This window comes from Bacillus sp. N3378-2at, from assembly GCF_033412715.1.
Classification (GTDB): Bacteria; Bacillota; Bacilli; order Bacillales; family Bacillaceae; genus Bacillus; species Bacillus subtilis.
Genome location: NZ_CP117986.1, coordinates 3,098,529 through 3,156,199 on the forward strand (window position 1 = coordinate 3,098,529; position 57,671 = coordinate 3,156,199).

Consider the following 57,671-nt stretch of genomic DNA (forward strand, 5'->3'; position numbering starts at 1 on the left):
GCCCGGTGTAAAGCAGCCGCCTTCGTTAAAAAATATTTTTCTTGAGCTGCAGCAGGATATCGGGTGCAGCATCCCGAATCACGGGTCGCTTGTGAGCTGGGCAAAGCAAGGCGTTCTTTTGCTGAATACTGTGCTGACAGTAAGGCGCGGACAGGCGAATTCCCATAAGGGAAAAGGCTGGGAGCGACTGACGGACCGAATTATTGACGTGCTGAGTGAAAGAGAGCGGCCGGTTATCTTTATTTTGTGGGGACGGCATGCTCAAATGAAAAAAGAACGGATCGACACCTCCAAGCATTTTATCATTGAATCGACGCATCCCAGCCCGTTTTCTGCGAGAAACGGATTTTTCGGGAGCAGACCGTTTTCCCGGGCGAATGCCTATTTGGAGAAAATGGGAGAGGCGCCGATTGATTGGTGTATTAAGGATTTGTAAAAAGCGCAGGTGATCTGCTCTTTTTTATTTGAGTATTTTTCGAATCATTCGCAGCCCGTTTTTGGAGGAAGGATAACGAAATGCGAAGTCGAAACGGTTCGTTTGTTTGACGACGCTTTTTTTGTGCGTGAATGTGTTAAAACTGTCAAACCCGTGATAGCTGCCGATGCCGCTTTCCCCGACGCCGCCGAATGGCAAATACGGCGTCGCAACATGCATTAACGTATCATTGACACAGCCCCCGCCAAACGACAGATTTCCTAAAACAGCGCGCTCAGTTTCTTTGTTTGTGGTGAAGAGATACAGGGCGAGCGGCTTAGGGCGCGATTGGACTTTTTCAATGACTTCCCCGATATCGCGGTATGTAAAGAGCGGAAGAATCGGCCCGAAAATTTCCTCCTGCATCACTGGAGAGTCATCTCTCACTTGTTCGAGAATGGTCGGCGCAATTTTGTGGTGATCAGGATCAGATTGTCCGCCTGTGAGCGGGATGCCATCATTCAGAAAGCTGAGCAGCCGCTGATAGTGGCGCTCACTGACGATTTTGCCGTACTGTGGATTCCGTTCCGGCTGAGGGCCGTAAAATTCTCTGATCGCACGCTTCATTTCTTCTGCCAGCTTCGTTTTGATGTCCTCGTGGACAAATAAATAATCCGGTGCGATGCAGGTTTGTCCCGCATTTGTAAATTTCCCGAAGACGATGCGTTTGGCGGCAAGCTGAATGTCAGCATCTTTATGGACGATGCAGGGGCTTTTGCCGCCGAGCTCCAAGGTTACGGGAATTAATTGTTTGGCGGCGGCCTCCATGACGATTTTTCCTACAGCTACACTGCCTGTAAAGAAAATGTAGTCAAAGGGCTGCTGTAATAATGCTGTGCTGACATCGGGCCCGCCTTCTGCCATAGCGACATAATCAGTAGGAAAAACGCTGCTGATGAGTTTGGAAAGAATAGCAGAAACAGCCGGCGTATATTCTGATGGCTTGAGAACGACCGTGTTCCCCGCCGCAATGGCTCCAATCAACGGAGAAAGCGCCAGCTGCAAGGGATAGTTCCAAGGTGCAATCACCAAAACGGTTCCATACGGCTCAGGAATGATGATGCTTTTGGAGCCTAGATGAGTCAGCGGCGTTTTGACTCGTTTCGGCTTGGACCATTTTCTCAGCCGTTTCATGACAAAGCTGATTTCCTCCAAGACGATTCCGATTTCTGTTGAGTATGCTTCTTGCTCGGATTTGTGGAGATCCTGGTAGAGAGCGGCTATGAGATCGGCTTCATGAGTTCTGACGGCTTGTTTCAGCTTTCGCAAAATGTTCAGTCTCGATTCAAGCGGTCTCGTATGTCCCGCCGCAAAATAGGCTTTATGCTTGCTGATGATAGAGGGGATGCTGTTCATTCCGTTTCTCCTTTTTGTAAGGTATGGTGATTTATTATGTGAAAAATCTCTTCTGCTTGTCAATCGCGCAAGGTTTGTCAGAAAAAATAACAAACTCATATCTGCGTTTACAGCAGGAATTTGATAAAATGCAGGAAGACAACATTTATTTTTTTGGAGGGTGCTTCATGAACATTCATATATCTGCATTAATTCAAAAGATGGAAGAGGAGCTGAAAAAAGCAAAAACAGCTGAACGGGATGAGGAGCTGAAGCGTTATGTAGCGGTTGTCCGTTCTCTGTGTGATGTCGTGCTTGATCAGCCGGAGAACGTGAGCGCGCCCCGCATACAGCCGAGCGTTACGCCAAGTCCCGCCGCGCCGCCATCGACAGACCAGCTGATGATGGAAAAAATGATGGGGAGCGCGGGATTAAACAAATTTCGAAAGCAAGAAAAAGAGAAGCAGGAAGAGGATGGAAACGGAGAGTCTTTATTTGATTTTTAAAGAGAGAGGTTGAGCTTACGTGAAATTGGTTCTTGGCGCGCTGCAATGGACAGCGTTTATCATTGCTGCGGCGATAGTTGTTCCGGTGGCGGTTGCCCAGTCGTTTCATCTGGATCACTCAGATTCTGCAAGATTGATTCAAAGCACTTTTTTTGTACTGGGAATTGCCGCCGTCATTCAGTGTTTGAAAGGCCACAGACTGCCGATTAATGAAAGCCCAGCCGGCTTGTGGTGGGGAGTGTATACGATTTACGCAGGGCTGACGGGAACTGTGTTTGCGACATATGGAGACACACTGCGGGGTTTGCAGGGAGCTCTTCTTGTAAGCGCTGTATGTTTCTTTTTGTTAAGTGTTTTCAAGGTCATTGACAGACTTGCAAAATTGTTTACTCCGGTTGTAACGGGCGTCTATTTATTGCTTCTTGTCATGCAGCTGAGTCAGCCCATTATAAAAGGAATTCTCGGAATCGGTTATCGACAGGACGGGGTGGACGGTCTTGTATTTGGCCTGGCGCTTGTTGTGATCGCTGCCGCTTTTATAATGACAAATTCGAACATCATGTTTTTTAAGCAATATTCTATTTTATTCGCCTTGTTCGGCGGGTGGGTGCTGTTTGCGGCTGCCGGAGCGGCAAAGCCGATTGAAATGCCGGACCGGCTGTTTCAGCTGCCTTCCCTGTTTCCTTTTGGGACACCGTTATTTAACAGCGGCCTGATCATCACTTCTATTTTTATTACCATCTTGCTGATTGTGAATATGCTGGCGAGCATGAAGGTTGTGGACATCGCCGTGAAAAAATTCAGCAAACAGCCTGATGGAAAGCATCATGAACGCCATGCCGGTTTTGCCGCTTCATTCAGCCATCTGCTTAGCGGTTTGACGGGAGCTATTGCGCCTGTTCCGATTTCGGGAGCCGCGGGTTTTATTGAAACGACCAAAATGCCTTCTAAAAAACCGTTTATGCTCGGCAGTATTTTGGTTATCGTGATCAGCGTAATCCCGTTTTTTATGAATACGTTTGCGAGCCTGCCGTCACCCGTTGGATTTGCGGTGAATTTTGTTGTGTTCTCCGCAATGGGCGGTCTGGCCTTTGCCGAATTTGATTCATATGAGAAAGAAGAATCAAAAAGGGTGAGGTCTATCATCGGCATCTCACTGCTGACAGGGGTCGGTATCATGTTTGTTCCTGAAACTGCGTTAAAGGGATTGCATCCGGTATTTATTTCTCTATTAAGCAACGGGCTCGTATTAGGGACGCTTGCTGCAATAGCTGCTGACCAGTTCCAGCTTTGGCGCAGGAGAAAATCCGACAATCTCGTGTCAACGGAGAACAAACATTGAATTTTGGTGCAGGTGCGATAAGATAAATGATATGAGTTTAACGAAAAGGCGGGAGAGATAGATGAAAGTTTTTATCATATTAGGGGCTATTAACGCCCTGCTTGCCGTGGGACTCGGAGCATTCGGCGCTCACGGATTAGAAGGGAAAATACCTGATAAATATCTTCAGGTTTGGCACACAGGCGTGCAGTATCATATGTATCACGCCCTTGGGTTATTCGTTGTCGCGTTTCTGGCTGATAAATTATCCGGCATAGGCAGTGTCACGACAGCCGGCTGGCTGATGTTTGCGGGAATTGTGCTGTTTTCCGGAAGCTTATATATTCTAAGTGTGACGCAAATCTCCATTCTTGGAGCGATCACCCCGCTCGGCGGTGTGGCGTTTATTATTTCTTGGATTATGATCGTTGTCGCAGCCGTCAAATATCTATAATCAAAAAAGCCAATCCTCATCATATGAGTGATTGGCTTTTTTCTTATCTTGGCGAATAGGACGCCATGGAATATGGATACGTATAAGCAATTTCTTCATCAAATGTAATGTAATCGAGGTAGATTGTCAGGAGCAGGTAGCGTGTTCCTGATTTCGGGTCGCTGATAATAATGTGATCCCGGCCTGCAGCTTCGATGACGCCGCGAAAAATCTTCGAGCCCCATTCCTTGCTGTTTTCAAATGTCATATAAATGGTGGCCGTTTTTCCCCGATTCAGGCGCAAAATATTCTCGATGTAAGATTCCTCAACAGGCAGCATGCCGGGAACGCTTTGGCCCGGTCCTGACGGTGTAGGCCCCGATGGAATTTGAAAACCGCCGCCCTGCTGCTGGCCCGGGAATCCAAATCCCTGCTGTCCTTGTTGTCCTTGCTGTCCCTGCTGCATTGGCATCATTGGCTGCATCCCCATTGGCTGCATTTGTGAGCCTTGGCCTTGCTGCGGGTACGGGTTGGCGCCAAACTGAGGCTGATACCCCTGCATATTATCAAATGCCTGCATTTGCTGATATTGATTTTTTTTCGGTTTCATATCGTTCCTCCTTTTTATGAAAACCATTCAAAACATGTTCTGGATGTATAGGTGAACGCTCCGCGATGACTCACCTCCGATGGAAAACGATCTTAGTCGCTGGTGCGATTTTTATCTCTTTCACCTTATGAGGCTGATGCTTGGATTATGCTGAAAAAGAACAGCGGACCGATCAGATTTCGCTCTGGGCAGCCGCTGTTTTTCAGAGACATACACAAACTTTTCGCATATTGGTTTGTATCCCTAGCGCAACTTGAGCATAAGCAACATAAGATAACGATAGTTTCAGGTGTGAAGTTCCAAGAAGGAGGTGTAGGATTTGCCTAAAGTATCAGTCATTATGACGAGCTATAACAAAAGCGATTATGTGGCAAAGTCCATTTCTAGCATACTCTCACAAACGTTTTCAGATTTTGAATTGTTTATTATGGATGACAACTCCAATGAAGAGACGCTGAATGTAATCCGTCCTTTTTTGAATGATAACCGAGTGCGTTTTTATCAAAGCGATGTATCTGGAGTGAAGGAAAGAACAGAAAAAACGAGATACGCGGCACTGATCAATCAGGCGATTGAGATGGCGGAGGGTGAATATATCACCTATGCGACGGATGACAACATCTATATGCCGGACCGCCTCCTGAAAATGGTGCAGGAGCTCGATACCCATTCTGAAAAGGCTGTGATTTACTCAGCCTCCAAAACCTATCATTTAAACGAGAATCGCGACATTGTAAAAGAAACTGTCAGGCCTGCCGCTCAAGTGACATGGAACGCACCGTGCGCAATTGATCATTGCTCGGTGATGCACAGGTATTCGGTGCTTGAGAAGGTAAAGGAGAAGTTTGGCTCCTATTGGGATGAAAGCCCGGCGTTTTACCGTATAGGAGATGCGCGGTTCTTTTGGAGAGTCAATCATTTTTATCCGTTTTACCCGCTGGATGAGGAGCTGGACCTGAATTATATTACCGACCAATCGATTCACTTTCAGCTGTTTGAATCAGAAAAAAATGAATTTGTCAGGAACCTTCCTCCGCAGCGAAATTGCCGAGAGCTGCGTGAATCATTAAAAAAGCTTGGAATGGGGTGAGAGCTTGTCGGCCTATTTAAGCAATTATTGGGTGCTGTACCGGAAGTACGTGGAGCTTTTTGACAAACTTCGCTACAAAGGGATTCCGCTTGGGCTTATCAGTAATTTTTATCAATACATCAGCCCTGAGCTGAGGGTGATGATGGAAGAAGAACCGGAATTATTCGGATCGGTGGATCAGCATATCGATGAGGGACAGATTCAGCCGTTTTTTGAAGAAAGAATTCAAAACATCGTTAAAACAAATGACAAACCTGTTAAAGGGAAAGTCATTTTGCACTTTGATTACCTGCGTTTTTCAAACGGAAATTACTATCAATTTGATCCTGAAAAAACGGCTGTTTTGGCCAGATGGAGTTTGCCGCATTATTGTGATCTGCCTGTAATTAGCAAGCGGGAGATTGCGGATTCATGCCAAAAAGGCGATTCGAAGCAGTATCTCGAAACAGCCTGTTCGCTTCTCGCCCCTTATGATGATCACCCGGCATTTGGTGATCAAGCGTTTCGCGACCGGCTTTTCAAAGATATTCCTTTATTTATAGAGGCCATTGATACAGTTGATGCGCTGTTTGAACAGGAAAAGATTTCAGCTGTTATTGTCGGAACGGCAGAAGACATTTACAGCAGGGTGCTCGCTCTCATGTGTCAAAGAAAAGGGGCCGTCAGCATTTGTCTTCAGCATGGCGCATTGATGGGAGATGAAGCCTTCATTCCTGTTTTTACAACCTATCAAGCTGTTTTTGGTGCGTATGAAGCAGAGTGGTTCATACGAAAAGGCTGTAAACCCGAGCAGATTCTCGTAACGGGACATCCCCGCTTCGATCAGATTTTTAACAGAACGCCTATGGATATGTCCATATTCTATCGAAAACTTGCTTTTCAGCCGACTAAAAAAATTGTGCTCATTGCCACTCAGCCCTTTTCAGAAGACTTTTATTCCGGTGTGCTGCAGGGGCTTTCTGATCAGAAGCAGCTGCAGATCATTATCAAACCCCACCCGTGGGAAATCGGAAAAAACAAGCTTGATCTGTATCACGAGGCGGCGAAAAAACATAAAGCATGCAGAGTCATCAAAAAGGAGCTGGAGCTTTATGATTTGCTGCCGTATGCTGATGCCGCAGTGACGCAGACCTCGACAGTCGGTCTTGAAGCCATGCTGTTTCAAAAGCCTGTGCTGATCGGAAAATCGTCCGGAAATCGCTCGTATCCGTATTATGAGTCTCTTGGCGATTTTATGTTTGACCAGCCGGATGAACTAGCGCACACCTTGGTTGAAGTTCTTCGAAGTCCCGACGTGCATCAAAAAGCAGAAGAGGCGCGCCTGGCATTCATAGCGGCTAATTATCCGGTGGCAGAATCAACAAATGCTTTATTTGCGGAACTGAAAGCCAAAACAGGGGTTGATTACAGGCGGGAAGATACTGAATAAAATGATAGGAGCGCAAAGAAATGGTGCAAAAGAGAAATCATTTTCTCCCTTACTCATTGCCGTTAATCGGTAAGGAAGAAATTCAGGAGGTTACAGAAACGCTTGAATCGGGATGGCTTTCTAAAGGCCCGAAGGTTCAGCAGTTTGAAAAAGAGTTTGCCGCGTTTGTCGGGGCGAAGCACGCCGTGGCGGTGAATTCATGTACCGCAGCTTTATTTTTGGCTTTGAAAGCAAAAGGGATCGGGCCCGGGGACGAGGTCATTACCTCTCCGCTTACGTTCAGCTCGACCGCCAATACGATTATTCATACGGGAGCGACGCCTGTGTTTGCGGATATTGACCAAAACACGCTCAATATTGACCCGGTAAAGCTTGAGGCGGCCGTCACACCGCGAACGAAAGCAGTTGTGCCCGTCCACTTTGGCGGGCAGTCCTGCGATATGGATGCAATATTGGCTATTGCCCAAAATCATGGTTTATTCGTGCTGGAGGATGCGGCACATGCGGTATATACGACTTATAAGCAAAGAATGATCGGTTCTATCGGAGATGCAACGGCATTCAGCTTTTACGCCACCAAAAACCTCGCGACAGGGGAAGGCGGCATGCTGACGACTGATGATGAGGAGCTTGCCGATAAGATCCGGGTGCTAAGCCTTCACGGCATGAGTAAAGCCGCATGGAACCGTTATTCTTCAAATGGCAGCTGGTACTATGAAGTCGAATCGCCCGGCTATAAGATGAATATGTTTGATTTGCAGGCGGCCCTCGGACTTCATCAGCTAAAACGGCTGGATGATATGCAGAAACGGAGAGAAGAGATTGCCGGCCGCTATCAAACCGCTTTTCAGCAGATTCCGGGACTGATCACGCCGTTTGTCCATGATGACGGCAGGCACGCCTGGCATCTATATGTTCTGCAAGTTGATGAAAAAAAGGCCGGGGTTACGCGCAGCGAAATGATTACGGCTTTAAAGGATAAATACAATATCGGCACTAGCGTTCATTTTATTCCAGTACACATTCATCCGTATTATCAAAAGCAATTTGGATATAAGGAAGCGGACTTTCCGAATGCCATGAATTACTATAAACGAACCCTTTCTCTCCCGCTCTATCCATCAATGTCTGACGACGATGTAGATGATGTCATTGAAGCTGTGCGGGATATCGTAAAAGGGGCTGATTAAGTGTATACGGTAAAAGAAAATGTCTCCAAAGAGTTGATTGAGGAATTTCTCCAAAGCCGACAGCTTACACTGGATGTTCCGTATCAATTTTCCCTCGGCCTTTTTGAAAACAGCAGGCTCCAAGGCGTATTGCTTTACGAAGATTCTTTGTGGGAAAGCAAGGTGCTTCAGAAGAAAGTCATGAACGTCAAACTTCTTGCGGCAAATAGTACCGGGCAGCTAAAGAGGCTGTTTGAAGCTTTTTATACTGTACGCCAAATGGATGAAACGGATTTTATCTTTGTCCGTGTTCCCGCTGAAGATATCGGAGCCGCGCATGTGATACAGCAGCAGCCATCCTCTTACTTTGTCGGGAGTTTGCTGAAGCTGGCGATGCCTCCGTCTTTTTATGACAAAACACCGCCATTTTTTGAACTGGGCCCGCCTGAGCCCGGAGACACAGAAGCGATATGTGAGCTGGCCCGAGACTCGTTTACAAAAAGCAGATATTTTCAGGATCCTCATCTCAGCCGCGATGCAGCAAACAAAATATTTCAGGAGTGGACACGAAACAATCTGAATGGAAGGGCGGCGGTCAATATTGTCGCTAAACACAATGGCGAGGTCATCGGCTATCTTCAGGGCTTATCAAGAGATGATGAATGCATTCTCGATTTGATGGCTGTAAAGCCGGGATTTGAAGGAAAACGTATTGCGTTTCATTTATTGGCGAATCTCATAGAACAACCGGAGACCCAGAAGCATAGAACGGTAACAGCGGGGACGCAGCTCCACAATGTAAGGGCGATCCGCCTTTATGAACGAATGGGCTTCACCGCTGAACAATCGTATTACTATTATCATATTTGGCCGGGCAAGGAGGCGAAATAATGGCAGCGTTTCAGATCGCGAATAAAACTGTAGGCAAAGACGCTCCTGTTTTTATTATTGCTGAGGCGGGGATTAATCATGACGGGAAGCTTGATCAGGCTTTTGCGCTGATAGACGCCGCGGCGGAAGCGGGAGCGGATGCCGTGAAATTTCAAATGTTCCAAGCTGATAGGATGTACCAGAAAGATCCTGGTTTGTACAAGACGGCAGCGGGCAAGGACGTCTCTATTTTTTCTTTGGTTCAATCTATGGAAATGCCTGCTGAGTGGATTTTACCGCTATTGGATTACTGCCGCGAAAAGCAGGTGATCTTTTTAAGTACGGTATGTGACGAGGGGTCAGCTGATCTGCTTCAGTCTACCTCGCCGAGCGCTTTTAAAATCGCATCCTATGAAATTAACCATCTCCCGCTGCTCAAATATGTCGCCCGGCTGAACAGGCCGATGATTTTCTCGACAGCCGGAGCTGAAATCTCTGATGTTCACGAAGCTTGGCGCACCATCAGGGCAGAGGGAAACAATCAAATTGCCATAATGCATTGTGTGGCGAAATACCCAGCACCGCCGGAGTACAGCAACCTCAGCGTCATTCCGATGCTTGCCGCCGCTTTTCCTGAGGCAGTAATCGGCTTCTCCGATCATAGCGAGCATCCGACAGAAGCGCCATGTGCCGCGGTTCGGCTCGGAGCAAAACTGATAGAAAAGCATTTTACGATCGATAAAGATCTGCCGGGTGCCGACCACTCGTTTGCATTAAATCCGGATGAATTGAAAGAAATGGTCGATGGCATCAGGAAAACGGAAGCTGAGCTGAAACAGGGGATCACAAAGCCGGTCTCTGAAAAACTGCTTGGCAGTTCATACAAAACAACAACCTCCATCGAAGGAGAAATCAGAAATTTTGCATACAGAGGCATTTTTACAACAGCTCCGATTCAAAAAGGTGAAGCCTTTAGTGAAGACAATATCGCAGTGCTTCGGCCCGGACAAAAGCCGCAGGGGCTGCACCCGAGATTTTTTGAACTGCTGACCAGCGGTGTTCGGGCTGTAAGAGACATTCCAGCCGACACAGGCATTGTCTGGGATGACATTTTACTGAAGGACAGCCCGTTTCATGAATGATATTCTCTTTATCATTCAAGCAAGAATGGGTTCAACAAGGCTTCCGGGAAAAGTGCTTCGGCCGCTCGGATCGAATCGTTTACTTGATATTCTCGTTCACCGTGTCCGGCAAAGCGCGTTTTACCAAAAGGATCGGGATAATCTTGTCATCGCCACGTCTGACAAAGAAACTGACGACATATTAGAGGCGCACTGTATCAAACAAGGCTTTCGTGTTTTCCGCGGGAGCGAAGAACGTGTCCTCGATAGGTTTGTGAAGGTCATAGAAGCTGTTAAACCGTCAGTCATCATCCGGTTAACGGGTGATAATCCGTTTGTCGATCCGGAGCTGCTCGATGTAATGATTAAGGCGCATTTTGATCAAGGATCGGATTATACGTATATCCTGAATGCCCCATTAGGGATTTGCGGCGAAGTGGTCAACGCCAACCTGTTAATTGACATCAGCCGTATTCAGAATATGGAGGATCAATATCAGGAGCATGTCACGTTATATATAAGGAATCATCCAGCTCTTTATCGTGTTCAGTTTTTAGAGGCGCCGGAACGATTTCGCGCCCCTCAATATCGGCTGACCATTGATACAAAGGAAGACTATGAATCGATAAAGGCCCTCTATCAAAAAGCAGGCGAGCGCCCCGATGTATCCGCCTCAGAGCTTATCACCCTTCTGAACCGGAACCCCGATGCGGCAACCGAACGAGAGGCTGACTAGCCATGCGTGTTGGGATCTTCGCAGACGGCGGCTATGAAAAGGGAATGGGCCATGTTGTCCGGATGAAGAGACTTGCGGAGGGGCTCAAACAGCGATGCTTGATTACGTTTTATACGAATCAGGAGTCTGAAGCGTTTCTTCATGAAGAGCATTGGCGTGTCATCGTAAAGCCGGAGCTGCAGCAGCACGAATTTATTCTCCGGGAAATAAAAAGCAAGAAGCTTGATTTGCTTTTGTTTGATATTCTAGGCGCGCCTGCAGAGCTGTTAAAGAAAATAAAGACGGAGACAGATGCGAAAATTGTTCTTTTTGAAGAGAAAAACGGTAAATCAATTCAATATAGTGACGCAGTCATTAACGGAATTTACGGTGACATCAGAAGCAGGGTGTACGTTCAGGGAAACACACGCATTTATGAAGGTCCGGACTATCTTATTCTTCACCCCGCCTTTCAGGCCGCAAGAGAGGATTACACACTTAAGAAAGACTGCCGCAATATCCTTGTTGCATTAGGAGGAAGTGATCCGAAGCAGCTTATTTTTAAAGTGCTGGCTGCCGCTGATCAAGTCCCCGACATAAAAGACAAAAACATGATGTTTGTAATGGGGAGCGCTTCACCGCATCAAGAGGCAGTCCGAAGGCGGATCGAAAAGAAGCCGCAGTACAAGATGATCGAACAGACAAATGATATGGCAGGTTTGATGAAACAAGCGGACGCAGCCATTGTCGCCGGCGGCATCTCTCTATATGAAGCCATTTGCATCGGCGTGCCGTGCCTTGTTCTTTCTCAGGTTGAGCATCAAACGGCAACAGCAAAAACATTTGCTGGCCAAGGCGCCGCTCTTGATCTTGGTTTGGGTGAGCTTGTACCGGATGAAACACTCATCTATCAGATGTCACGCATTATGAGCAGCTATCCTCTTCGCCTTTCTTTGCACAAGGGAGGAAGGCCGCTCGTGGATGGCAAAGGCATTATACGGGTAACAGCTATTCTTCAAGATTTATATGAACAAGAGATATAAAAATGCATGTAAGGAAGTGTTAATGTGAAAGGTGTTATTTTAGCCGGAGGAAACGGCTCACGCCTTATGCCCTTAACGAAAGCCGTCAACAAGCATTTGCTTCCTGTAGGCCCGTATCCGATGATATACTGGTCGATTATGAAGCTGGAAGAAGCCGGAATAAAAGACATTTTACTCATCAGCCAAAAGGAGCATATGCCGCAATTTTACAAACTGCTTGGGAACGGGGAAGAGCTTGGCGTTACTATCACTTATCAAGTACAGCCGGCAGCATCGGGCATTTCGGATGGGCTGTCTTATGCAAAGCGCTTTACGAAAAAAGAGTCTTTCATTTTATTATTAGGTGATAATATATTTGAAGATTCATTAAAGCCTTATACAGAACGCTTTGAACAGCAGGGGAAAGGAGCAAAAGTGCTTCTGAAAGAAGTTGATGACCCGGAACGTTTCGGGATTGCTGAGATTGATGAGAAAAACAAGCGGATTCGTTCCATCATCGAAAAGCCCGAACAGCCACCGACCAACCTTTGTGTTACCGGCATTTATATGTATGATGCAGAGGTGTTTTCATATATTGAACAAATATCACCATCAAAGCGCGGCGAGCTGGAAATCACCGATGTGAATAATCTATACATCGAAAACAGCCAGCTTACGTATGATGTGTTATCAGGCTGGTGGGTAGATGCCGGAACTCACGAATCGCTTTATCTCGCTTCCCAGCTTGTACACCAGGCTTTACGGAAAGGACAGGACGAAAAGTGATGGCAAAATCATATTTAATTACAGGCGGAGCCGGCTTCATCGGGCTCACGTTTACAAAGCTCATGCTGAGGGAAACGGATGCGCGCATTACCGTTTTAGATAAACTGACGTACGCCAGCCACCCGGAGGAAATGGAAAAATTAAAGCAAAACAGCCGTTTTCGCTTTGTGAAAGGGGACATCAGCGTTCAGGAGGATATCGACCGCGCGTTTGATGAGACCTACGATGGCGTCATTCACTTCGCAGCAGAATCGCATGTGGACAGAAGCATTTCCCAAGCAGAGCCGTTTATCACCACAAATGTCATGGGGACATACCGATTGGCGGAAGCGGTCTTGAAAGGAAAAGCCAAGAAGCTGATTCATATTTCAACAGATGAGGTATACGGGGATTTAAAAGCGGATGATCCCGCGTTTACAGAAACGACGCCGCTTTCTCCTAATAACCCATACTCAGCCAGCAAAGCAAGCTCTGATTTGCTCGTGTTGTCTTATGTGAAAACCCACAAGCTTCCGGCCATCATTACACGATGCAGCAACAATTACGGACCTTATCAGCACAGCGAAAAAATGATTCCGACGATTATCCGTCATGCGAAGCAGGGCCTGCCTGTTCCGCTGTATGGCGATGGACTCCAGATCCGAGACTGGCTGTTTGCGGAGGATCATTGCCGCGCGATCAAGCTGATTTTAGAAAAAGGGACCGACGGCGAGGTGTATAACATCGGCGGCGGAAATGAACGCACGAATAAAGAGCTGGCGAGTGTCATTTTGAAGCATCTGGGCTGTGAGGAATTGTTCGCCCACGTGGAAGACCGAAAAGGGCATGACCGGCGCTATGCGATCAATGCATCAAAGCTGAAAAACGAACTGGGCTGGCGGCAGGAAGTGACGTTTGAAGAAGGCATTGCGCGTACGATTCAGTGGTATACAGACAATGACCGATGAGAAGGTGATCTGATTGACAAAGGTATTGGTGACTGGGGCGGGAGGACAGCTTGGCTTGGAACTATGCCGCCAGCTGAAGCAAGCCGGATATGAGGTCATTGCGTTAACAAAGAAGATGATGAACATTGCTGACCAGCGCTCAGTACGGCATTCGTTTGGCCATTATCAGCCGGATATCGTGGTCAATAGCGCCGCGTTTACGTCGGTTGATCAATGCGAGAAAGAGCTTGATAAAGCGTACTTGGTTAACGGAATCGGCGCTTATTATACAGCGCTTGAGTCAACCCGCATCGGTGCTCAATATGTTCATATCAGCACGGACTATGTATTCAATGGGAAAGGAACCCAGCCATATAGGGAAGACGATCCCCTCGATCCGAAAACCATTTATGGCAAAAGCAAAAGGCTTGGAGAAGAACTGATAAGATTAACGACAAAAGACAGCACGATCATCAGAACATCGTGGGTGTACGGACATGGCGGCAGTAATTTCGTTGAAACCATGCTGAAGTTTGCTGAAACGAAACAAGAGCTTCGGGTTGTCAGCGATCAAATTGGTTCGCCGACTTATACGAAGGATTTAGCAGAAGCGGTCATCAAGCTGTTCAGCCATCCGCCGGGCATCTATCATGTCAGCAATTCAGGCATATGCAGCTGGTATGAGTTTGCGATGGCAATTATGGAAGAAAGCGGGCTGGAAACAGCCATTTTGCCTGTAACGACAGAGGAATACGGGAACAAAACGCCCCGTCCGGCATACTCTGTGCTGAGCCATCGGGCCATTGAAGAAGCCGGCATCCGCCCCCGCCACTGGCGGGAAGCGTTACGAGAGTATTTGCAGGAAAGGAGCAGTACGTGTGATTGATGGAGTCAAGGTGAAAAAATTGATGAAGCATAGCGATGACAGAGGCTTTTTTGCTGAGCTGGTCCGGGACGATGAGAATCTCCTTGAGCATTTTGGGCAGGCCTCTTGGTCGAAAAGCTATCCGGGTGTGATTAAGGCATTTCATTATCATGAGAAGCAGGATGATCTCTGGTTCTTCCCAACCGGCCACGCTCAGGTTGTCCTATACGATCTTCGAGAGGATTCAAAGACAAAAGGAGAAACGGACGTCTATTATATGGGCGAAGACAATCCGATGCTGTTATTAATCCCCAAAGGGGTGGCTCACGGATATAGAGTGCTGGGAGAGACGCCGCTGACAATTATCTATTTTACCACCATGTCGTATAACCCGGATCAGCCTGATGAAAAAAGAATTCCGTGGAATGATGAGACGATCGGTTTTAACTGGAACACTGAATTCAGATAAAAATAGGAACGTGATCAATCGAAGAGCAGAGGCATCTTCGACTTTTTTTGCCCTTTTTTAAAATAGGATAAAAGATAGAAAATGTCGGGCAGATGTTACTAGAAAAAGAGAGAGAAATCGTCCATTTGAACCTTGTATAAACAGGAAGGAATTCTCATTGAATTCCAAGTGTTAATATTCCTTAAAAAACATTTACTTCCATGGAAAATGATGATAGATTAATTTTTAAGAAAAAGAACTGGTAATTCGCGAATTATGAAAAAGCGCTTTTTCTGCAGAGGACGCTCTGGCCAAATTTCAACAATCATTTAGGGGGAAATGTCATGCTAAAAAGAACTTCATTCGTATCTTCATTATTCATCAGTTCAGCTGTTTTACTATCAATCTTACTTCCTTCGGGCCAAGCTCATGCACAGTCTGCATCAATCGAGGCAAAAACAATTAACAGCACGAAAGAGTGGACCACTTCTGATATTGAAGTGACATATAAACCAAATGCGGTGCTTTCTCTTGGAGCGGTAGAATTTCAATTTCCTGACGGGTTTCATGCTACGACAAGAGATTCAGTGAATGGAAGAACACTAAAAGAAACACAGATTTTAAACGATGGAAAAACAGTCAGAGTCCCGCTTACGCTTGATTTGTTAGGCGCATCCGAATTTGACCTCGTCATGGTGCGCAAAACTCTTCCTCGCGCAGGCACTTACACGATTAAAGGCGATGTAGTAAACGGTTTGGGAATCGGCAGTTTTTATGCTAAAACGCAGCTGGTGATTGATCCCCGTTAATCGATAGATTTGTAGTCAGAGACTGAGATGTTTTCAGTCTCTTTTTTTGTGGATTCAAAAGCTGGTACGGATCTTGCATGATGATAAGGGTGAATCCAATGCAGAAAGGAATTGGCGGGCTGATTTTTTAAAGCGCTTACATTACAGCCGGCCAAAAAAACAATGAGGTGAAAAAAGATGTCAGCAAAGCAAGTCTCGAAAGATGAAGAAAAAGAAGCTCTTAACTTATTTCTGTCTACCCAAACAATCATTAAGGAAGCCCTTCGGAAGCTGGGTTATCCGGGAGATATGTATGAACTCATGAAAGAGCCGCAGAGAATGCTCACTGTCCGCATTCCGGTCAAAATGGACAATGGGAGCGTCAAAGTGTTCACAGGCTACCGGTCACAGCACAATGATGCTGTCGGTCCGACAAAGGGGGGCGTTCGCTTCCATCCAGAAGTTAATGAAGAGGAAGTAAAGGCATTATCCATTTGGATGACGCTCAAATGCGGGATTGCCAATCTTCCTTACGGCGGCGGGAAGGGCGGTATAATTTGTGATCCGCGGACAATGTCATTTGGAGAACTGGAAAGGCTGAGCAGGGGGTATGTCCGTGCCATCAGCCAGATCGTCGGTCCGACAAAGGATATTCCAGCTCCCGATGTGTACACCAATTCGCAGATTATGGCGTGGATGATGGATGAGTACAGCCGGCTGCGGGAATTCGATTCTCCGGGCTTTATTACAGGTAAACCGCTTGTTTTGGGAGGATCGCAAGGACGGGAAACGGCGACTGCACAGGGCGTCACGATTTGTATTGAAGAGGCGGTGAAGAAAAAAGGGATCAAGCTGCAAAACGCGCGCATCATCATACAGGGCTTTGGAAACGCGGGTAGCTTCCTGGCTAAATTCATGCACGATGCGGGCGCGAAGGTGATCGGGATTTCTGATGCCAATGGCGGGCTCTACAACCCAGACGGCCTTGATATCCCTTATTTGCTCGATAAACGGGACAGCTTCGGTATGGTCACCAATTTATTTACTGACGTCATCACAAATGAGGAGCTGCTTGAAAAGGATTGCGATATTTTAGTGCCTGCCGCGATCTCCAATCAAATCACAGCCAAAAACGCACATAACATTCAGGCGTCAATCGTCGTTGAAGCGGCGAACGGCCCGACAACCATTGATGCCACTAAGATCCTGAATGAAAGAGGCGTGCTGCTTGTGCCGGATATCCTGGCGAGTGCCGGCGGCGTCACGGTTTCTTATTTTGAATGGGTGCAAAACAACCAAGGATATTATTGGTCGGAAGAAGAGGTTGCAGAAAAACTGAGAAGCGTCATGGTCAGCTCGTTCGAAACAATTTATCAAACAGCGGCAACACATAAAGTGGATATGCGTTTGGCGGCTTACATGACGGGCATCAGAAAATCGGCAGAAGCATCGCGTTTCCGCGGATGGGTGTAATTTGAGAAGCCTCCGCAAAATAATTTTGCATTTGTTTTTTGCGTAAAGAGCAAAAATCGCAAAATAAATTTGCGTTCAAGATCGGAAAAAGAGAAAGGTGATCACCTGTTAGACAAATTTCTGTTCGATTCAACAAGTTTTTTCAGCAAAAGACAAGAAAATGGCATGATTCTTGCATTTTTATTCATATGCGAAGATATATTTCATAACACGAGGGGGACTACATATGACAGTCACATACGCGCACGAACCATTTACCGATTTTACGGAAGCAAAGAATAAAACTGCATTTGGGGAGTCATTGGCCTTTGTAAACACTCAGCTCGGCAAGCATTATCCGCTTGTCATAAATGGAGAAAAAATTGAAACGGACCGCAAAATCATTTCCATTAACCCGGCAAATAAAGAAGAGATCATTGGGTACGCGTCTACAGCGGATCAAGAGCTTGCTGAAAAAGCGATGCAAGCCGCATTGCAGGCATTTGATTCCTGGAAAAAACAAAGACCGGAGCACCGCGCGAATATTCTCTTTAAGGCAGCGGCTATTTTGCGCAGAAGAAAGCATGAATTTTCAAGCTATCTTGTGAAGGAAGCGGGAAAACCGTGGAAGGAAGCAGATGCGGACACGGCTGAAGCGATAGACTTTTTAGAGTTCTACGCGCGCCAAATGTTAAAGCTCAAGGAAGGGGCTCCGGTGAAGAGCCGTGCTGGCGAGTTCAATCAATATCATTACGAAGCGCTTGGCGTCGGCATCGTCATTTCTCCATTTAACTTCCCGCTCGCGATTATGGCGGGAACAGCGGCGGCAGCGATTGTGACAGGAAATACGATTCTCTTAAAACCGGCTGACGCAGCCCCGGTAGTGGCAGCAAAATTTGTCGAGGTCATGGAGGAAGCGGGTCTGCCAAACGGCGTTCTGAATTACATTCCGGGAGATGGAGCGGAGATCGGTGATTTCTTAGTTGAGCATCCGAAGACACGGTTTGTCTCATTTACAGGTTCCCGTGCAGTCGGCTGCCGGATTTATGAGCGAGCCGCCAAAGTGCAGCCGGGCCAAAAATGGCTCAAACGGGTAATTGCAGAAATGGGCGGAAAAGACACAGTGCTTGTCGACAAGGACGCTGATCTTGACCTTGCTGCATCCTCTATCGTGTACTCAGCATTTGGATATTCAGGACAGAAGTGTTCTGCGGGCTCCCGCGCGGTCATTCATCAGGATGTTTATGATGAAGTGGTGGAAAAAGCTGTGGCGCTGACCAAAACGCTGACTGTCGGCAATCCAGAAGATCCTGATACGTATATGGGTCCCGTGATTCATGAAGCATCCTACAACAAAGTGATGAAATACATTGAAATCGGCAAATCTGAAGGCAAGCTATTGGCCGGCGGAGAAGGCGATGATTCAAAAGGCTACTTTATTCAGCCGACGATCTTTGCAGATGTTGATGAAAACGCCCGCTTGATGCAGGAAGAAATTTTCGGCCCGGTTGTTGCGATTTGCAAAGCGCGTGATTTCGATCATATGCTGGAGATTGCCAATAACACGGAATACGGATTAACAGGTGCGCTTCTGACGAAAAACCGTGCGCACATTGAACGGGCGCGCGAGGATTTCCATGTCGGAAACCTATATTTTAACAGAGGATGTACCGGAGCAATTGTCGGCTATCAGCCGTTCGGCGGTTTTAATATGTCAGGAACAGACTCAAAAGCAGGCGGTCCCGATTACTTAATTCTTCATATGCAAGCCAAAACAACGTCCGAAGCTTTTTGATTTGAGAGAAATAAAATCGTGCGATTCTTTAGCGGATCGCACGATTTCAACTTTTTGATCAGGAGGACAATTTATGCAGTATACAAAAATCAGTCACATGAATCCGGCTGAAAGAGTGGAGGCGCTGACAGCATCTCTGGTCAGCCTCAGCAGCGTGAACGGCACCGTTGGAGAAGGGACAAAAGCAGATTTCATCAAAGAAGTGATCACGAGCTATCCTTATTTTCAGGAAAACCCCAGTCATGTGTGGGAACAGGCCATTCCCAATGACCCATACAATCGCAAAAATATTTTTGCGTTTATTAAAGGACATGGAGAAAGCCGTAATACAGTCATTTACCATGCCCATCTGGATACAGTTGGAATCGAAGATTTCGGCCCTTTAAAGGATATCGCTTTTGATTGTGAGAAATTGGCCGAGTATTTCAGCCGCTATGAGTTCGATCAGGATGTTCAGCGGGATGCCAAATCAGGCGATTGGATGTTCGGAAGAGGATCTGTTGATATGCAAAGCGGCATCGCCGTGCATTTAGCCAATCTCCTGCATTTTTCGGAGAACCTTGAGACGTTGCCGGGAAATGTATTGTTTATGGCCAATCCCGATGAGGAGAGCCAGCATTCGGGCATTCTCGCCAGCATTTCAGAGCTGAACCGGTTAAAAAAAGAAAAACAGCTTCACTATTTGGCTGCTATTAATACAGATTTTATTACCCCGCTTTACGATGGTGATCAGACAAGATATATCTATACCGGAGCCGCGGGAAAACTGCTGCCATGCTTTTACATTTACGGGCGTGAAGTCCATGTTGGCGATACACTGGCAGGGATTGACCCAAATTTCATTTCATCTGAAATCACAAGCCGTCTCCACAATAACATCCATCTGGCAGAAAAGGTTGAAGGGGAGTTGGTTCTGCCACCATCCTGTTTGTATCAGCGTGATAACAAGGAATCCTATAATGTGCAAACGGCTGTCAGCACCAGCTTGTACTTCAATTGTTTTATTTATGAAAGAACAGCAAAAGAAATGATGGATTTGCTTATTGAAGTCACTGAGGAAGCATGCCAAGAGACAGAACAAAAATTATCAGATTATTATGAAGAATATGCAAAAAGAGCCAACCTGCCAAAGAAACATTTATCATGGGACATTCAAGTGTATAGCCTGGAGCAATATTTAGAAAAGCTGAGAAACCGGGGGATAGATCCCGAGCAGTGTATCGAGCAGACATTCAAAGCCAACGAGCACCTTGAACTTCGCATGAGATGCTTTCAGGCAATCGAAGAGCTTCAAAAGCTTGACCCCGATCAAGGCGCAAAAGTCATTCTATTTTACGCACCTCCTTACCTGCCACATAACTATTTGAAAGAAGATAGCGCAAGAGATCAGCTTTTGCAGCATGTGATTAAAGAAGCGGCTGACAAAACCGCTGAATCGACAGGCGAAACATTTGTCTTCAAAAAGTTTTTCCCCTACTTGGCAGACGGCAGTTTTTTATCACTGCACGAAACCGATGGCGAAATTGATTCTTTTATCAGGAACTTTCCTGGGTGGAATATGATTGGGACCATTCCGTTCAAAGATATACGCAAGCTGAATATTCCATCCATTAATATGGGTGTGTACGGAAAAGACGGCCATAAATGGACAGAACGAGTCTATAAACCGTACACATTTCATGTATTGCCTCTCCTCATACAGCAAACCACCGTTCACCTTTTGCAAAGCTACCGGATGACCATCACGGCAAAAGAACCAAAGGGGGAAGGATGATGCAGAATCATAAAAATGAATTGCAGCGCAGCATGAAAAGCAGGCATTTGTTTATGATTGCTTTGGGAGGGGTGATTGGCACTGGGCTGTTTCTAGGCTCTGGCTTTACCATTAGCCAGGCGGGACCGCTCGGCGCCATTGCCGCGTATATCATCGGCGGATTTTTAATGTATCTCGTCATGCTTTGTTTAGGAGAATTGGCTGTTGCCATGCCGGTGGCCGGATCGTTTCAGGCCTACGCCACTAAATTTCTGGGACCGTCGACAGGCTTTATGATTGGCTGGCTGTATTGGTTCAGCTGGGCGAATACAGTGGGGTTAGAGCTGACGTCAGCAGGCATTTTGATGCAAAGGTGGCTGCCCTCCGTTCCGATCTGGATATGGTGCCTCGTGTTCGGCATCGTCATCTTTTTGATTAATGCGCTCTCTGTCAGAAGCTTTGCAGAAATGGAATTTTGGTTTTCAAGCATCAAAGTGGCGGCGATCATATTATTTATTGTGATTGGCGGAGCCGCTGTGTTTGGCTTGATTGACTTTAAAGGCGGACAGGAGACACCCTTTTTGTCTAACTTTATGACTGATAGAGGACTTTTCCCTAATGGGGTGCTGGCCGTTATGTTTACGCTGGTCATGGTGAACTTCTCGTTCCAGGGAACGGAGCTTGTCGGCATTGCGGCAGGGGAAAGTGAAAGCCCGGAAAAAACACTGCCAAAGTCCATTCGAAATGTCATTTGGCGTACGCTGTTTTTCTTTGTGCTCGCTATGTTCGTCTTGGTTGCCATCCTTCCGTACAAAACGGCGGGGGTGATTGAAAGCCCATTTGTAGCGGTACTCGATCAAATCGGCATCCCATTTTCGGCAGATATCATGAATTTTGTCATCTTAACAGCCATTTTATCTGTTGCTAATTCGGGGTTGTATGCGGCGTCGCGTATGATGTGGTCACTTTCATCAAATCAAATGGGTCCATCCTTTCTCACCAGACTGACAAAAAAAGGCGTGCCGATGAATGCCCTGCTGATTACGCTAGGCATTTCAGGCTGTTCGCTGCTGACAAGTGTCATGGCCGCAGAAACAGTGTATTTATGGTGTATCTCAATCTCGGGCATGGTGACAGTTGTCGCGTGGATGTCCATTTGTGCGTCGCAATTTTTCTTTCGCAGACGTTTCCTTGCTGAAGGCGGAAATGTGAATGATCTGGAGTTCAGAACGCCGCTTTATCCGCTAGTCCCGATTCTCGGATTTTGTTTATATGGCTGCGTGTTGATCAGCCTTATTTTCATTCCGGATCAAAGAATTGGCTTATACTGCGGTGTGCCGATCATTATTTTCTGTTATGCATACTATCATCTAAGCATCAAAAAGCGTATAAATCATGAACCGATTGAAAAAAAGCAGACAGAGGCGCAATAGAAAAAGCTCTCCGGGAGGCCGGAGAGCTTTTTTTACGTGTTACATCCTCATGTATTTTTAGAATGAAATATAGAAATATATAATGGGATTTAAATGAAAATAATAAAACTTATAAATATTTCGTTCGAATTGTAAATAGAGAAAAAACAATGCTAAACTATAATGCAACTTTATGATAAGAAGATTATGGAAGAGGTGTTTGAGAAAGAATGAACAGCAATCAAAACAATGACATCAAAACAAAACATCATTTTCCGTTATTGTTGGCACTGGCTTTAACGATGGGGGTATTTGCAGCCGGATCTGAAGAGCTTGTGATCTCACCGCTGCTGCCGGATTTAGCAAAAGCCTTCAACTCAGATGTCAGCGTCCTTGCGTTATCTATCAGTATTTACGGCATTATGATTTTTATCGGTGCGCCGCTTTTGGTTCCATTAGGCGATAAATACTCCAGAGAACTGAGCTTATTGGCCGGGCTTATGATCTTTATCATAGGAACCGTGATATGCGCTTTGGCTCAAAATATTTTTTTCTTCTTTTTAGGCCGGGCGCTTTCGGGATTGGCTGCGGGAGCGTTTGTTCCGACCGCTTACGCAGTTGTCGGTGATCGTGTTCCTTATACATACCGGGGCAAGGTGATGGGACTGATCGTTTCAAGCTGGTCGCTGGCGCTGATTTTCGGAGTGCCGCTCGGATCATTTATCGGCGGCGTCCTGCATTGGAGATGGACGTTTTGGATTTTCGCCCTGATGGGTGTTTTAGTTGTCCTGCTGATTCTCCTTGAAATGCGCCGCCATGCCCAACATAAAAACAGCGGCAAGGAAGAAATAGAAGAGCCGGCAGGAACATTCCGGGATGCGCTGAAAGTCCCTCGTGTACCTGTTTATATCACGATAACCTTCTGTAATATGATTGGTTTTTACGGTATGTATTCCTTTTTAGGCACCTATCTTCAGGACGTTTTTACCGGAGGAAACACGGCTGCGGGCTTATTTATCATGATTTATGGAATCGGGTTTTCCATGAGTGTGATTACAGGAAAGATAGCCGACCGCATCGGAAAAATGCGCTCCCTTTTGATTGCGCTGGGGGTCATCAGCGTTCTGCTGGCGTGTTTACCATATGCGCCGGCGTCTATGTTTCTGTTAATCGCCAGCCTATTTATTTGGGGATTAATGCAAAGTTTGACGGTGACGCTGCTCAGCACCATTTTGAGTGACTGCTCAGAGCGTCATCGAGGAAAAGTCATGGTGTTTTACAGTCTCGCCTCGAATCTGGCCGTGACATTAGGTTCTGCTTTAATGGGACCCGTATATGTGGCATACGGCTATGCAGCTGTCGGATTGATTTGCGCCGCCATCACAGTCCTCGGATTTGTGCTCAGTGTATTCGCATATAAAAAGTACGGCAAACTTGAGCAGAAGGCCGATCAGTCCTTATCTCAATAAACAAAGTTTCTAAATTCCTATAATTAAAAACCCTTTTTAAAGGGTTTTTTTGTTTGTATGGGAATAATTATCAATATTTTCAAAAAACATTGACAGTTCAATTTCCACTGGATAAAATTTACTTAAAATTTTAAAAGATTGGTTGGTGCTCATGATTATATTGGATAATAGCATTCAGACAAAAAAAAGAACTGATTCACTATCCAAACTCATTACAGTCAACACGCTCGGCCCTGAGGGGACAAGCAGTGAGTACGCAGCAAAGCATTTCATTTCCAATTTTACTCTTCTACAAGGGCTGAACAGTAAATTGTCCTTGCATGATACTTTTGAATCGTGCATCGAAAGGACGCTCCAAAGCCCGCTGGAATATACCATCGTCCCACATGCTTACGATGGCATTAAGCATTTCTACATGAGGCCGGATTTGCAGCTATTGCAGATCTTCAGGTGCGATACACCGATGTACGGCCTGGCTGTTCGTCCTGATTTTGAATTCAGAGACGATATGCTTGATACATCTGTTATTGTTTCACATCCTTCACCTATTAATTTAATAAAATATTTTACCCGCAAAGATGTTCGTTTCAAACTAGTCAATTCAACCAGTCAAGCCGCAAGAAAAGTAAAAGAAGGTTTGTATGACATTGCCTTAACCAATGAGCTTGCACGGCAAAAGTACGGGCTAACCTTTGTAAAAACATTCAAAAGCATTCCAATGAGCTGGTCATTATTTGGAAAAGGAGACGTTGATGATGAAAACTAAAGAAGATATGCAGGAGCTTTATTTCCCGACACCGAAATTAATTGAATGGGAAAACGGAGTGAGGCAGTATTCAACCGTACGAGGGGATACTGAAGTATTAATGTCTTACGTCCCGCCGCATACCAATGTTGAACCCCATCAGCATAAGGAGGTCCAAATCGGCATGGTCGTTTCTGGCGAGCTGATGATGACTGTCGGAGATGTGACAAGAAAAATGACAGCCTTGGAATCTGCCTATATCGCGCCGCCGCATGTGCCTCACGGGGCAAGAAACGACACAGACCAAGAAGTGATTGCTATTGATATCAAGCGGCTGAAAGCTGATGAAACATATACAAGTCCTGAGGACTACTTTTTGGATATTTTCAAAACAAGAGACCTGCTGCCGGGCATGGAAGTCACGTTCTTTGTTGAGGATTGGGTAGAAATTATGCTTGCCAAAATCCCTGGAAATGGCGGAGAAATGCCTTTCCATAAACATCGGAATGAACAAATAGGCATCTGCATCGGCGGCGGCTATGACATGACGGTCGAAGGCTGCACAGTCGAGATGAAATTCGGCACAGCCTATTTCTGTGAGCCTCGCGAAGATCATGGTGCCATCAACCGTTCAGAAAAAGAATCAAAATCGATTAATATCTTCTTCCCGCCGCGCTATAACAGGGCAAAAGCAAAAAAAATGAAGGCGGATGAATGATCATGAACCTCACCGATAAAACCGTCCTCATCACAGGAGGCGCATCAGGCATTGGTTATGCTGCGGTTCAGGCTTTTTTGGGCCAGCAGGCCAATGTGGTTGTGGCGGATATTGATGAAGCGCAAGGAGAAGCAATGGTACGAAAAGAAAATAATGACAGGCTGCACTTTGTGCAAACGGACATCACAGACGAAGCTGCCTGCCAGCACGCAGTTGAATCGGCGGTTCATACATTTGGCGGGCTCGATGTCTTGATTAATAATGCAGGCATCGAAATCGTGGCGCCTATTCACGAGATGGAGCTCAGCGATTGGAACAAGGTGCTGCAAGTCAATTTGACCGGCATGTTTTTAATGAGCAAACATGCACTCAAGCATATGCTGGCCGCCGGCAAGGGCAACATCATTAATACGTGCTCTGTCGGCGGACTCGTGGCATGGCCTGATATTCCTGCTTATAACGCCAGCAAAGGCGGGGTTTTGCAGCTGACTAAATCAATGGCCGTTGATTATGCGAAACATCAAATTCGGGTGAACTGCGTATGCCCGGGGATCATCGACACACCGCTGAATGAAAAATCATTCCTTGAAAATAATGAAGGCACACTTGAAGAGATTAAAAAAGAAAAGGCGAAGGTAAATCCGCTGCTGAGGCTTGGGAAACCTGAAGAAATCGCAAACGTGATGCTGTTTTTAGCCTCGGATTTATCAAGCTATATGACCGGAAGCGCCATCACCGCAGACGGAGGATACACCGCACAATAGAGAAGGAGTGTTTTACATATGGAGAGAAAAACAGTATTGGTCATCGCTGATCTTGGAGGCTGCCCGCCGCACATGTTTTATAAAAGCGCTGCTGAAAAATATAACCTGGTCAGCTTTATTCCAAGACCTTTTGCAATTACAGCCTCCCATGCAGCATTGATTGAAAAATACTCGGTCGCGGTCATAAAAGATAAAGACTATTTTAAGAGTTTAGCTGATTTTGAGCATCCTGATTCCATTTATTGGGCGCATGAGGATCATAACAAGCCTGAGGAAGAGGTCGTCGAGCAAATCGTCAAGGTTGCCGAAATGTTTGGGGCGGATGCCATCACAACAAACAATGAATTATTCATTGCTCCGATGGCGAAAGCCTGTGAACGTCTGGGCCTGAGAGGTGCCGGCGTGCAGGCAGCCGAAAATGCCAGAGATAAAAATAAAATGAGGGACGCTTTTAATAAGGCCGGAGTCAAATCGATCAAAAACAAACGAGTCACAACTCTTGAAGATTTCCGTGCTGCTCTTGAAGAGATCGGCACACCTCTTATCTTAAAGCCTACATACTTAGCGAGTTCAATCGGTGTAACGCTGATTACGGACACTGAGACGGCAGAAGATGAATTTAACAGAGTCAATGACTATCTGAAATCAATTAACGTGCCAAAGGCGGTTACGTTTGAAGCGCCGTTTATCGCTGAAGAATTTTTACAGGGTGAGTACGGAGACTGGTATCAAACAGAAGGGTACTCCGACTATATCAGTATAGAAGGCATCATGGCTGACGGTGAGTATTTCCCGATCGCCATTCATGATAAAACGCCGCAAATCGGGTTTACAGAGACATCCCACATTACGCCGTCCATTCTGGATGAAGAGGCAAAAAAGAAAATTGTCGAAGCTGCCAAAAAGGCAAATGAAGGGCTTGGCCTGCAAAATTGCGCAACACATACAGAGATCAAGCTAATGAAAAACAGAGAACCGGGTTTAATAGAGTCGGCAGCCAGATTCGCAGGCTGGAATATGATTCCTAATATTAAAAAGGTCTTTGGCCTTGATATGGCGCAATTATTATTAGATGTCCTCTGTTTCGGAAAAGACGCCGATCTGCCGGACGGATTATTGGATCAAGAGCCTTATTATGTTGCCGACTGCCATTTGTACCCGCAGCATTTCAAACAAAATGGCCAGATTCCAGAAACCGCTGAGGATTTGGTCATTGAAGCGATCGATATTCCGGACGGGCTTTTAAAAGGGGATACTGAAATCGTTTCATTTTCAGCCGCAGCACCAGGCACTTCAGTTGATTTGACATTGTTTGAAGCTTTCAATTCCATTGCTGCATTTGAACTGAAAGGCAGTAATTCACAGGATGTGGCTGAATCAATCAGACAAATTCAGCAGCATGCAAAGCTGACGGCAAAGTATGTGCTGCCAGTATGAAACAGCTGAAACCCAACTCTAAATACTTGCTTTACGGGCAGGCGCTATCGTTCATGGGAGACTATTGTGTTCTCCCTGCCCTGCTCATTTTGTCTACATATTATCACGATTATTGGGTGACGTCCGGGGTCATCGTGGTCAGAAGCATTCCGATGGTGTTTCAGCCGTTTTTGGGGGTTCTGGTCGACCGGTTAGACAGAATTAAGATCATGCTGTGGACGGATATCATCAGAGGCATCATCTTTTTGGGGCTCACATTTCTTCCAAAAGGCGAGTATCCGCTGATCTTTCTGGCCCTGCTGTTTATTTCTTATGGAAGCGGCGTGTTTTTTAATCCCGCCCGTCTCGCTGTCATGTCGTCCTTGGAATCAGATATTAAAAGCATCAACACGTTATTTGCAAAAGCGACAACCATCTCCATTATCGTCGGGGCGGCTGCCGGAGGGCTCTTTCTGTTAGGCGGATCTGTAGAGCTGGCTGTTGCCTTTAACGGTGTGACATACTTGGTTTCGGCATTTTTTATCAGCCGCATCAAGCTGCAATTTGTGCCGATTCAATCTGAAAACATAAAAGAGGCCTTCCAGTCTTTTAAAGAAGGACTCAAAGAAATCAAAACCAATGCATTCGTATTAAACGCCATGTTTACGATGATTACGATGGCTTTGCTGTGGGGAGTTGTGTACAGCTATTTTCCGATTGTCAGCCGCTTTCTGGGTGACGGGGAAATCGGCAACTTTATCCTCACATTCTGCATCGGCTTCGGCGGGTTCATCGGAGCGGCGCTTGTCAGTAAATGGGGCTTTAACAACAATAGAGGCCTGACGTACTTTACCGTTTTATCCATTGTCTCGCTGGCGCTGTTTTTATTTACGCCGATTTTCGCTGTTTCTGTCATCGCGGCGATCCTCTTTTTCATCGCGATGGAATACGGGGAAGTGCTTGCAAAAGTGAAGGTTCAGGAAAATGCGGCAAACCAGATTCAAGGGCGCATTTTTTCAGTGGCCGAAGCGTCTATCGGATTATGCATTTCTATTGGTTCAATGTTCATTAACATCCTAAGCGCTCCGGTCATTATGGGGCTGATTGTCGTGATCGTATGCGGTTTGTTTCTGCATACGAAGCTCGTCAACAAATCGTTTTTGGAACGGGATAACAAAACGGAGCAAAAAGGAGTCTTTTAGATGGAAATAACACCGTCCGATGTCATCAAGACACTTCCAAGGCAAGAGTTTTCTCTCGTTTTTCAAAAGGTAAAGGAAATGGAAAAAACGGGGGCCCATATCATTAATCTCGGACAGGGGAACCCTGACCTTCCCACTCCGCCGCATATTGTGGAGGCTTTGCGGGAGGCTTCTCTGAATCCTTCGTTTCATGGATACGGCCCTTTCAGGGGCTATCCTTTTTTAAAGGAAGCGATCGCTGCTTTCTATAAAAGGGAATACGGAGTGACAATCAATCCTGAAACGGAGGTCGCGCTTTTCGGAGGCGGGAAAGCCGGTTTGTATGTGTTGACACAATGCCTGCTCAATCCGGGAGACATCGCTTTAGTCCCGAATCCAGGCTACCCTGAATATTTATCAGGGATTACGATGGCGCGAGCTGAGCTTTACGAAATGCCGCTGTATGAAGAAAATGGCTATCTGCCGGATTTTGAAAAGATTGATCCAGCCGTGCTGGAAAAAGCGAAGCTTATGTTTTTAAACTATCCGAACAATCCCACTGGAGCTGTGGCTGATGCGGCTTTTTATGCAAGAGCTGCTGCTTTTGCGAAAGAGCATAACATCCATTTGATTCATGATTTTGCATACGGAGCGTTTGAATTCGATCAAAAACCGGCCAGTTTTCTTGAGGCAGAGGATGCCAAAATTGTCGGAGCAGAGCTTTATTCATTTTCAAAAACATTTAACATGGCCGGCTGGAGAATGGCGTTTGCGGTTGGGAACGAAAGGATCATTCAGGCCGTCAATGAATTTCAGGATCATGTATTTGTCGGCATGTTCGGCGGGCTGCAGCAGGCAGCGAGTGCGGCGCTTTCTGGAGATCCGGAGCATACGGAATCGTTGAAACGAATTTATAAGGAACGAATTTATAAGGAACGAATTGACTTTTTTACGGCGCTTTGTGAAAAGGAATTGGGCTGGAAGATGGAAAAGCCAAAAGGAACCTTTTACGTATGGGCTGAAATTCCGAATACGTTTGAGACATCTCACCAATTTTCCGATTACTTGCTGGAGCATGCCCATGTCGTAGTCACACCGGGCGAAATTTTTGGAAGCAACGGAAAAAGGCATGTCAGAATTTCAATGGTGTCGAAGCAGGAGGATCTGCGGGAATTTGTCACGCGGATTCAAAAGCTGAACCTGCCGTTCGGGTCATTACAAGAAACATCCCGCTAAAAAGCGGGATGTTTTTTATATGCTTTTCATGCTGCCGCCGTCAGCGGAAATTTGCTGTCCCGTGATGTAGGAGGCTTCCTCAGAGGCAAGAAACGCGGCGAGCGCTGCGGTTTCTTCGGCTGATCCGACCCGTTTCATCGGAATCCCGGAAGCGACCTGTTCCTCTGCTTTCTGTTTGGATATGCTGTTCTTTTTCATCACATTTTCCACAAATTGATGATAACGGTCTGTAGCGATAAAACCAGGATTCAGACAGTTGACAGTAATGTTGTGAGGAGCAAGCTGGATGGAAATATTTTTACTGGCGTTAATTAAAGCGGCATTCATCATACTGTTTGTGAACATGTTGGCGCCGGGTTCTTTCCACAGATTTCCGACAATGTTGATGATTCTGCCAAACTCGTTTTGTTTCATCAGTGAGGAAGCACGCTTGATAGCGTCAATATAGGCAACGGTCTTTTGAGTGAACGTGGCCGTCATATCGTCTATATTGCAGTTATCAAATGTATCAGGCGCGCCGCCCGGGATATTATTAATCAGAACATCAAGCCGTCCGCATTGAGATTCGATTTCCTGAAAAATGCCCGCTCTCGTATGCCGGTCAGACATATCCCCCGCAAGGACAATGACGCTCGCCTCAGGATGCTTGGCAAAAATGTCTTCTTTGACAGATTCAATATTATCCAAATTTCGCGAATTAATGACGAGGGAAAAGTGCTGGTCTGCTAATTTCAGAGCGATTGCTTTCCCAATCCCTTGACTGGCTCCCATAACAAATGCGGTTCGTTTTGACAAATAACTGCACCCCTTTGAAAAAAATGGATTATTATCTACATCGTAAGAAAAAACGAAGAAAATAGCAAATTTTATTTAAATTCTGATAAAGGAGAATTGAAAAACTCCCGCCGGATAGGGCGGGAGGGGATATTATACATATAAGAATTGAGGAAGTGTATCAAGCGAAAGGTGATTGCCGACAAAGAATGAACCAAATTCGCCATAGCGAGCGCTGACTTCGTCAAAACGCATTTCGTACACTAGCTTCTTGAATTGAAGGACATCATCGCTGAATAATGTAACGCCCCACTCGTAATCGTCAAAGCCGACAGAGCCGGTGATGATCTGTTTGACTTTGCCCGCATAGCTGCGGCCGATTAAACCGTGGCTTCTCATCAAGTTTCTGCGTTCCTCCATTGAAAGCATATACCAGTTGTCGTTGCCGGATCTTCTTTTATCCATTGGATAGAAGCATACATATTTTGATTCCGGCAGTTCAGGGTAAAGGCGCGCGCGCACATGCGGATTTTCGTAAGGATCGCCGTCACCGCTTGCCAAGTAGTTGCTCAGCTCTACCACTGATACGTAGGAGTATGCCGGAATGGTGAACTCAGCAAGTCTTGATTTGTTGAATTCAAGCTCAATTTGATTTAATTCTTCCATTGTAGGACGAAGGATCATCAGCATAAAATCAGCTTTTTGGCCGACGATGCTGTAAAGAGTTTGCGATCCTTTTCCTTCTTTTTGGGCTACGCCCCATTTTTCAAGCAACCCAGTGAATTCATGTATGATAGATTGGCGCTCATCACTGGACAGAAGCTTCCAGGAAGTCCAATCCATTGTGCGGAAATCATGAAGCGCATACCAGCCGTCAAGCGTTTTTGCCGCTTCATTCGTCATTTGCTGTTCACTCATTTATCTTCACTCCCATTATCTTTTCATGATTGCCTTCACTATACCATAGTTTATCCGATTCTACTGTGGAGAAACCTTGAACATCCCTTCCGTATAACTCCATCAAAATAGAAGAACCTATAAAGGAAGATTGAGTCACTTAAATTAGTTAGAAAAATAAGATTTTTTTATGAAAGCGCTATAATGAAAGTTGGCTGTTTGAATTTGATTGGAAGAAGAGTATGCTAGTAAAAGAAAGCGTTTTTGTAACTTTTTGAGGAGGTTTTATTGTGGCAGATTTATTTTCAACAGTGCAAGAAAAAGTAGCTGGAAAAGACGTTAAAATTGTATTTCCTGAAGGCTTAGACGAGCGTATTTTAGAAGCGGTCAGCAAGCTTGCAGGAAACAAAGTGCTGAATCCGATTGTGATCGGCAATGAAAATGAGATCCAAGCAAAAGCAAAAGAATTGAACCTTACGCTGGACGGCGTTAAGATTTATGATCCTCATACATATGAAGGCATGGAAGACCTTGTACAAGCATTCGTAGAACGCCGCAAAGGCAAAGCGACAGAAGAACAGGCTCGCAAAGCGTTATTAGACGAGAACTACTTCGGTACAATGCTGGTGTATAAAGGACTTGCAGACGGACTTGTAAGCGGAGCTGCTCACTCAACTGCTGACACTGTCCGCCCGGCTCTTCAAATCATCAAAACAAAAGAAGGCGTGAAAAAGACTTCCGGCGTGTTCATCATGGCTCGCGGAGAAGAGCAATACGTATTCGCAGATTGCGCGATCAACATTGCGCCTGACAGCCAAGATCTTGCCGAGATTGCGATCGAAAGTGCCAATACGGCAAAAATGTTCGACATTGAGCCTCGCGTGGCAATGCTCAGCTTCTCTACAAAAGGCTCAGCAAAATCTGATGAAACAGAAAAAGTAGCGGATGCAGTGAAAATCGCGAAAGAAAAAGCGCCTGAACTGACACTTGACGGCGAATTCCAATTTGATGCTGCATTTGTTCCATCTGTAGCTGAGAAAAAAGCGCCGGATTCCGAAATCAAAGGGGACGCTAACGTATTCGTATTCCCAAGCCTTGAAGCAGGAAACATCGGCTATAAAATCGCTCAGCGTTTGGGCAACTTTGAAGCGGTAGGTCCAATCCTGCAAGGTTTAAATATGCCTGTAAACGACCTTTCAAGAGGATGTAACGCTGAAGATGTTTACAATCTCGCATTAATTACAGCGGCGCAAGCACTGTAATAAAAATGAAGACGATGGCAGCTCTCGACCGAGGGCTGCCTTTTTTGCGCTTCCGTATAGCCTTCTTTACCAAGACGGATGATATGAGTACAATAAAGAAAACTAATCATAACCATATATTTCATTAATGACAGGGGTGGGGTTTTTGTATTACGACGTGCTGAAAACGTTTATAGCGGTGGTAGAAGAAAAAAACTTCACAAAAGCGGCGGAAAAGCTGATGATCTCCCAGCCCAGCGTCAGTCTGCATATCAAAAATCTTGAGAAAGAATTTCAAACGGCTCTTCTGAACAGGTCGCCAAAACACTTTACGACAACGCCGACAGGAGACATTTTATATCAAAGAGCAAAGCAAATGGTGTTTCTCTACGAACAAGCCAAGGCTGAAATCTATGCGCATCATCACTATGTGAAGGGTGAATTGAAAATAGCTGCAAGCTTTACAATCGGTGAGTATATTCTTCCGCCGCTATTGGCCCAGCTGCAAAAGCTGTATCCAGAGCTGAATCTAGATGTCATGATTGGCAATACAGAGGAGGTCAGCGAGCGTGTGCGGATGCTTCAGGCTGATATCGGGCTGATTGAAGGACATACAAACGAGAATGAGCTGGAAATTGAACCGTTCATGGAGGATGAAATGTGCATTGCCGCTCCAAATCAGCATCCGCTCGCCGGGCGGAAAGAGATTTCGATCAGCGATTTGCAGAACGAAGCGTGGGTGACAAGAGAGAAAGGCTCCGGGACGAGAGAATATCTCGATCATGTACTCAGTTCAAATGGACTTCGGCCGAAATCAATGTTCACCATCAGCAGCAATCAAGGTGTAAAGGAAGCGGTGATTAACGGCATGGGACTTTCGGTTCTATCCAGAAGCGTACTGCATAAGGATTTGATCCACCGCGAAATCTCAATTCTGCATATTAAAGATTTCTCGTTAAAGCGCAAGCTGTCTTACATTCATTCTCCTCTCATGGAGAATACAAAAAATAAAGAAATTTTTATTACGATGCTGAAAAGCAATTATCAATCACAGCTGCTGAAATGATATAATAGTTTTCGTTCAATAAGCCTAACATGAAAGGGTTTTACATAGATGGCAAACCAACCGATTGATTTACTGATGCAGCCGAAATGGAGAGTCATTGACCAATCCAGTCTCGGCCCTTTATTTGATGCGAAGCAATCCTTCGCAATGGATGATACGCTGTGCATGTCCGTCGGAAAAGGCGTGTCGCCGGCGACAGCGCGCTCATGGGTGCACCACGATACAATTGTCCTTGGAATACAGGATACACGCCTCCCGTTTTTGCAGGATGGCATCTCCTTGCTGGAGAGCGAAGGATACCGTGTGATCGTACGCAATTCCGGCGGTCTTGCCGTCGTATTGGATGACGGTGTTTTAAATATCTCTCTCATATTCGAGGACGAAAAGAAAGGCATCGATATAGACAAAGGATATGAAGCGATGGTCGAGCTGATGAGACGAATGCTGAGACCGTACAACGCAAAGATCGAAGCCTATGAAATTGAAGGGTCTTATTGTCCCGGCAGCTATGACCTCAGTATAAATGGCAAAAAGTTCGCCGGCATCTCTCAGAGACGCGTTCGCGGCGGAGTTGCTGTTCAAATTTATCTCTGTGCGGATAAAAGCGGCAGTGAAAGGGCCGACTTGATCAGACGATTCTATCAAGCGGCGCTGAAAGACAAACAAAACGATAAAAAAGGCGTCTATCCGGAAATACGTCCGGAAACGATGGCGTCCTTAAGTGAGCTTCTGCAAAAAGACATCTCCGTACAAGACTTAATGTTCGCTTTATTGACGGAATTAAAAGCGTTAAGCACCCGTCTTTACTCTGCCGGACTGTCCATTGATGAGGAAATGGAATTTGAGAAAAACCTCGCCCGGATGGCTGAGCGGAATGCAAAGGTATTTGGGTGAACGTTCTTCGCATGCCGGCTGAATATGACGGCATGCATTTTTTATCTCAAGCGGCATTTTATCTCCACAATCTTATTTTCAGATAAATCCTTCTTACATAAAGATAACCACGACAAAAAGAAAAACGATAAAATGACAACAGCATCCATATATAAAGGGGAGAGGCAGATGAAGGGGAATTTTCACAGCTTGTTTGTGCTGATCGCGGCTTTTTTCTGGGGGACCACGGGAACCGTTCAGGCATTGGCTCCAGAAAGCGCCACACCGCTGGCATTTGGGGCGTTCAGGTTATTAATAGGAGGAAGCGCCATGCTGCTTGCGGTTTGGATCAGCCGGGAGCTTCACGTGAAAAATTGGTCATGGCCGCTCGTATTTTTAGCCGCTGTTTGTATGGCGTGTTACCAGCCGCTGTTTTTCACAGCGGTTAAAGAAACGGGAATTGCAGTGGGAACTGTGATTGCCATCGGCAGTGCGCCTATCATTGCCGGGACCCTCGAATGGGCCGTATTGAAGAAACGCCCGCGAAACTCTTGGTGGATTGCGACTGTGCTGGCTTTAACGGGTTGCTGGCTTCTGTTTTCCGACAGTTCCAATGTTCGGATTGATGTGGCTGGTGTTCTTATGGCGCTTGGAGCGGGTGCTTCTTTTGCAGGCTATACGCTCATCAGTAAAGCGATGATGAAAACCCAGCCTCCTCGAGCGACCTCCGCCGTTGTATTCATGATCAGCGCCATCTTACTGACGCCGCTATTATGGCAGTCAGATATCTCGTGGATATGGACCCCTAGAGGACTGGGAACAAGCCTTTACATCGGGTTAATTGCAACATGTGCCGCATACTTTTTGTTTGCGAAAGGGCTTACCGGGGTTCCGGCCTCGGCGGCGGTCACGCTTTCTTTAGCGGAACCGCTGACGGCTTCATTGCTTGGCGTGTTTTTCATAGGGGAAATGCTTTCGCCTTTCTCGTGGCTGGGCATTGCGCTTATGATGCTGGGGCTTTTGGTCATTTCTGCTGCGCCTCGGAAACAAAAAACGGCCGAGGCAGCTCACATGTCTTAATAGATTCACATAAGCTTGGCCTCATTTTACAAGAATAGCTGATCCGGCTGCAAAATGAGGAAATTCTCTTTTCTCAATAGAAAAGAGGATTTTGTACATGGCGAAAATCCCAAAACAGCTGCCCGTTTTGGGATTTTTCTATGTCATTCCGCTAATTTTTCTAAATTGCCGTTCCGGTCCATTTTGAAGGACGGAGAGGCATGTTCATCTTCTTCAAATAAAACTAGCTTTCTGGCTCTGTTCATAATTTTCACCAAGGTTTCATAATCTTCTTGGATCGTTTTTTGGTCTTTTTCAAGCTTTTGAACTTCTGCCTCTAGCTGCTCTGTTTTGTTTTGCAATTCCTGATTTTCTTTCTTTAAACGCTCGTTTTCCATTTTTAATGCTGATGATTGCTCGTTATTGCCTTCGTAATTCTGCAGGAAGCGGATCACATCATTCATCGTCATCTCAGGCGCAGCTGCAGGTGTTTGAGGAGACAATAAGTGTGATAGACTAGCTAACTCTTCCTTAAAGCTTTCATCAACAAAAGGCATATGTTCGCCAGACATTAAAGGTTGCTCATTTTCGACAGAAGGTGTTTCCGTTTTAACCGGCTCTTCTGCAGCGGTTTCTTGAATGATTTCAGGATCAACGGCAGGAGGCTGATATAATAATCTTTTTTTCGCGGGCTGCCCGTTTCCGAGCGCTCTCATCCGCTGTTTTCGTTGTTTCTTCGCAAGCTGAAGCGCTTTTTCATATTGATGGCGGACCACTGCGTTCCATCTGAATCCGCAGGCTGCGGATGTCCGGTTTAATTTATCGCCGACTTCTTCAAAGGCGTTCAGCTGAGTGCTGCCCTCCCTCACATGCCGAAGCACTGTTTCGGCTAAAAGCAGATCGTTTTCCTCTGACCAAGCGTCTTGTCGCTGTTTTGTCATTTATCTCAACTCCCATTTTTCTTTTCATGGTATTAGAATGTCCAGGTTGGAAAATATTTATACAAATTGGCTGAAAGAATAGGAGATACGAAGGATGGAGCGGCTTGCAGGAACAGTCGAATCCTTGTAAAATGAAGTGTGATGTGATTTTTTTTGAAACGTGATTTTAGGTTATTCACATAGATGAACATAGAAATGAAGGGAAGCGTACGTCATGGCTAATGAATTTCGAGTGTGTGATGATTGCCAAGCCACTAATATCAAAACATTGCTGCCGCGTTTGAAAGAAGTGGACCCGGACGCAAAGGTTGAGGTAGGATGCCAATCTTATTGCGGGCCCGGACGGAAAAAATCATTTGCTTTTGTGAACAATCGCCCGCTGTCAGCTCCGACAGAGGATGAGCTGATTGACAAAGTAAAAAAGAAAATAAAAAAGTAAAAACATATTTTTTCTTAGCCTCGGCCCTCAGGTCAGGCTTTTTTGCTTCACAAGATGTGTTTTTCATGAAGATGGAACAAATCGCCGGGCAAATTCAAGGATGTTTTCAAAGAATAGAGTCGATATAATAGAAACACGGCTAAAAAAAAGAGGGAATGACGATGGCGTATCCAAATGGAAAATTATCAGAAGAAAAAGTGTTTAAAGATCCGGTGCACCGCTATGTTCATGTTCGGGACAAGCTGATATGGGATTTAATCGGAACCCGTGAATTTCAGCGTCTCCGCAGAATTAAGCAGCTCGGCACGACCTATTTGACGTTCCATGGGGCTGAGCACAGCCGGTTCAACCATTCTCTCGGTGTCTATGAAATTGTCAGAAGAATGGTTGATGACGTCTTTAAAGGCCGCCCTGAATGGGATGACAGTGAGCGCGAACTCTGTTTGGCCGCGGCGCTGCTTCATGACCTCGGGCACGGGCCGTTCTCGCATTCATTTGAAAAGGTCTTTCACCTTGACCACGAGGATTTTACAAGAGGTATCATTTTGGGAGACACGGAGGTTAATCAGGTGCTCAGAAAGGTGAGCCCGGGTTTCCCTCAGGATGTTGCTGAAGTCATTGCCAAAACATATAAAAACAAGCAAGTGGTCAGCCTGATTTCGAGTCAGATTGACGCAGACCGCATGGATTACCTGCAGCGCGACGCATATTATACGGGCGTCAGCTACGGCCATTTTGATATGGAGCGGATTCTTCGGGTGATGCGGCCGCGCGAGGATCAGATCGTCATTAAAGAAAGCGGAATGCACGCTGTCGAAGACTATATCATGAGCCGTTACCAAATGTACTGGCAGGTCTACTTCCATCCTGTGACTAGAAGTGCAGAGGTCATTTTAACGAAGATTCTTCACAGGGCGAAGCAGCTGCATGATGAAGGCTATGTCTTCACTCACGCTCCGGTTCATTTCTATTCTATTTTTGAAGGAAAATTGACACTGGAGGATTATGTAAAGCTGGATGAATCTATTATTTTGTATTACTTCCAGGCCTGGGAGGATGAAGAAGACGCGATTTTATCCGACTTGTGCCGCAGATTCATTAACCGCCAGCTTTTCCAATACGTTGAATTCAATCCGAATGAAGAAATGTCGGCTTATTTTGAGCTGACTTCATTGTTCAAAGAGGCGGGGATCGATCCGAGCTATTATTTGGTCGTTGATTCTTCATCAGATCTGCCATACGATTTTTACCGACCAGGAGAGGAAGAGGAGCGTCTGCCGATCCATCTCTTGACGCAAAACGGCCAAATTAAAGAGCTGTCCAGACAGTCGGCTATTGTGGAATCCATCTCAGGTAAACGGCGGACGGACCACAAGCTGTACTATCCAAAGGACTTGATTTGTGACGGCACTAAACATCCGGAAGCGAAAATGAAAATCCGGCAGCTGCTGGGACTGACATAGAAATTGGAAAGAAGGAAAAAGGAGATGTCGGGAATTTGTTGAAAGAACATGCAAAACTGATGAAGGTGTTCTCGGATTCTGGAGAAATCATCGGGCGAAAGAAGCTGCAGAAAATGATTTATATCGCCAAGAAAATGCAGTTTCCTTTCTATGAGAAATATGATTTTCACTTTTATGGACCGTATTCGGAGGAACTGACGCTCCAGATTGAAGAGCTGTGCAACCTTGGATTTCTGCATGAGGTGAAGGAAAAAAAGGGCGGCTACTTTCAATACCGGTATTCGCTGACTGAGACAGGCTCCGCATTTTTAGACCATGCTGATCTGGACATGCCGGATATGAAAGGCTATATCGACAGTGTAAACAGCCGTTCATCACGGTTTTTAGAGCTGGTTTCCACGATCCTTTACTTTGACGGGCTTGAGGATGAGGAAAAGAAAGAAAAAGTCTTTACCATCAAAAGCAAGCAAAAATATACAAATGAAGAATATGACGAAGCGCTTCAATACATAGAGGAACTGAAGCAGATTTGTTAACCATACCAAGCAAAAGAAATGATCCGTTTCTTTTGCTTTTTTTATTGACAAAAGCTGCTAAGAGATTCATTATGGATAATAGTTATCCATAATGAATCAGGAGTGAATAGGATGAAAATGAAATCAGGAATGGAGCAGGCGGTTTCTGTGCTGCTGTTACTGTCACGGCTGCCGGTACAGGCTTCTTTGACGTCAGAGGCTATAAGCCAGCGATTGCGCGTGTCTCCGTCTTACTTGAAGAAGCTGATGAGAACATTGGTTCAAGCCGGTTTGGCAGAATCCTTACCAGGGACGAAGGGCGGTTTTACCCTGACGAAGCCTTTGGCTGACATTACGCTTTATGATGTTTATCAAGCGGTCGAAGGCAGAGGTTCGATGTATCAGGGGAAAGGCTTGCTGCAATCTGTATTTGAGGGTGAAAGTCACTGTGTGCTGGAGACAGTCATGGCGGAAATCGAGGATAAATGGTCCAATCTTATGAGAGAAGAATCCTTGCAGCATGTTATGGACAGAGTCGGGGAATTGTATGATCTTGAAAAAATAGATGATTGGGTAATCAAGCAAGTGAAAGGGCAATTGTAATGAAAAATAGCGGGTCTATACAAGAATCAACATCATCAACAGGCATATCCGTGCTGATCGTGCTCGCACTTGGTTTCCTCATGGCAACTCTTGATGTGACCGTTGTGAATGTGGCGATGGCTGATATGAAAAACACTCTTTCAATGTCACTTTCAGGTGTAACGTGGGTTGTGGACGGGTACATTCTTACTTTTGCGTCGCTTCTGCTGGCGGGCGGAGCCTTGGCTGACCGTTTCGGCTCGAAGACGATCTATATCTTGGGTCTAGCCGTTTTTGTTATGGCCTCCTGTCTATGCGCTGCATCTATAAATGGGCAGATGCTGATTGCCGGACGTCTCATACAGGGAATTGGGGCAGCTTTGTTTATGCCAAGCTCACTCAGCCTTTTGGCTGCCTCTTACCTTGATGAGCGGGCGCGGGCGAGAATGTTTGGACTGTGGGCCGCGCTTGTTTCCGCCGCTTCAGCCCTTGGGCCTTTTATCGGGGGCGTGCTGGTACAGTTGGCGGGCTGGCAGAGTATTTTTCTGATCAATGTGCCAATAGGGGCTGCTGCGCTCATTTCAGCTTACCGAATCCTCAGCCGCGTTCCTGGGAAAAGCAGCCGCGTGAACATCATCGGGCATCTGCTTGGCATGATGGCTCTCGGGTTTCTTTCCTATGCTTTGATACAGGGGCCTTCAGCGGGCTGGCGCTCGCCAGTGATTCTTGTAGCATTTACTGCAGCGGTTTTGGCATTTGTGCTGTTTTTGCTGCGGGAAATTTCTGCAAAAACACCCATCCTGCCGGCGTCCTTATACAAAAACGGCCGCTTCTCAGCTGCCCAATTTATCGGGTTTTTGCTGAATTTCGCCCTTTTTGGCGGCATGTTTATGCTCAGCCTTTTTTTGCAGGAAGCAGGAGGGGCAAGTTCCTTTATGGCTGGAGTGGAGCTGCTGCCGATGATGGCGGTCTTCGTGATCGGCAATCTGCTGTTTGCCCGTCTGGCGAATCGGTTTGAAGCCGGTCAGCTTATGTTTGTATCAATGGCGGTCAGCTGTATCATTGCATTGCTGTTGTTTGTGCTGATTTCTCCGGATTTTCCTTATTGGCAGCTGGCGGTGTTGATGTCTGTTATGAACCTCTGTACCGGTATTACAGTTCCTGCCATGACAACTGTGATCATGCAGGCTGCCGGGCAAAGACATACGAATATCGCCGGTGCGGCGTTAAATGCAAACCGGCAAATCGGAGCCTTGGTCGGCGTAGCGATAACCGGGGTGATCATTCATCTGTCCGCCACTTGGTATGCTGGTGCCGGGTTTGCGTTTTTGATGATGGGAGCGGCATACAGCCTCGCTGCATTGCTTGTATGGCTGTTTCTGGCTGCCCATAACGGGACTGCCGCGTCAGAAAAAATGTAAATCACTGATTGCGCTTTGTGGGAATATATAGTAAGATATAAAAAATTATTGAAACAACAGGCACTGATAAGGACACGAGATGCTTTTTACGGTTTCCAGAGAGGGAAGGACAGCTGAGATCTTCCTAACGCAGGGAAAGCAGCTTACCGCCTTTGAGCCGTATCGGGGAAAACAAGTATCTGATACCGTCATGCTGCGTTACAGCATCTTTAAGCCGATCATCATGTGTAATTGATCGGGAATTTGGGTGGAACCACGGATGATCAACACATTCGTCCCTTTTAGAGGGATGGGTGTGTTTTTTTATTTGAATTGAATACATGCGAAGAAAAGGACATGAATGATAGTTACGGTTTTCAGAGAGGGAAGGAAAGGTGAGAGCTTCCCAGCTTAGGAATATCATTTACCGCCTTGGAGCAGCATTGGGGAACTGAAGTAACCAATGCCGTCTATGCTGCGTTACAGCACCGAGCCGACAACATAGTATTTGTCGGGAACTTGGGTGGAACCACGGGTTAATCACACACTCGTCCCTATCTGTGGGACGGGTGTGTTTTTTTATGAATTGAATACATGCGATGAAAAGGACATGAATGATAGTTACGGTTTTCAGAGAGGGAAGGAAAGGTGAGAGCTTCCCAGCTTAGGAATATCATTTACCGCCTTGGAGCAGCATTGGGGAACTGAAGTAACCAATGCCGTCTATGCTGCGTTACAGCACCGAGCCGACAATATCGTATTTGTCGGGAACTTGGGTGGAACCACGGGTTAATCACACACTCGTCCCTATCTGCGGGACGGGTGTGTTTTTTTATATACAACAATGAATAAGGAGTGTTTTAAAATGAGTAAACATGTACACATTCAGCTTCCGGACGGACAGATCAAGGAATATCCGAAAGGCATCACAATCAAAGAAGCGGCTGGTTCTATCAGTTCCAGTCTGCAAAAGAAGGCGGCTGCAGGTCAGGTCAATGGCAAGCTTGTTGATCTCAGTTTCAAGCTGGAGGAGGATGCTGAGCTTTCGATTGTTACACTCGATTCACAAGAAGGCTTGCAGGTGCTTCGCCACACATCAGCGCATGTGCTGGCCCAAGCAGTAAAACGGCTGTACGGCGAAGTGTCATTGGGGGTAGGGCCTGTGATTGAAGACGGCTTCTACTATGACATGAAGCTGGGGAAAAGCTTGGCATCAGGAGACTTAGAGGCCATCGAAAAAGAAATGAAAAACATAATAAATGAGAACCTTGAAATCAAACGTATAGAGGTTTCTTACGAAGAAGCTGATGAGCTGTTTGCACAAAAAGACGAGCGGCTCAAGCTTGAGATTTTAAAGGATATTCCGCGCGGGGAGGATATCACACTGTACCAGCAAGGGGAATTCGTTGACCTGTGCCGCGGGCCGCATCTTCCTTCTACAGGGATGATCAAGGCGTTCAAACTGACAAGAGTATCAGGCGCTTATTGGCGCGGAGACAGCAAAAATGAAGTCCTGCAGCGGGTGTACGGGGTTGCGTTTCAAAAGAAAAAAGATTTGGATGCGCACCTGCATATGCTGGAAGAAGCGGCAAAACGAGACCATCGCAAGCTCGGCAAACAGTTAGGGCTGTTTATGTTTTCTGAAGAAGCGCCGGGGATGCCGTTTTATTTGCCGAAAGGGCAGATTGTCCGCAATGAGCTGGAACGCTTCTCGCGTGAACTGCAAACAAATGCCGGCTACAATGAGGTGCGTACGCCGTTTATGATGAATCAGCGGTTATGGGAGCAGTCAGGCCATTGGGACCATTATCGCGACAATATGTACTTTTCAGAAGTGGATGATACAAGATTCGCAATGAAGCCGATGAATTGCCCCGGCCACATGCTCATCTTTAAAAACAGCCTGTATTCTTATCGGGATCTGCCGATTCGCATGGCGGAATTCGGACAGGTGCATCGCCATGAATACAGCGGCGCTTTAAACGGAATGCTTCGCGTTCGGACGTTCTGTCAGGATGACGCCCATATTTTCGTTCGGGAGGATCAGATTGAGAGTGAGATCAAAGAAGCGATTCGGCTGATTGATGAGGTATATCGGACATTTGGTTTCGAGTATTCAGTTGAGCTTTCGACTCGCCCGGAGGATTCATTAGGCAATGACAGCCTTTGGGAAGCGTCGGAACGTGCCTTAGCACGCGTCCTTGAGGAGCTTGGCCTCTCTTATGAGATCAATGAAGGCGATGGGGCGTTTTACGGGCCGAAAATTGATTTCCACATAAAAGATGCCCTGAAACGGAGCCACCAATGCGCGACTATTCAGCTTGATTTTCAAATGCCGGAAAAATTTGATTTAACATATATCAACGAACACAATGAAAAGGTTCGTCCCGTTGTCATCCACAGAGCGGTTTTCGGCTCAATCGACCGTTTCTTCGGCATTTTGATCGAGCATTACGGCGGGGCTTTTCCAGTCTGGCTCGCACCGCTCCAGGTTCAAATCATACCGGTTTCTCACGTTCACTTAGACTATTGCAGAAAGGTGCAGGCGGAGCTGAAGCAGGCGGGGATAAGAGCCGGCATTGATGAGCGCAATGAGAAGCTGGGCTATAAAATCAGAGAATCGCAGGTGCAGAAAATCCCGTACGTGCTGGTGCTTGGAGATCATGAGGAGCAGGAGAATGCGGTAAACGTCCGCCGATTCGGACATCAGCAGAGTGAACACGTTCCTTTCCAAACTTTTAAAGATAAACTTGTCAAACAGGTGGAAAATCGAGGCATGTAGGATAAAAGCTGTGAATTCACATTTTGCTTTTTTGACTTTCCCTATTCGGAATCAGTAAAATAATAAGTAAATCATATCGTTCGTATGTTATGAATGCATCTCGAAATGGGGAAATTTACATGGACCATGACAAACTGGAAGCAAATTTGCTGGATCACGCACTTACAAAATATTTGAAAAGCACGAAGCAATTAGATGAAGCCACCGTTCCGAAACACGTGAATAATGTAAGAGGGTTTATTCTGCGGATCATATACAGACATGGGAGCTGCACCATAAAGGATATTTTGAAGGAGGTCACACTGTCTCCCTCTGCCACGACCACAGCTCTGAATCATTTAGAGCAGGAAGGGTTTATTGAGAGATCCAGAAATAACAATGACCGCCGCACTGTATGGATTACGCTTTCTGAATCGGGCCGGGGAGCGGCTGAACAAATGATCGAAAACCGCCAGCAGCTGATTGACGGCATGTTTGAACGTTTAACAGCCGAAGAGAAAGAGACGTTCTTGGCGATTATTGCGAAGCTGGCTCAATAGGGATAATAAAAGCCGGTGCGCGAAGCGCCGGCTTTATAGAGATTATTCCATATCGCTCAGGCGTTTGCCTGCGACGGCATAATGGTCTTTTCTCATTTCTTCTATAAAGACAACAATTTTTTCTTCAGAAGCACCGGTTGTTTCCTTTACGGCTTCTGTTACTTTCTCGACAAGATTGCGTTTTTGCTCGTCTGTACGGCCTTCGAGCATTTTGACAGTTACGTATGGCATGGGTGCTGAATCCTCCTTTATCTCGTTTCCTCTCTTTAGAAAAAGAGGCTTCTTATAGTATACTGAATAAAGTAAATTCTTGCATTTTGAGAAAGAGGGATATCTCACTTGGACCGTTTTTTATATTATCCGTTATCTTTAATGCCATACCTCGTCATCACGCTAATTGTGTCGTTTACGATGCACGAGCTTGCCCACGCTTATGTCGCATACAAATTCGGTGACGATACGGCGAAAAAACAAGGAAGACTGACGCTGAATCCCATTAAACACCTTGATCCGTTCGGAACCATTTTGATTCTGGTGGCCGGATTCGGGTGGGCGCGCCCCATTCCCGTGAATCGCCGTTTCTTTAAGAAACCCCGGCTTGCTGGTGTGCTCGTATCTATAGCCGGGCCCGTCAGTAACCTGATTCTTGCGTTTATTGGTTTCTTTTTGTTAGTGTTGATGCATGCGTACGGAATGGAAATGCTTGCGGCGTTCAGCACGGGGCTGGATCAGTTTTTTTCTATTTGGATACAGCTGAATCTTGTCTTGTTTTTATTTAATCTGCTGCCGCTTCCTCCGCTCGATGGCTATCGAATTATAGAAGATCTCGTTCCGCCGGGCGTGCGTGCCAAAATGACGCAGGCGGAGAGCTACGGCTTTATCGTATTTTTGGTGCTGTTTGTGACACCGCTAGGATCTTACGTGCTGTGGCCGATGCTCAATGCAGGAAGAGATTCGATTTTAAAGCTGTTTTCAGCGATATTTCAACCGCTTTTGTAGGAGGTAGAACTTCATGGAAGAAAAAAAGAAAAAATCAATCGGGTTTAATATTATCAAAAGTGATCCGACAGACGGACACGGCGGTTTTGGCGTAGGGGCACTCAGCCTTGATAACATTTCTCCCGTATTCGTTGATGTAGAAGAAAAAGAAGCGTTCGTAGACATCGGCGCCATGCATGCCCGCAGCACCGTTGAAAAAGGAATTAAATTTCTCCCGAATAAAGAAGAAGTGCCGAACGGAAAACCATACTGGCTTGTGTGGGTAACGATTGACAGAAAAGAAGAGGGGCCTTATTACGCTGGTGTGACAGCCTGTGAAATGACGGTCGACAGAAGCATCAGAAGAGGCTACAAGTCGCTGCCTGAGCATGTGAATTTGATGGATAAATCCATGAAACGGAAAATCATCGTTGATAAAATGGACGACAGCTCGAAGCGTGTACTAGGCGAATTTCTGAAAAAGCATGATCAGGGCCTATGGGACCGTTCCTCAGATGAGTTAAAAACGAGCCTGCTTCCGGAAAACAATTAATTTATGAATTTTCTGTGAACTTTTAAAGTATTTGAGATATTTTTCGTAAACATTGAGTAAACTGGTGATACAGAAATAGGACATGGAAAATCCCGAGCCGAAACAAGACTCGGGGTTTTTCATTTTTAGGGGGATATGATGTACGAAACCATTCGAGTCGGCGATTGGTTGATAAAAGCCGACGTGGAAGAAACGAGAAAGCAATATGAGAAAGATATAGAGGATATGTGTGAATGCGGTAACTGTCTTAACTATTACGAGGCAGTGAATGAACTGCCAGTCCAAAAAGCACAAGTATTAGAAAGTTTCGGCCTCATTCCGTCCAAATGCACAGATATAAATTATCATGGGGTAAAAGATCATCTGCACTTTTATATAGCGAGTTATTTTATAGTAGGCCGTATTGTTGAAGGAAAACAAGAATGGAATCCGAAAAAGATTGATTTCTCGTGGCATATTTCATTTTCAGTGCCGCAACACCAAATTTACATTCCTAAGGGTTTTCCAAAACCAATTATTCAGCTCGATTGTGTTACGCTTCTTCCATGGGTCATTGACCAACCATACGAATAACCCGGCCTCCGAGGAGCCGGGTTATTTTCAATGATGTCGCCCCAGCCATTTGTCCCACCACTTTTTCTCGGAAGCAGGCTTTTCTTTGGATGGAAGCCGGTCTTTTGTTTGTTTTGCGGGTTCTGCCCCGTAGCACACGTTTGCGGGTTCTGTCCCTTTCACAAAATATGTGTAATGCTTAGCGGCACAGCCGGGACCTGATGAGTAGCCTGTTTCCGGATCAATGTACACACCGGTTACGCCTTTTGGCGGCTTGAACGCGGTTTCCGGATCGCCCTTGAGCGCGTTCTCCATGAAGTCCGCCCAAATGGTTTTAGCATAGCTTTTTTCTTCGACCGAGTCGATGGTGCTGTTTTTGTCATAGCCGGTCCAAACACCTGCGGCCAGTTTCGGATTGAAGCCGATCATCCAGCTGTCTGCGCTGGTGGTTCCTGATTTTCCGGCATACGTTCTTGTCAGGCGGTTGGCTATCGTTCGTCCCGTAACCGACGTATATCCATTTAAATCGGTATCAAACATGCCTGTCATCATACTCGCTGTGACAAAAGCGGCTTTTTCATCAAGCACCTGTTTATGCTGATTCGGGTTTTCGTACAGCACGTGGCCGGCTGCGTCCGTTACCCTTGAAATAAAAGTCGGTTCGATTTTCTTTCCGCCATTTGCGAGCATGGCATAGGCGTTGACCATCTCAATCGGACGCACGGGTTCGGTGCCGAGTGCCAGGGACGGCAGTGCTTGAAGATGGGCGGTAATGCCGAATTCCTTTGCCGTCTTTACAAGTTTGTTCGTGCCGAGAAAAAGATGCGTTTTCACAGCGTAAATATTGTCGGAAAGCGCCAGCGCCTGCAGAAGCGTAATCGGCTTGTTGGCGTAGTATCCGTTATAGTTGCTTGGAGAATAGGTTTCTCCCTTTGCATCAATTTGAAACTCGGTTTCTTCGCTTTTCATCAAAGTGACTGGCGTAAATCCACTCTGAATCGCTTTATAGTACAGCAATGGCTTGATCGTCGAAGCAGGCTGGCGCTTCGCCTGTGTCGTCCGGTCAAACGGGCTTTTTTGATAATCCCTGCCGCCGACAAGGGCGAGAACGTTTCCGGTGCGGGGATCAATGGCTGAAAACCCGACTTGAATGTCAGAGCCCGCGTTAACCGTTTCGGTAATGGTCTCCTCGGCGATGCGCTGCATCCGTTTATCTACCGTTGTATAGACGTTTAACCCGCTCGTTTCAATTTGCTCCCGTGTCATGCCGAGCTTTTTCTCCAGCTCTCTCATCGCATTGTCGTAGAAATAAGGAGCCTTTCTCTTGGAAACTTGTTTATTCAAAGGCTGATAGGAAAGAGGTTCCTTGATCAATTCATCCGCTTTCTTTTGGCTGATCATCTGTTGCTTTTCCATCATCCGCACAATCGTTTTCTGGCGCTCCTTGGCTTTCGTCTCATTGACATACGGTGAATAGCCGGAAGGGCCTTTCGGGATTCCTGCCAAAAGCGCCGCCTCCGCATCCGTCAGGTTTTTGGCATGCTTGCCGAAATAAAGGCGGGAAGCTGCTTCAATGCCGTAGGCGCCGTGTCCGTAGTAAATCGTATTTAAATAGCCTTCTAATATCTCGTCCTTAGAATAGTTTTGTTCCAGACGGATCGTGTAGAACGCCTCATTCCATTTCCGTTTCCACGTTTTGTCGTGTTCAAGGTATAAATTTCTGGCATATTGCTGGGTGATGGTGCTTGCACCCTGAACCTTGGCAAATGCTTTCAGGTCAGCAAGCGCCGCGCCGGCCATGCGTTTATAATCAAAGCCGTGATGATCGTAGAAATTCTGGTCTTCAATCGCCACTGTCGCTTTTACGATCGTCGGATTCATGTCCTTTAAGGGGACCCAATAGCGCTTTTCGCCGTAGTTCGTTTCCCCGAGCTTTGAGCCGTCACTCGCATACAAAATCGTGGATTGCGGCACTTGCACCGAGGGAGCGCCCTGGTATTTGGCTATCAAAATGACAGTCATAAACACGGCAGCTGCCGCCAAGGCCGCAAAAGCCCCTAAAAAGATAAAGGCGCGAACGGTTTTCAGCGTCAGTCTCAGCCGTTTATTTGTCATTGCATCCACAACGGGTTCCCCCTTTTTTTATGTTTCTACTATTATGAGAAAAAAAGATCGTTTTTAAACATCGCAGAACAGGACGCATCTTTACTTTTTCCCCGCCATCCTCTATACTTTTTCCTTAGGTGAAAATGAGATTTCAACCGAGAATAAAAGCTGATAAGACGCTTACAATAAATGAATACAGCCTCGAAAGGGAGATGACAATTGAGCGAACTTTGGTACACAGAGAAGCAGACGAAAAACTTTGGCATTACGATGAAGGTTAACAAGACGTTACATACAGAACAAACGGAGTTTCAGCATTTAGAAATGGTGGAAACAGAAGAGTTCGGCAACATGCTGTTTTTGGACGGCATGGTGATGACATCTGAAAAAGACGAATTCGTTTATCACGAAATGGTGGCGCATGTGCCATTATTTACGCACCCAAATCCGGAGCACGTTCTTGTAGTCGGCGGCGGTGACGGCGGCGTTATCAGAGAAATCCTGAAGCACCCAAGCGTGAAAAAAGCGACACTTGTAGACATTGACGGCAAGGTGATCGAATACTCTAAAAAGTTCCTTCCTTCTATCGCAGGCAAACTGGATGATCCGCGCGTTGACGTGCAGGTAGATGACGGATTTATGCACATTGCAAAATCTGAAAATCAATATGACGTCATCATGGTAGATTCGACTGAACCAGTCGGACCGGCTGTAAACCTGTTTACAAAAGGATTCTACGCAGGAATCGCTAAAGCGCTGAAAGAAGACGGCATTTTTGTCGCACAGACGGACAACCCATGGTTTACACCGGAATTAATCACAAATGTACAGCGCGACGTGAAGGAAATCTTCCCGATTACGAAGCTGTATACGGCGAACATTCCGACATATCCAAGCGGTTTGTGGACATTTACAATTGGCTCGAAAAAATATGATCCGCTTGCAGTGGAAGACAGCCGTTTCTTCGATATTGAGACGAAATATTACACAAAAGATATTCATAAAGCGGCGTTTGTTCTGCCGAAATTTGTGAGTGACCTGATTAAATAATGAAGGTATGGCGCAGGAGCGAATCTTGCGCTTTTTTACAGGAAAGCGAGGGTATTATAGATGAGATTTGATGAAGCTTATTCAGGAAAAGTATTTATCGCGAGCCGTCCCGAGTGGGAAGAGGCGGACGCCATTCTTTACGGCATGCCGATGGACTGGACAGTCAGCTATCGCCCGGGCTCACGCTTTGGTCCAAGCAGAATCCGTGAGGTGTCAATCGGCCTTGAGGAATACAGCCCATATTTAGACCGCGATCTGGCTGACTTGAACTTCTTTGACGCTGGCGACATTCCGCTGCCGTTCGGAAATCCGCAGCGAAGCCTGGATATGATTGAAGAGTACGTGGACAGCATTTTAGAAAAAGGGAAGTTCCCAATGGGTATGGGGGGAGAGCACCTCGTGTCATGGCCTGTCATTAAAGCGATGTACAAGAAATACCCAGACCTTGCGATTATCCATTTTGACGCACATACAGATCTTCGAGTTGATTATGAGGGAGAACCGCTTTCTCACTCCACGCCGATCCGTAAGGCGGCAGAATTGATCGGACCGCACAATGTGTATTCATTCGGAATCCGTTCCGGCATGAAAGAAGAGTTTGAATGGGCGAAGGAAAACGGCATGCACATCTCAAAATTTGAAGTGCTTGAACCGCTGAAAGAGGTGCTTCCGAAGCTGGCGGGCCGTCCGGTTTATGTCACAATTGACATTGACGTATTAGACCCTGCACACGCACCGGGTACAGGAACGGTTGACGCCGGCGGCATCACGTCTAAAGAACTGCTTGCATCGGTCCATGAAATTGCGCGTTCAGAGGTAAACGTAAAGGGCGCTGATTTAGTGGAAGTCGCGCCGGTATACGACCACTCAGAGCAAACGGCAAACACAGCCAGCAAAATCATCCGTGAAATGCTGCTTGGGTTTGTGAAATAAGTAAACATCCAGACGATGTCTGGATGTTTTTTTATTCCCAGTCTTTACAATCAATCCACGCTTTTTAGATAGAAAATTCGGATAATCCTCCTCGATAGCGGAGTTTCTTCTGCCACATGCGGGGAAAACAGTCCCAAACCGTTTCAGCGATACATCAAGATAAACCTCAGGATCATGAGCCAATCCAAATGGGCAAACTCCTCCAATTTCATGGCCTGTCTGCTCCAGCACCTCATTAGGAGAGAGCGTTCTTGCTTTAAAGCCAAATGTTTGCCTGAACGTTTTGTTGTCGATCTTGGCATCGCCGGCTGCCACAATCAGAATCGCCTGATCTCCTTCCCCTCTGAAGGACAGGGACTTGGCGATTCTAGACAGGCTTACGCCGATTGTCTCAGCTGCCTGTTCAACTGTCGCACTCGACGTTTCGAACTCCGTCACATCATTTTCTCGATTCCATTGAGTAAAGTGGGTTCTCACACTTTTTAGAGACATGCTGCATTTCCACTATTTTTAAGATTATTGAAAAAATCATAGCATGGATTGGGAGACTGGGTAAAGAGGGGACAAAAAAACCGCCGATGGACGGCGGTTAAATCATTCCTCGTTGTGCAACTTCAATTTGGTGTGTAGGTGCATTTGCAATAGTTGTTGCCACGAACACAGTGCTTAGAGCCAGACAAGAGAGTAATAGTTTAGACTTCAATTTCATACAAACTCACTCCTCCTTGAATAAGTTGCCTTACTTGTTCCACCTTCAAAAAATAAGCAGAAGCTTTTTGAAAATTTTTACGTTCATGATAATATTTTGCCACATCAATAGCGAAATCTTCAAGATCAGCATACAACATTTTACTTTCGAGAAAATCAAAAAATCCTTGAATTGCTTCTTCATCCGGGCCTGATAAGTATAAAGATTTCAAAAATTCAAACTCTGATAAATATATTACATCTCCGGCCTTTTGTGAATAAGCCATTCCCTTACTATGATATTCATGAGCTTTATCCATTTTTCCTAATTTATAATGGATCTGTGTAATTAAAAAATACGCTTGAGGTAAGGAAGGAAGAATATTTGATTCTTCAAAAACAGCTATTGCTCTTTTGAAATAAGGTATGGCATCCTCATATTGGCTTTGGCTGTTTTTACAAAGCCCGATATTGTACAAAGTTCTCCCCATTAATTGGGGCTGCTTTTCAGCTTCTGCCATAGAATAAGCTTTTTGAAAATGTGAGATGGCATCCTCATACTGTTTTAAATCTAAAAAATTGGTGGCAAATAAAGAATGACACTGCAGCAATCTTATATTATAAGCTTCATGTTCTTTGTATATTTCATATGCTTGCCGTGCATAGTCCATTGAAAAATACGTTTGTTTCATATAGTAATAAGATTCAGACATCTTAAAGAAAAACTCAGCTTTCTCTATCCGATCCTTAACGAATATCAGCTTGCTTTCGGCCTTTTTGAAAAATTTAATAGCCGACAGATATTCCCGCTGGTCCAGCTCGTACATGCCTCTGAAGAAGTTAAAATAGTACTCAAGCAGACCAGTTAAACGAGCCTGTTTTTTATCAATCTCAAGCAGCAGATCAGACAGTCTCGGCTGTTCCTCAATCCTCATTTTTTCTAACGGTTCAAGGTACTCAAGCATTAGGTTGTGCCGAAACTCCATCAGTGAATAGTACAAATGAAGGTCTTGATCTTCTTCCATTTGATCCAGCTCTTGCTTGATTTCTCGTCGCAAATATTCTGCATCGGGTATGCTGAATCGGCGTATGTACATATACCATTCGTTAATCTTTTCTCCGATGGAAGAAGAAGATATGACACCTGTCACGTTTGCAAATCCCTCCCTTCATAATTCTATATATGTCATATTTTATCATCAACATTCTTGTGAGAAGCGCAAAAAAACCGCAATTTTTTCTTTCGTTACACCGCATGTTTGGAGATATATTTTCAAAAAGAAGCTTTTACCCTCAGTAATTTGTACAAGCAAACACGTTACTCTTCCATATTCTGTTATATCTGCGTGAGCAGTGTATGTCTGAAAAGGAAGTGAAGGAATGAGAAAAAATAAGCTTTCCTTTAAAGAAAAAGCAGGAGCAGAACAAGAAGAGTGCTTATGTTTTTGTGAGGGAGAAGCAAGCCGAGAAGCCATGTTTCAAGCGCCGATTGAGTTACCTGAAGGATTTGTCGTTGATCCGGCTGAAGCTGTTGCAAACGTGACGTGGAATGCAGACAGCCTTTCTTGTGTCAGTGACCGTTGCTTAATTCAAACGGGGCCAGAGCCTGATGAGGTCGGTGTTCAATTTGCAGTGCGCCTGCAGGGAACCGTTACGCTACTCGTCAGTGTCTCACCTGTGCGAAATCAATATGGACAAGGGGACGGGGCTGTTTCCGTCATTCACAATGCAGAAATCGATCAAGTCGTCTATTATTCCGATGAACCGGATGATTGCCCGGATATCAGTGACATCACGATTGAGAACCTTGTTGTTGTTCCGCCGTTTTACGGTAGTCCTTTATCGGTGACGGGGACGATTGTGCTTGTACCGGAGCCGGAACCCGTCTACGCGTTTACAGCGAATCCAAATGATCAATCAGTTTCTGTGATTGATACAAACACCCATACTGTTGTGACAACGATTGCTCTTCCGTACAATCCGGCAGGTATTGAAATTACGCCAGATAAAAGCGCTGTGTTTGTCTTACATCCCAACAATAATGTGATTTCTGTCATCGATTATGACACATTAACAGTGACAGCAACTATATTGCTGGATCAGCCGCCTCGATTGATTAGATTTATCCCTAATCATGAGTTTGCTTATGTTTTCACCGGTACTGCCATTTATGTGATTGGAATTGATACGTTGACTGTTGAGAGGTCTATTCCTGTAGAAGGTTTTGATATTGCAATTGACCCCAATGGGTTGTTCGCCTATGTTCTTAATTTTGGGTTAGTGCAAAAAGTGGACTTATCTACCGGTGAAGTCTTAGGAACGATTGAACGAGAGCTTATCGTATCATCCATAGAAACAGATTCTACGGAGCGGTATGCGTATGTATTAGAACAAGAATTCTTATTCAATTATTTGACGGTTATTGATTTAAATACGTTTACGATCAGGGATACCCAAGAGCTGGAGCCTGACGGGCTATATGTAATGTTTACGAGTGGATCAGAGGTGTATTTACATGACAGCTTCACTGGCAATTTATATTCTGTCAGTCCGAATGGAGCAGGTGTAATTGGAAATCTTCCGCAATCAGCAACAGACTATGCGTTTACCCCGAATGGCGATTTTCTGTATACAACTCGTTTTATAGAGCAGAGCATCATTGTTTACAACACAGATGATTATTCTGTGGAAACTGTGATATCTCTTGGGGTTTCACCGGGTGCCATTACGATTTAACCGCTGCATGTTGTGCATTTCTAAAAGGACGTGAAATCATGAAAAAGAATGATCTTTCTGCTTTACAGGAAAATTGTTTCTGTTTTTGTGATGAGGAAATTAGCCGGGAAGCGCCGTTTCAAGTGCCGATAGATATCCCTGAGGGCTTCAAGGTTGATTCGGCAGAAGCGTCAGCGGCTGTTACATGGAGTACAGACAATTTGTCCTGTATCAGTGAGCCTTGCTTAATCCAGACTGGGCCGGAACCAGAAGATATCGGTGTTCGATATGCTGTGAGAGTACAAGGGACCATTACGCTTCTTGTCAGTGTGTCGCCTGTACGAAATCAATATGGACAAGGAGACGGGGCTGTTTCGGTGATTCATACCGAAGAGATTGATCAAGTTGTTTATTATGCAGCACAGTCTGACCGCTGTCCTGATTTTAGTCAAATGACAGTGGAAGATCTTCTCATTGTACCGCCTTTCTACGGCAGTCCGCTTACGGTGGCCGGGACACTTGTTTTACCGCCATCGCCAGACCCTCAATCATATGTGTTTACTGCCAATACTGGAGACAGCACGGTTTCGGTCATTGATGCAGATTTAAACACTGTTGTAAAAACAATCCCGTTTTCTGCTGTGCCAACTAATCTAGGCGTTACTTTCGATAAAGCATTCACGTATATCCTCCATGGAAATACCAACCTTGTCTCAGTGATTGATAATAAAACATTAACTATCATAAATACCATTACTGTTGGAGGAGGGCCGAGAAAAATCGAATTTGATCCAACAGATGAGTTCGCATACGTGATGGCCGCCGGATCTATATATGTGATTAACACGGCCTCTCAATCGGTCATTGATGTCATTCCGATACCCGGCGCTTTAGACTTTGCTCTTGATCCGAATGGACAGTATGTCTATACCGCTAATGGAAGCAGTTGGTCGGTTGATAAATATGATGTAAATACTGGGCAGTTGGTAGAAAGTATCATAGATTCATTTGAATTTCCCAGTTTAATTGCAACTCCTTACGCTGGAAATTTTGCGTACGTGTTGAATGGTGAGTTGTGGCCGAAAGGTGTAACGGAGATTAGTTTGTCTCCATTAAGCAGGGGAGGGGACTTCAGCCGTTTATTTGAAACGCTGATGACGATTGTATTTTCTCTCGATAGTACTAGAGCTTATTTTCTAGAGCCATATAGTGAACCGTTTCTCATTAATAACTTATATGTAGTTAATACGGCCAGACAGAGGATCATTGCAAACGTGTCTCTCCCCGGCGCCTTTGACCTCGCCGTAACGCCGGACAAACAGTATATTTATGCGGCACAGCCCAACGACAATGCTGTGACCGTGTACCGCACAAGTGATTATACAGCCGTGACGGTGATTCCGGTTGGCGCGGGTCCGTCTGCGATTGCGATGTAGCTATTTTATAGATCAAGAGAAGCGGTGCTGCGATAAGAGAATCGCTTATAAATAAATGATCCGATTTGCTGAATGGCAGCCAGGATAATCAGAAACAGCAGTTCACTTATAGAGAAACTGAGCATCCACCAAATCCCGGCTGCTGCCAGCACTCCCGCAAACACTTTTCTGAACAGGCTGCCGTGCCGGAAAAGCTGCCGCAAATACGTTCGCATGCAAAACAATAAATACAGGATCAGTAGCATCGCAAGTCCCATTGAAAGGGCAGGGGGCGTATGAAGGCGGAAAGGGACGGCTTTAACGATTTCGAACATGCAGCCGAATATGATGACTTGGCACAACACGGCAGCCATCACGTATGTTTGGCGGACGTTTTTATAGCTGTCACGCAGCGATTTGACGTCTTCTGCATATCGGCTGCACAAGTTGTGTTGCTGAAAGTCACAGCAGCTTTGATGAGACTGTGTGAGTTTCTGAAAAGCTGCTGTCATGTTTTTCACGGATTGGGTGACATAATGAAGATAGAGAAAAGCAGGCAGCATCAGGAGGGCAGCAGTACAAGCCAGCAGCCCGAGCCGCACAGCGTCATTGTTGATCATCTGTACATATTGGGCGGCGGCTTCGGCCACGGCCTGAACCCAGCCGAAGGAATAAGCCGCCATACCTATAAGCAGCAATAAAAGGGTAAAGACAGTGTTTTTTTTCATTGTCTGATCGCCTCTTTCTGAGAAACATGAATGATCGCTTTGTTAGAAGATGCCATTGCATCAATGAGAGACAAGAAAACCTGCGTATCCATATCTTGAATGATGTGGTACATGTCAAGAAACGAGCAATCGCACCTGCCACACTCGGCTGCCCACTCGAAGCATTTACGCACATAATCGCTGTCATAAATGATCGCGTCTGTCAAAGAGTCCTTGCCGTATTGAAGCCAGGACGTAACCTGTTCTTTCTGCTGCGTGACATAGTATGATGCGACATCGATATAAGCTGAAGAATGGGTCCCTTGACTGTGAAGGATCAAGAAACCGCCATCCTCATATATATAAGTCTCGGCTGACAAGCGATCGATTTCTAGGCGGTACGTTTGCTGAATCTCTTGAAAAAACGGTGAATCTAATTGAAATAGAATACGAGACGCGATATCCCAATAAAGCTTTATCGTCAACAGATCGTTTTGCCCGGGAAGTGCGCCGATCTGTAAGCCGGTCCAGGTATCTTCCATCCGCTCCTCATCACCCAGCACCATTTTTTGTGAGAGGGCTGGAGGGCATGCCGGGATGATTTTTCTTTCAGAATGATAATCCGGACGCTTTTCCAGCTGGAGGTGAGGAGGCAAAAGCGTTTCTGTATTTTCTGAGCCCCCAATCAAAAACAGCGTCATCCGATGGGCTTGGTAGGCAGCCTTATAGGCTTTTTGTAAATCACTGATGTCCAGCGCCTCAATATCTTCGATTCTGCCTGCGGGGAAAACGGCAGCTGGTGAGGAGGGAGAAAGCATGCTGATCAGCTGATAATGATATGAGAGCTGATGGTTAAGGTGTGCTGTTTGAATTTCGCTTGTAATCACAGCTTTTTCCTGAGCGACAATCTTCTTGTCAAATGAGTGGTTCCATAAAGCATCAAGCAGGATGGGGATCGTTTGTCTGAGCCGATCCGGTAATGAGGTAAACATGAAATTGGTATCGGTGTAGGTAGTGAATGCGTTTAAAAGCGCGCCATGCGCAAAAAAATCACTGTACAGATTGCGGCCGTTATGCCAGAAGAGAAGATGCTCTAAAAAATGCGCTGTGCCATACGGAAGCAGTGTATCACCGGATTCTGCCCGTAAACATACATCCCGGCTTCCAAAATCGATTTTTACATTGCACAGCCGCAGGTGGGCGCGGGGGAATTTCAATCTGAATATTTTTAGTCCGCTGTCTGTGTATCTGATATCGGTTCGTTCATCCAGCTGTTGAAAAAAGGCTTTCTTTTCCATCTCTTCATCCCCTTACTACATGAGCTCCGATATAATTGATGGTCGCTATGAATTGCAATACATCGCGGCATGTAACCGCTGAGATGCCATCCAGCAAGGCTTCTTTCGTGCAGGAGAAGCGGCGCAGGACCCCCATATAGGCCAATAGACCTTCGGGAGAATCGAATTGCAGCAGCAATTCATTGCGTAAAAACTGCTTTGCCTGTTCTAGTTCCCTCTCATCTGTATGAAAAGCTGAAACAGCTTCCAAAACGCG

57 protein-coding genes, 2 pseudogenes and 3 other annotated features (2 of these 62 cut by a window edge) are annotated in these 57,671 nt (G+C 45.8%); of the genes and pseudogenes, 46 read left to right on the top strand and 13 right to left on the bottom strand.

The annotated features are described in order from the left end of the window. Positions 1-436 carry the 3' portion of a uracil-DNA glycosylase gene (locus PUN35_RS16595; RefSeq protein ID WP_003242965.1) on the top strand. The gene continues 242 nt to the left of window position 1, outside the view, so only the last 436 of its 678 coding nucleotides appear in the window; its start codon lies beyond the left edge, outside the window; its stop codon occupies positions 434-436. A gap of 24 nt (positions 437-460) precedes the next feature. On the opposite strand, the gene PUN35_RS16600 is transcribed toward PUN35_RS16595, so the two are convergent. Then, the gene (locus PUN35_RS16600; protein WP_014481256.1) at positions 461-1,831 is read right to left on the bottom strand and encodes an aldehyde dehydrogenase; all 1,371 of its coding nucleotides are present in this window, start codon (positions 1,829-1,831) and stop codon (positions 461-463) included. Between the two features lie 167 nt (positions 1,832-1,998). Here PUN35_RS16600 and PUN35_RS16605 point away from each other — a divergent pair, with 167 nt between their 5' ends. From PUN35_RS16605 to PUN35_RS16615, 3 genes are all read left to right on the top strand, one after another. Further along, entirely contained in the window at positions 1,999-2,316 is a 318-nt protein-coding gene (locus tag PUN35_RS16605; RefSeq protein WP_014481255.1) for a YwdI family protein, read from the top strand. Between the two features lie 19 nt (positions 2,317-2,335). Then, positions 2,336-3,658 (top strand): purine/pyrimidine permease, encoded by a 1,323-nt coding sequence (locus PUN35_RS16610; protein WP_014481254.1) that lies wholly within the window; start codon positions 2,336-2,338, stop codon positions 3,656-3,658. A 61-nt stretch (positions 3,659-3,719) separates the two neighbouring features. Next, on the top strand, positions 3,720-4,091 hold the full coding sequence (locus tag PUN35_RS16615) for a DUF423 domain-containing protein (protein WP_003227446.1): 372 nt from the start codon (positions 3,720-3,722) through the stop codon (positions 4,089-4,091). Positions 4,092-4,134: 43 nt separating this feature from the next. On the opposite strand, the gene gerQ is transcribed toward PUN35_RS16615, so the two are convergent. Continuing rightward, complete coding sequence (gerQ, locus tag PUN35_RS16620) at positions 4,135-4,680, bottom strand: spore coat protein GerQ (RefSeq protein ID WP_014481253.1); 546 nt, start codon at positions 4,678-4,680, stop codon at positions 4,135-4,137. Between the two features lie 319 nt (positions 4,681-4,999). Here gerQ and spsA point away from each other — a divergent pair, with 319 nt between their 5' ends. The 23 genes from spsA (at position 5,000) to bacF (ending at position 29,850) form a co-directional block, all read left to right on the top strand. Next, positions 5,000-5,770, top strand: coding sequence for a spore coat dTDP-glycosyltransferase SpsA (gene spsA / locus PUN35_RS16625; RefSeq protein ID WP_014481251.1), 771 nt, complete (start codon positions 5,000-5,002; stop codon positions 5,768-5,770). A 4-nt stretch (positions 5,771-5,774) separates the two neighbouring features. Further along, positions 5,775-7,199 (top strand): CDP-glycerol glycerophosphotransferase family protein, encoded by a 1,425-nt coding sequence (locus PUN35_RS16630; RefSeq protein WP_014481250.1) that lies wholly within the window; start codon positions 5,775-5,777, stop codon positions 7,197-7,199. A 20-nt stretch (positions 7,200-7,219) separates the two neighbouring features. After that, complete coding sequence (locus PUN35_RS16635) at positions 7,220-8,389, top strand: DegT/DnrJ/EryC1/StrS family aminotransferase (protein WP_014481249.1); 1,170 nt, start codon at positions 7,220-7,222, stop codon at positions 8,387-8,389. Next, positions 8,390-9,259: a GNAT family N-acetyltransferase gene (locus tag PUN35_RS16640; protein ID WP_014481248.1), complete on the top strand. Its 870-nt coding sequence runs from the start codon at positions 8,390-8,392 to the stop codon at positions 9,257-9,259. It abuts the gene before it with no gap. Next, positions 9,259-10,380: an N-acetylneuraminate synthase family protein gene (locus tag PUN35_RS16645; protein WP_031601100.1), complete on the top strand. Its 1,122-nt coding sequence runs from the start codon at positions 9,259-9,261 to the stop codon at positions 10,378-10,380. The genes PUN35_RS16640 and PUN35_RS16645 overlap by 1 nt, the downstream gene beginning before the upstream one ends. Further along, a complete protein-coding gene (locus PUN35_RS16650; RefSeq protein WP_014481245.1) occupies positions 10,373-11,095 on the top strand; it encodes a glycosyltransferase family protein in 723 nt (240 codons plus the stop codon). Before PUN35_RS16645 ends, PUN35_RS16650 begins: the two co-directional genes overlap by 8 nt. Before the next feature lie 2 nt (positions 11,096-11,097). Then, complete coding sequence (locus tag PUN35_RS16655) at positions 11,098-12,117, top strand: PseG/SpsG family protein (RefSeq protein WP_014481244.1); 1,020 nt, start codon at positions 11,098-11,100, stop codon at positions 12,115-12,117. 24 nt (positions 12,118-12,141) lie between these two features. Next, entirely contained in the window at positions 12,142-12,882 is a 741-nt protein-coding gene (locus PUN35_RS16660) for a sugar phosphate nucleotidyltransferase (protein WP_014478328.1), read from the top strand. After that, positions 12,882-13,829: a dTDP-glucose 4,6-dehydratase gene (gene rfbB, locus PUN35_RS16665; RefSeq protein ID WP_003244201.1), complete on the top strand. Its 948-nt coding sequence runs from the start codon at positions 12,882-12,884 to the stop codon at positions 13,827-13,829. Before PUN35_RS16660 ends, rfbB begins: the two co-directional genes overlap by 1 nt. A 13-nt stretch (positions 13,830-13,842) precedes the next feature. Beyond that, complete coding sequence (gene rfbD, locus PUN35_RS16670; RefSeq protein WP_014481243.1) at positions 13,843-14,694, top strand: dTDP-4-dehydrorhamnose reductase; 852 nt, start codon at positions 13,843-13,845, stop codon at positions 14,692-14,694. Then, entirely contained in the window at positions 14,687-15,142 is a 456-nt protein-coding gene (locus PUN35_RS16675; RefSeq protein ID WP_014481242.1) for a dTDP-4-dehydrorhamnose 3,5-epimerase family protein, read from the top strand. The genes rfbD and PUN35_RS16675 overlap by 8 nt, the downstream gene beginning before the upstream one ends. A gap of 323 nt (positions 15,143-15,465) precedes the next feature. Beyond that, positions 15,466-15,930 (top strand): biofilm surface layer hydrophobin BslB, encoded by a 465-nt coding sequence (gene bslB / locus PUN35_RS16680; RefSeq protein ID WP_014481241.1) that lies wholly within the window; start codon positions 15,466-15,468, stop codon positions 15,928-15,930. A gap of 177 nt (positions 15,931-16,107) precedes the next feature. Beyond that, positions 16,108-17,382 (top strand): glutamate dehydrogenase, encoded by a 1,275-nt coding sequence (rocG, locus tag PUN35_RS16685; protein WP_003227482.1) that lies wholly within the window; start codon positions 16,108-16,110, stop codon positions 17,380-17,382. A 226-nt stretch (positions 17,383-17,608) separates the two neighbouring features. Then, positions 17,609-19,156, top strand: a complete 1,548-nt coding sequence (gene pruA / locus PUN35_RS16690; protein WP_014478322.1) for an L-glutamate gamma-semialdehyde dehydrogenase — start codon at positions 17,609-17,611, stop codon at positions 19,154-19,156. A gap of 73 nt (positions 19,157-19,229) precedes the next feature. Further along, positions 19,230-20,930 carry a M20 family metallopeptidase gene (locus PUN35_RS16695; protein WP_014481239.1) on the top strand — a complete coding sequence of 567 codons (1,701 nt, stop codon included), beginning with the start codon at positions 19,230-19,232 and terminating at the stop codon, positions 20,928-20,930. Beyond that, positions 20,930-22,342: an amino acid permease gene (locus tag PUN35_RS16700; protein ID WP_015250969.1), complete on the top strand. Its 1,413-nt coding sequence runs from the start codon at positions 20,930-20,932 to the stop codon at positions 22,340-22,342. The genes PUN35_RS16695 and PUN35_RS16700 overlap by 1 nt, the downstream gene beginning before the upstream one ends. 209 nt (positions 22,343-22,551) lie before the next feature. Continuing rightward, a complete protein-coding gene (locus PUN35_RS16705; RefSeq protein ID WP_014481237.1) occupies positions 22,552-23,790 on the top strand; it encodes an MFS transporter in 1,239 nt (412 codons plus the stop codon). Between the two features lie 151 nt (positions 23,791-23,941). Beyond that, complete coding sequence (gene bacA, locus PUN35_RS16710; RefSeq protein ID WP_009968341.1) at positions 23,942-24,556, top strand: prephenate decarboxylase; 615 nt, start codon at positions 23,942-23,944, stop codon at positions 24,554-24,556. Beyond that, positions 24,546-25,253: a 3-((4R)-4-hydroxycyclohexa-1,5-dien-1-yl)-2-oxopropanoate isomerase gene (gene bacB / locus PUN35_RS16715; protein WP_003244300.1), complete on the top strand. Its 708-nt coding sequence runs from the start codon at positions 24,546-24,548 to the stop codon at positions 25,251-25,253. Before bacA ends, bacB begins: the two co-directional genes overlap by 11 nt. A gap of 2 nt (positions 25,254-25,255) precedes the next feature. After that, the gene (gene bacC / locus PUN35_RS16720; RefSeq protein WP_003243359.1) at positions 25,256-26,017 is read left to right on the top strand and encodes a dihydroanticapsin 7-dehydrogenase; all 762 of its coding nucleotides are present in this window, start codon (positions 25,256-25,258) and stop codon (positions 26,015-26,017) included. Positions 26,018-26,035: 18 nt separating this feature from the next. Next, positions 26,036-27,454, top strand: a complete 1,419-nt coding sequence (bacD, locus tag PUN35_RS16725; RefSeq protein ID WP_003242921.1) for an alanine--anticapsin ligase — start codon at positions 26,036-26,038, stop codon at positions 27,452-27,454. Then, a complete protein-coding gene (gene bacE, locus PUN35_RS16730) occupies positions 27,451-28,635 on the top strand; it encodes a bacilysin exporter BacE (protein ID WP_014481236.1) in 1,185 nt (394 codons plus the stop codon). The genes bacD and bacE overlap by 4 nt, the downstream gene beginning before the upstream one ends. Next, positions 28,636-29,850 carry a transaminase BacF gene (bacF, locus tag PUN35_RS16735; RefSeq protein WP_031601099.1) on the top strand — a complete coding sequence of 405 codons (1,215 nt, stop codon included), beginning with the start codon at positions 28,636-28,638 and terminating at the stop codon, positions 29,848-29,850. A 15-nt stretch (positions 29,851-29,865) separates the two neighbouring features. Here bacF and bacG read toward each other — a convergent pair whose 3' ends face one another. After that, positions 29,866-30,645: an NADPH-dependent reductase BacG gene (bacG, locus tag PUN35_RS16740; RefSeq protein WP_014481234.1), complete on the bottom strand. Its 780-nt coding sequence runs from the start codon at positions 30,643-30,645 to the stop codon at positions 29,866-29,868. A gap of 132 nt (positions 30,646-30,777) precedes the next feature. Beyond that, complete coding sequence (hemQ, locus tag PUN35_RS16745) at positions 30,778-31,542, bottom strand: hydrogen peroxide-dependent heme synthase (RefSeq protein ID WP_003227507.1); 765 nt, start codon at positions 31,540-31,542, stop codon at positions 30,778-30,780. A gap of 269 nt (positions 31,543-31,811) precedes the next feature. Here hemQ and pta point away from each other — a divergent pair, with 269 nt between their 5' ends. From pta to PUN35_RS16765, 4 genes are all read left to right on the top strand, one after another. Further along, on the top strand, positions 31,812-32,783 hold the full coding sequence (pta, locus tag PUN35_RS16750) for a phosphate acetyltransferase (protein WP_003235941.1): 972 nt from the start codon (positions 31,812-31,814) through the stop codon (positions 32,781-32,783). A 145-nt stretch (positions 32,784-32,928) separates the two neighbouring features. Then, entirely contained in the window at positions 32,929-33,828 is a 900-nt protein-coding gene (gene cysL, locus PUN35_RS16755; protein WP_014481233.1) for a cysJI operon transcriptional regulator CysL, read from the top strand. 48 nt (positions 33,829-33,876) lie between these two features. Then, entirely contained in the window at positions 33,877-34,722 is an 846-nt protein-coding gene (ywfL, locus tag PUN35_RS16760) for an octanoyl-[GcvH]:protein N-octanoyltransferase (RefSeq protein ID WP_014481232.1), read from the top strand. A 168-nt stretch (positions 34,723-34,890) separates the two neighbouring features. Continuing rightward, a complete protein-coding gene (locus tag PUN35_RS16765; RefSeq protein ID WP_033881831.1) occupies positions 34,891-35,781 on the top strand; it encodes a carboxylate/amino acid/amine transporter in 891 nt (296 codons plus the stop codon). 143 nt (positions 35,782-35,924) lie between these two features. Here PUN35_RS16765 and rsfA read toward each other — a convergent pair whose 3' ends face one another. After that, the gene (rsfA, locus tag PUN35_RS16770; protein WP_003227516.1) at positions 35,925-36,701 is read right to left on the bottom strand and encodes a prespore-specific transcription regulator RsfA; all 777 of its coding nucleotides are present in this window, start codon (positions 36,699-36,701) and stop codon (positions 35,925-35,927) included. A gap of 214 nt (positions 36,702-36,915) precedes the next feature. Between rsfA and PUN35_RS16775 the strand changes: the two genes are divergently transcribed. From PUN35_RS16775 to PUN35_RS16805, 7 genes are all read left to right on the top strand, one after another. Next, positions 36,916-37,140, top strand: a complete 225-nt coding sequence (locus tag PUN35_RS16775) for a YuzB family protein (protein WP_003222050.1) — start codon at positions 36,916-36,918, stop codon at positions 37,138-37,140. Positions 37,141-37,301: 161 nt separating this feature from the next. Beyond that, entirely contained in the window at positions 37,302-38,603 is a 1,302-nt protein-coding gene (locus PUN35_RS16780; protein ID WP_003243873.1) for an HD domain-containing protein, read from the top strand. A 35-nt stretch (positions 38,604-38,638) separates the two neighbouring features. Beyond that, positions 38,639-39,139, top strand: coding sequence for a YwgA family protein (locus PUN35_RS16785; RefSeq protein ID WP_003227524.1), 501 nt, complete (start codon positions 38,639-38,641; stop codon positions 39,137-39,139). A gap of 111 nt (positions 39,140-39,250) precedes the next feature. Continuing rightward, entirely contained in the window at positions 39,251-39,721 is a 471-nt protein-coding gene (locus tag PUN35_RS16790; protein ID WP_003243988.1) for an Rrf2 family transcriptional regulator, read from the top strand. Further along, entirely contained in the window at positions 39,721-41,121 is a 1,401-nt protein-coding gene (locus PUN35_RS16795; RefSeq protein WP_003243441.1) for an MFS transporter, read from the top strand. Before PUN35_RS16790 ends, PUN35_RS16795 begins: the two co-directional genes overlap by 1 nt. 54 nt (positions 41,122-41,175) lie before the next feature. Next, positions 41,176-41,404: a binding site (T-box leader), on the top strand. 33 nt (positions 41,405-41,437) lie between these two features. After that, positions 41,438-41,659: a binding site (T-box leader), on the top strand. Positions 41,660-41,690: 31 nt separating this feature from the next. After that, positions 41,691-41,912 (top strand) — a binding site (T-box leader). A 53-nt stretch (positions 41,913-41,965) separates the two neighbouring features. After that, on the top strand, positions 41,966-43,882 hold the full coding sequence (thrS, locus tag PUN35_RS16800) for a threonine--tRNA ligase (RefSeq protein WP_014481228.1): 1,917 nt from the start codon (positions 41,966-41,968) through the stop codon (positions 43,880-43,882). Between the two features lie 119 nt (positions 43,883-44,001). Next, positions 44,002-44,421: a MarR family transcriptional regulator gene (locus PUN35_RS16805; protein WP_003227535.1), complete on the top strand. Its 420-nt coding sequence runs from the start codon at positions 44,002-44,004 to the stop codon at positions 44,419-44,421. A 42-nt stretch (positions 44,422-44,463) separates the two neighbouring features. Here the strand turns inward: PUN35_RS16805 and PUN35_RS16810 are convergent, their stop codons facing one another. Then, the gene (locus tag PUN35_RS16810) at positions 44,464-44,652 is read right to left on the bottom strand and encodes a 2-hydroxymuconate tautomerase (RefSeq protein ID WP_003222038.1); all 189 of its coding nucleotides are present in this window, start codon (positions 44,650-44,652) and stop codon (positions 44,464-44,466) included. 108 nt (positions 44,653-44,760) lie between these two features. Between PUN35_RS16810 and PUN35_RS16815 the strand changes: the two genes are divergently transcribed. The 3 genes from PUN35_RS16815 to PUN35_RS16825 all read left to right on the top strand — a co-directional run bounded on the left by PUN35_RS16815 (position 44,761) and on the right by PUN35_RS16825 (position 46,525). Beyond that, the gene (locus PUN35_RS16815; RefSeq protein ID WP_003243167.1) at positions 44,761-45,420 is read left to right on the top strand and encodes a site-2 protease family protein; all 660 of its coding nucleotides are present in this window, start codon (positions 44,761-44,763) and stop codon (positions 45,418-45,420) included. 13 nt (positions 45,421-45,433) lie between these two features. Next, on the top strand, positions 45,434-45,952 hold the full coding sequence (locus PUN35_RS16820; protein ID WP_003244446.1) for a YwhD family protein: 519 nt from the start codon (positions 45,434-45,436) through the stop codon (positions 45,950-45,952). A gap of 135 nt (positions 45,953-46,087) precedes the next feature. Further along, entirely contained in the window at positions 46,088-46,525 is a 438-nt protein-coding gene (locus tag PUN35_RS16825) for a hypothetical protein (RefSeq protein ID WP_031601096.1), read from the top strand. A 27-nt stretch (positions 46,526-46,552) separates the two neighbouring features. Here the strand turns inward: PUN35_RS16825 and PUN35_RS16830 are convergent, their stop codons facing one another. After that, positions 46,553-48,628 (bottom strand): transglycosylase domain-containing protein, encoded by a 2,076-nt coding sequence (locus PUN35_RS16830; protein ID WP_014481227.1) that lies wholly within the window; start codon positions 48,626-48,628, stop codon positions 46,553-46,555. Between the two features lie 201 nt (positions 48,629-48,829). Here PUN35_RS16830 and speE point away from each other — a divergent pair, with 201 nt between their 5' ends. Both speE and speB read left to right on the top strand, forming a co-directional pair. Then, positions 48,830-49,660 (top strand): spermidine synthase, encoded by an 831-nt coding sequence (speE, locus tag PUN35_RS16835; protein WP_003227543.1) that lies wholly within the window; start codon positions 48,830-48,832, stop codon positions 49,658-49,660. 60 nt (positions 49,661-49,720) lie between these two features. Continuing rightward, positions 49,721-50,593: an agmatinase gene (gene speB / locus PUN35_RS16840; RefSeq protein ID WP_003227545.1), complete on the top strand. Its 873-nt coding sequence runs from the start codon at positions 49,721-49,723 to the stop codon at positions 50,591-50,593. 64 nt (positions 50,594-50,657) lie between these two features. Here speB and PUN35_RS16845 read toward each other — a convergent pair. The 3 genes and pseudogenes from PUN35_RS16845 to rapF form a co-directional block, all read right to left on the bottom strand. Continuing rightward, a pseudogene (locus tag PUN35_RS16845) lies at positions 50,658-51,085 on the bottom strand (YbaK/EbsC family protein). A gap of 97 nt (positions 51,086-51,182) precedes the next feature. Further along, positions 51,183-51,302 carry a phosphatase RapF inhibitor PhrF gene (gene phrF / locus PUN35_RS16850; protein ID WP_009968329.1) on the bottom strand — a complete coding sequence of 40 codons (120 nt, stop codon included), beginning with the start codon at positions 51,300-51,302 and terminating at the stop codon, positions 51,183-51,185. Then, complete coding sequence (gene rapF, locus PUN35_RS16855; RefSeq protein WP_014481226.1) at positions 51,286-52,431, bottom strand: response regulator aspartate phosphatase RapF; 1,146 nt, start codon at positions 52,429-52,431, stop codon at positions 51,286-51,288. The genes phrF and rapF overlap by 17 nt, the downstream gene beginning before the upstream one ends. A 2-nt stretch (positions 52,432-52,433) precedes the next feature. On the opposite strand from rapF, the pseudogene PUN35_RS16860 reads away from it, so the two are divergent. From PUN35_RS16860 to PUN35_RS16870, 3 genes and pseudogenes are all read left to right on the top strand, one after another. Beyond that, a pseudogene (locus PUN35_RS16860) lies at positions 52,434-52,664 on the top strand (hypothetical protein). Then, a complete protein-coding gene (locus PUN35_RS16865) occupies positions 52,661-54,016 on the top strand; it encodes a YncE family protein (protein ID WP_014481224.1) in 1,356 nt (451 codons plus the stop codon). Before PUN35_RS16860 ends, PUN35_RS16865 begins: the two are co-directional and overlap by 4 nt. Positions 54,017-54,054: 38 nt before the next feature. Beyond that, positions 54,055-55,431 (top strand): YncE family protein, encoded by a 1,377-nt coding sequence (locus PUN35_RS16870; RefSeq protein WP_014481223.1) that lies wholly within the window; start codon positions 54,055-54,057, stop codon positions 55,429-55,431. Between the two features lie 5 nt (positions 55,432-55,436). Here PUN35_RS16870 and albG read toward each other — a convergent pair whose 3' ends face one another. The 3 genes in view from albG to albE are tightly spaced (at most 4 nt apart) and all read right to left on the bottom strand, a layout consistent with a single transcriptional unit that may run on beyond the window. Beyond that, positions 55,437-56,138, bottom strand: coding sequence for an antilisterial bacteriocin subtilosin biosynthesis protein AlbG (gene albG / locus PUN35_RS16875; RefSeq protein ID WP_014481222.1), 702 nt, complete (start codon positions 56,136-56,138; stop codon positions 55,437-55,439). Then, positions 56,135-57,415 carry a M16 family metallopeptidase gene (locus PUN35_RS16880; protein ID WP_014481221.1) on the bottom strand — a complete coding sequence of 427 codons (1,281 nt, stop codon included), beginning with the start codon at positions 57,413-57,415 and terminating at the stop codon, positions 56,135-56,137. Before PUN35_RS16880 ends, albG begins: the two co-directional genes overlap by 4 nt. 4 nt (positions 57,416-57,419) lie before the next feature. Beyond that, positions 57,420-57,671: the final stretch of an antilisterial bacteriocin subtilosin biosynthesis protein AlbE gene (albE, locus tag PUN35_RS16885; protein ID WP_072592616.1), read on the bottom strand. Its footprint extends 909 nt past the window's final position; only the last 252 of its 1,161 coding nucleotides appear in the window; the start codon falls outside the window, past its right edge — the gene reads right to left on this strand; it ends in the stop codon at positions 57,420-57,422.

Bases quoted from the DNA above. Each gene is read 5' to 3' on its own strand.
- PUN35_RS16880 (WP_014481221.1), bottom strand. From the start codon at position 57,415: ATGGAAAAGAAAGCCTTTTTTCAACAGCTGGATGAACGAACCGATATC.
- rsfA (WP_003227516.1), bottom strand. From the start codon at position 36,701: ATGACAAAACAGCGACAAGACGCTTGGTCAGAGGAAAACGATCTGCTT.
- PUN35_RS16705 (WP_014481237.1), top strand. From the start codon at position 22,552: ATGAACAGCAATCAAAACAATGACATCAAAACAAAACATCATTTTCCG.
- PUN35_RS16805 (WP_003227535.1), top strand. From the start codon at position 44,002: ATGGACCATGACAAACTGGAAGCAAATTTGCTGGATCACGCACTTACA.
- PUN35_RS16645 (WP_031601100.1), top strand. From the start codon at position 9,259: ATGGCAGCGTTTCAGATCGCGAATAAAACTGTAGGCAAAGACGCTCCT.
- PUN35_RS16790 (WP_003243988.1), top strand. From the start codon at position 39,251: ATGAAAATGAAATCAGGAATGGAGCAGGCGGTTTCTGTGCTGCTGTTA.
- hemQ (WP_003227507.1), bottom strand. From the start codon at position 31,542: ATGAGTGAACAGCAAATGACGAATGAAGCGGCAAAAACGCTTGACGGC.
- PUN35_RS16635 (WP_014481249.1), top strand. From the start codon at position 7,220: ATGGTGCAAAAGAGAAATCATTTTCTCCCTTACTCATTGCCGTTAATC.
- bacA (WP_009968341.1), top strand. From the start codon at position 23,942: ATGATTATATTGGATAATAGCATTCAGACAAAAAAAAGAACTGATTCA.
- PUN35_RS16600 (WP_014481256.1), bottom strand. From the start codon at position 1,831: ATGAACAGCATCCCCTCTATCATCAGCAAGCATAAAGCCTATTTTGCG.
- thrS (WP_014481228.1), top strand. From the start codon at position 41,966: ATGAGTAAACATGTACACATTCAGCTTCCGGACGGACAGATCAAGGAA.
- PUN35_RS16795 (WP_003243441.1), top strand. From the start codon at position 39,721: ATGAAAAATAGCGGGTCTATACAAGAATCAACATCATCAACAGGCATA.
- PUN35_RS16865 (WP_014481224.1), top strand. From the start codon at position 52,661: ATGAGAAAAAATAAGCTTTCCTTTAAAGAAAAAGCAGGAGCAGAACAA.
- PUN35_RS16810 (WP_003222038.1), bottom strand. From the start codon at position 44,652: ATGCCATACGTAACTGTCAAAATGCTCGAAGGCCGTACAGACGAGCAA.
- PUN35_RS16700 (WP_015250969.1), top strand. From the start codon at position 20,930: ATGCAGAATCATAAAAATGAATTGCAGCGCAGCATGAAAAGCAGGCAT.
- speB (WP_003227545.1), top strand. From the start codon at position 49,721: ATGAGATTTGATGAAGCTTATTCAGGAAAAGTATTTATCGCGAGCCGT.
- PUN35_RS16780 (WP_003243873.1), top strand. From the start codon at position 37,302: ATGGCGTATCCAAATGGAAAATTATCAGAAGAAAAAGTGTTTAAAGAT.
- bacC (WP_003243359.1), top strand. From the start codon at position 25,256: ATGAACCTCACCGATAAAACCGTCCTCATCACAGGAGGCGCATCAGGC.
- bacE (WP_014481236.1), top strand. From the start codon at position 27,451: ATGAAACAGCTGAAACCCAACTCTAAATACTTGCTTTACGGGCAGGCG.
- phrF (WP_009968329.1), bottom strand. From the start codon at position 51,302: ATGAAATTGAAGTCTAAACTATTACTCTCTTGTCTGGCTCTAAGCACT.
- gerQ (WP_014481253.1), bottom strand. From the start codon at position 4,680: ATGAAACCGAAAAAAAATCAATATCAGCAAATGCAGGCATTTGATAAT.
- bacB (WP_003244300.1), top strand. From the start codon at position 24,546: ATGAAAACTAAAGAAGATATGCAGGAGCTTTATTTCCCGACACCGAAA.
- PUN35_RS16820 (WP_003244446.1), top strand. From the start codon at position 45,434: ATGGAAGAAAAAAAGAAAAAATCAATCGGGTTTAATATTATCAAAAGT.
- PUN35_RS16655 (WP_014481244.1), top strand. From the start codon at position 11,098: ATGCGTGTTGGGATCTTCGCAGACGGCGGCTATGAAAAGGGAATGGGC.
- PUN35_RS16650 (WP_014481245.1), top strand. From the start codon at position 10,373: ATGAATGATATTCTCTTTATCATTCAAGCAAGAATGGGTTCAACAAGG.
- ywfL (WP_014481232.1), top strand. From the start codon at position 33,877: ATGGCAAACCAACCGATTGATTTACTGATGCAGCCGAAATGGAGAGTC.
- PUN35_RS16615 (WP_003227446.1), top strand. From the start codon at position 3,720: ATGAAAGTTTTTATCATATTAGGGGCTATTAACGCCCTGCTTGCCGTG.
- bslB (WP_014481241.1), top strand. From the start codon at position 15,466: ATGCTAAAAAGAACTTCATTCGTATCTTCATTATTCATCAGTTCAGCT.
- PUN35_RS16695 (WP_014481239.1), top strand. From the start codon at position 19,230: ATGCAGTATACAAAAATCAGTCACATGAATCCGGCTGAAAGAGTGGAG.
- bacF (WP_031601099.1), top strand. From the start codon at position 28,636: ATGGAAATAACACCGTCCGATGTCATCAAGACACTTCCAAGGCAAGAG.
- rocG (WP_003227482.1), top strand. From the start codon at position 16,108: ATGTCAGCAAAGCAAGTCTCGAAAGATGAAGAAAAAGAAGCTCTTAAC.
- rfbB (WP_003244201.1), top strand. From the start codon at position 12,882: ATGGCAAAATCATATTTAATTACAGGCGGAGCCGGCTTCATCGGGCTC.
- PUN35_RS16825 (WP_031601096.1), top strand. From the start codon at position 46,088: ATGATGTACGAAACCATTCGAGTCGGCGATTGGTTGATAAAAGCCGAC.
- pruA (WP_014478322.1), top strand. From the start codon at position 17,609: ATGACAGTCACATACGCGCACGAACCATTTACCGATTTTACGGAAGCA.
- albG (WP_014481222.1), bottom strand. From the start codon at position 56,138: ATGAAAAAAAACACTGTCTTTACCCTTTTATTGCTGCTTATAGGTATG.
- PUN35_RS16765 (WP_033881831.1), top strand. From the start codon at position 34,891: ATGAAGGGGAATTTTCACAGCTTGTTTGTGCTGATCGCGGCTTTTTTC.
- PUN35_RS16870 (WP_014481223.1), top strand. From the start codon at position 54,055: ATGAAAAAGAATGATCTTTCTGCTTTACAGGAAAATTGTTTCTGTTTT.
- PUN35_RS16775 (WP_003222050.1), top strand. From the start codon at position 36,916: ATGGCTAATGAATTTCGAGTGTGTGATGATTGCCAAGCCACTAATATC.
- bacD (WP_003242921.1), top strand. From the start codon at position 26,036: ATGGAGAGAAAAACAGTATTGGTCATCGCTGATCTTGGAGGCTGCCCG.
- PUN35_RS16605 (WP_014481255.1), top strand. From the start codon at position 1,999: ATGAACATTCATATATCTGCATTAATTCAAAAGATGGAAGAGGAGCTG.